This window comes from Galactobacter valiniphilus, assembly GCF_003575975.1.
Classification (GTDB): Bacteria; Actinomycetota; Actinomycetes; order Actinomycetales; family Micrococcaceae; genus Galactobacter; species Galactobacter valiniphilus.
In genome coordinates this window covers 1-57,671 of sequence record NZ_QQXK01000017.1, presented here as the reverse complement: position 1 = coordinate 57,671, position 57,671 = coordinate 1, and the positions used below count along the sequence as shown (strand labels likewise).

The 57,671-nt window shown below is 70.4% G+C and carries 51 protein-coding genes and 2 pseudogenes (1 of these 53 running past the window's edge); 45 read left to right on the top strand and 8 right to left on the bottom strand.

The features are described from left to right. Both DWB68_RS09600 and DWB68_RS09595 read right to left on the bottom strand, forming a co-directional pair. A protein-coding gene (locus DWB68_RS09600) for an SDR family oxidoreductase (RefSeq protein WP_407645690.1) crosses the window boundary here: on the bottom strand, positions 1 to 525 show its 5' portion. 402 nt of this gene lie to the left of the window's left edge; only the first 525 of its 927 coding nucleotides appear in the window; it begins with the start codon at positions 523 to 525; its stop codon lies beyond the left edge, outside the window. Between the two features lie 163 nt (positions 526 to 688). Then, positions 689 to 1,684: an alpha/beta hydrolase fold domain-containing protein gene (locus tag DWB68_RS09595; RefSeq protein WP_119424918.1), complete on the bottom strand. Its 996-nt coding sequence runs from the start codon at positions 1,682 to 1,684 to the stop codon at positions 689 to 691. A 350-nt stretch (positions 1,685 to 2,034) separates the two neighbouring features. On the opposite strand from DWB68_RS09595, the gene DWB68_RS16225 reads away from it, so the two are divergent. The 8 genes from DWB68_RS16225 to DWB68_RS09550 all read left to right on the top strand — a co-directional run bounded on the left by DWB68_RS16225 (position 2,035) and on the right by DWB68_RS09550 (position 10,026). Next, positions 2,035 to 2,337 (top strand): YciI family protein, encoded by a 303-nt coding sequence (locus DWB68_RS16225; RefSeq protein WP_158588274.1) that lies wholly within the window; start codon positions 2,035 to 2,037, stop codon positions 2,335 to 2,337. A gap of 75 nt (positions 2,338 to 2,412) precedes the next feature. Then, positions 2,413 to 3,585 (top strand): flavodoxin-dependent (E)-4-hydroxy-3-methylbut-2-enyl-diphosphate synthase, encoded by a 1,173-nt coding sequence (ispG, locus tag DWB68_RS09585; protein WP_119424916.1) that lies wholly within the window; start codon positions 2,413 to 2,415, stop codon positions 3,583 to 3,585. After that, a complete protein-coding gene (locus DWB68_RS09580; protein WP_233548716.1) occupies positions 3,542 to 4,447 on the top strand; it encodes a GNAT family N-acetyltransferase in 906 nt (301 codons plus the stop codon). The genes ispG and DWB68_RS09580 overlap by 44 nt, the downstream gene beginning before the upstream one ends. Before the next feature lie 95 nt (positions 4,448 to 4,542). Next, positions 4,543 to 5,370, top strand: coding sequence for a hypothetical protein (locus DWB68_RS09575; RefSeq protein ID WP_119424915.1), 828 nt, complete (start codon positions 4,543 to 4,545; stop codon positions 5,368 to 5,370). A 133-nt stretch (positions 5,371 to 5,503) separates the two neighbouring features. Next, positions 5,504 to 6,307: a hypothetical protein gene (locus tag DWB68_RS09570; protein ID WP_119424914.1), complete on the top strand. Its 804-nt coding sequence runs from the start codon at positions 5,504 to 5,506 to the stop codon at positions 6,305 to 6,307. A gap of 126 nt (positions 6,308 to 6,433) precedes the next feature. Next, on the top strand, positions 6,434 to 7,264 hold the full coding sequence (locus DWB68_RS15990) for a hypothetical protein (protein ID WP_147391635.1): 831 nt from the start codon (positions 6,434 to 6,436) through the stop codon (positions 7,262 to 7,264). Positions 7,265 to 7,372: 108 nt separating this feature from the next. Then, complete coding sequence (locus DWB68_RS09555; RefSeq protein ID WP_119424911.1) at positions 7,373 to 9,172, top strand: proline--tRNA ligase; 1,800 nt, start codon at positions 7,373 to 7,375, stop codon at positions 9,170 to 9,172. Between the two features lie 104 nt (positions 9,173 to 9,276). Beyond that, on the top strand, positions 9,277 to 10,026 hold the full coding sequence (locus DWB68_RS09550; protein ID WP_233548715.1) for a sulfite exporter TauE/SafE family protein: 750 nt from the start codon (positions 9,277 to 9,279) through the stop codon (positions 10,024 to 10,026). Between the two features lie 4 nt (positions 10,027 to 10,030). Here the strand turns inward: DWB68_RS09550 and DWB68_RS09545 are convergent, their stop codons facing one another. Then, positions 10,031 to 11,188: a hypothetical protein gene (locus tag DWB68_RS09545; RefSeq protein ID WP_147391634.1), complete on the bottom strand. Its 1,158-nt coding sequence runs from the start codon at positions 11,186 to 11,188 to the stop codon at positions 10,031 to 10,033. Between the two features lie 93 nt (positions 11,189 to 11,281). Between DWB68_RS09545 and DWB68_RS09540 the strand changes: the two genes are divergently transcribed. The 30 genes and pseudogenes from DWB68_RS09540 (at position 11,282) to DWB68_RS16695 (ending at position 45,587) form a co-directional block, all read left to right on the top strand. Beyond that, positions 11,282 to 11,863 (top strand): ribosome maturation factor RimP, encoded by a 582-nt coding sequence (locus tag DWB68_RS09540; RefSeq protein WP_119424908.1) that lies wholly within the window; start codon positions 11,282 to 11,284, stop codon positions 11,861 to 11,863. A 1-nt stretch (position 11,864) separates the two neighbouring features. Further along, positions 11,865 to 12,884, top strand: a complete 1,020-nt coding sequence (nusA, locus tag DWB68_RS09535; RefSeq protein ID WP_119424907.1) for a transcription termination factor NusA — start codon at positions 11,865 to 11,867, stop codon at positions 12,882 to 12,884. 136 nt (positions 12,885 to 13,020) lie between these two features. After that, positions 13,021 to 13,350: a YlxR family protein gene (locus tag DWB68_RS09530; RefSeq protein WP_119424943.1), complete on the top strand. Its 330-nt coding sequence runs from the start codon at positions 13,021 to 13,023 to the stop codon at positions 13,348 to 13,350. Between the two features lie 141 nt (positions 13,351 to 13,491). After that, positions 13,492 to 16,266 carry a translation initiation factor IF-2 gene (gene infB / locus DWB68_RS09525; protein WP_119424906.1) on the top strand — a complete coding sequence of 925 codons (2,775 nt, stop codon included), beginning with the start codon at positions 13,492 to 13,494 and terminating at the stop codon, positions 16,264 to 16,266. 124 nt (positions 16,267 to 16,390) lie between these two features. Beyond that, positions 16,391 to 16,840, top strand: a complete 450-nt coding sequence (rbfA, locus tag DWB68_RS09520) for a 30S ribosome-binding factor RbfA (RefSeq protein WP_119424905.1) — start codon at positions 16,391 to 16,393, stop codon at positions 16,838 to 16,840. Then, the gene (gene truB, locus DWB68_RS09515; protein WP_119424904.1) at positions 16,824 to 17,723 is read left to right on the top strand and encodes a tRNA pseudouridine(55) synthase TruB; all 900 of its coding nucleotides are present in this window, start codon (positions 16,824 to 16,826) and stop codon (positions 17,721 to 17,723) included. Before rbfA ends, truB begins: the two co-directional genes overlap by 17 nt. Before the next feature lie 62 nt (positions 17,724 to 17,785). Then, positions 17,786 to 18,160, top strand: coding sequence for a hypothetical protein (locus DWB68_RS09510; protein ID WP_119424903.1), 375 nt, complete (start codon positions 17,786 to 17,788; stop codon positions 18,158 to 18,160). Positions 18,161 to 18,282: 122 nt separating this feature from the next. Beyond that, on the top strand, positions 18,283 to 18,810 hold the full coding sequence (locus tag DWB68_RS09505) for a hypothetical protein (protein WP_233548714.1): 528 nt from the start codon (positions 18,283 to 18,285) through the stop codon (positions 18,808 to 18,810). An 84-nt stretch (positions 18,811 to 18,894) separates the two neighbouring features. Next, positions 18,895 to 19,971: a bifunctional riboflavin kinase/FAD synthetase gene (locus DWB68_RS09500; RefSeq protein WP_407645692.1), complete on the top strand. Its 1,077-nt coding sequence runs from the start codon at positions 18,895 to 18,897 to the stop codon at positions 19,969 to 19,971. After that, positions 19,968 to 20,762, top strand: coding sequence for a class I SAM-dependent methyltransferase (locus tag DWB68_RS09495; RefSeq protein WP_233548713.1), 795 nt, complete (start codon positions 19,968 to 19,970; stop codon positions 20,760 to 20,762). The genes DWB68_RS09500 and DWB68_RS09495 overlap by 4 nt, the downstream gene beginning before the upstream one ends. A gap of 463 nt (positions 20,763 to 21,225) precedes the next feature. Further along, a complete protein-coding gene (gene rpsO, locus DWB68_RS09490; RefSeq protein WP_119424901.1) occupies positions 21,226 to 21,495 on the top strand; it encodes a 30S ribosomal protein S15 in 270 nt (89 codons plus the stop codon). A gap of 306 nt (positions 21,496 to 21,801) precedes the next feature. Beyond that, positions 21,802 to 24,039, top strand: coding sequence for a polyribonucleotide nucleotidyltransferase (locus DWB68_RS09485; protein ID WP_119424900.1), 2,238 nt, complete (start codon positions 21,802 to 21,804; stop codon positions 24,037 to 24,039). A gap of 1 nt (position 24,040) precedes the next feature. Next, on the top strand, positions 24,041 to 25,423 hold the full coding sequence (locus DWB68_RS09480; protein ID WP_119424899.1) for a M16 family metallopeptidase: 1,383 nt from the start codon (positions 24,041 to 24,043) through the stop codon (positions 25,421 to 25,423). Positions 25,424 to 25,571: 148 nt separating this feature from the next. Next, positions 25,572 to 26,990 (top strand): hypothetical protein, encoded by a 1,419-nt coding sequence (locus tag DWB68_RS09475; RefSeq protein WP_119424898.1) that lies wholly within the window; start codon positions 25,572 to 25,574, stop codon positions 26,988 to 26,990. 153 nt (positions 26,991 to 27,143) lie between these two features. Then, the gene (locus tag DWB68_RS09470) at positions 27,144 to 28,622 is read left to right on the top strand and encodes an amino acid permease (protein WP_267896959.1); all 1,479 of its coding nucleotides are present in this window, start codon (positions 27,144 to 27,146) and stop codon (positions 28,620 to 28,622) included. Between the two features lie 148 nt (positions 28,623 to 28,770). Next, complete coding sequence (locus DWB68_RS09465; protein ID WP_119424896.1) at positions 28,771 to 29,904, top strand: hypothetical protein; 1,134 nt, start codon at positions 28,771 to 28,773, stop codon at positions 29,902 to 29,904. Beyond that, on the top strand, positions 29,897 to 30,538 hold the full coding sequence (locus DWB68_RS09460; RefSeq protein WP_119424895.1) for a nucleotidyltransferase family protein: 642 nt from the start codon (positions 29,897 to 29,899) through the stop codon (positions 30,536 to 30,538). The genes DWB68_RS09465 and DWB68_RS09460 overlap by 8 nt, the downstream gene beginning before the upstream one ends. A 175-nt stretch (positions 30,539 to 30,713) precedes the next feature. Beyond that, positions 30,714 to 31,205, top strand: coding sequence for an S-ribosylhomocysteine lyase (locus DWB68_RS09455; protein ID WP_199700425.1), 492 nt, complete (start codon positions 30,714 to 30,716; stop codon positions 31,203 to 31,205). Between the two features lie 257 nt (positions 31,206 to 31,462). Next, a complete protein-coding gene (locus DWB68_RS09450; RefSeq protein ID WP_147391633.1) occupies positions 31,463 to 33,181 on the top strand; it encodes an HNH endonuclease signature motif containing protein in 1,719 nt (572 codons plus the stop codon). Positions 33,182 to 33,386: 205 nt separating this feature from the next. Further along, complete coding sequence (gene dapB, locus DWB68_RS09445; RefSeq protein ID WP_119424893.1) at positions 33,387 to 34,145, top strand: 4-hydroxy-tetrahydrodipicolinate reductase; 759 nt, start codon at positions 33,387 to 33,389, stop codon at positions 34,143 to 34,145. A 5-nt stretch (positions 34,146 to 34,150) separates the two neighbouring features. Continuing rightward, positions 34,151 to 34,609: a hypothetical protein gene (locus DWB68_RS09440; protein WP_119424939.1), complete on the top strand. Its 459-nt coding sequence runs from the start codon at positions 34,151 to 34,153 to the stop codon at positions 34,607 to 34,609. A gap of 10 nt (positions 34,610 to 34,619) precedes the next feature. Then, complete coding sequence (gene dapA, locus DWB68_RS09435) at positions 34,620 to 35,522, top strand: 4-hydroxy-tetrahydrodipicolinate synthase (RefSeq protein WP_119424892.1); 903 nt, start codon at positions 34,620 to 34,622, stop codon at positions 35,520 to 35,522. A 19-nt stretch (positions 35,523 to 35,541) separates the two neighbouring features. Next, positions 35,542 to 37,251: a ribonuclease J gene (locus DWB68_RS09430; RefSeq protein ID WP_119424891.1), complete on the top strand. Its 1,710-nt coding sequence runs from the start codon at positions 35,542 to 35,544 to the stop codon at positions 37,249 to 37,251. 87 nt (positions 37,252 to 37,338) lie between these two features. Beyond that, entirely contained in the window at positions 37,339 to 40,356 is a 3,018-nt protein-coding gene (locus DWB68_RS09425) for an FtsK/SpoIIIE family DNA translocase (protein WP_119424890.1), read from the top strand. 32 nt (positions 40,357 to 40,388) lie between these two features. After that, positions 40,389 to 40,958 (top strand): annotated as a pseudogene (gene pgsA, locus DWB68_RS16705) (CDP-diacylglycerol--glycerol-3-phosphate 3-phosphatidyltransferase); the annotation flags it as partial. Next, complete coding sequence (locus tag DWB68_RS16700; RefSeq protein ID WP_233548719.1) at positions 40,938 to 41,756, top strand: CinA family protein; 819 nt, start codon at positions 40,938 to 40,940, stop codon at positions 41,754 to 41,756. The pseudogene pgsA and the gene DWB68_RS16700, both read left to right, overlap by 21 nt. 174 nt (positions 41,757 to 41,930) lie before the next feature. Further along, on the top strand, positions 41,931 to 42,368 hold the full coding sequence (locus tag DWB68_RS09415) for a helix-turn-helix domain-containing protein (protein ID WP_119424888.1): 438 nt from the start codon (positions 41,931 to 41,933) through the stop codon (positions 42,366 to 42,368). Between the two features lie 153 nt (positions 42,369 to 42,521). Then, positions 42,522 to 42,758: a DUF3046 domain-containing protein gene (locus DWB68_RS09410; protein WP_119424887.1), complete on the top strand. Its 237-nt coding sequence runs from the start codon at positions 42,522 to 42,524 to the stop codon at positions 42,756 to 42,758. A 269-nt stretch (positions 42,759 to 43,027) separates the two neighbouring features. Then, the gene (recA, locus tag DWB68_RS09405) at positions 43,028 to 44,071 is read left to right on the top strand and encodes a recombinase RecA (RefSeq protein ID WP_119424886.1); all 1,044 of its coding nucleotides are present in this window, start codon (positions 43,028 to 43,030) and stop codon (positions 44,069 to 44,071) included. A 265-nt stretch (positions 44,072 to 44,336) separates the two neighbouring features. Continuing rightward, a complete protein-coding gene (locus DWB68_RS16695; RefSeq protein ID WP_233548712.1) occupies positions 44,337 to 45,587 on the top strand; it encodes a regulatory protein RecX in 1,251 nt (416 codons plus the stop codon). A 6-nt stretch (positions 45,588 to 45,593) separates the two neighbouring features. Here the strand turns inward: DWB68_RS16695 and DWB68_RS09395 are convergent, their stop codons facing one another. The 3 genes from DWB68_RS09395 to DWB68_RS09385 form a co-directional block, all read right to left on the bottom strand. Further along, entirely contained in the window at positions 45,594 to 46,337 is a 744-nt protein-coding gene (locus DWB68_RS09395) for a class II glutamine amidotransferase (RefSeq protein WP_158588273.1), read from the bottom strand. Positions 46,338 to 46,478: 141 nt separating this feature from the next. Further along, on the bottom strand, positions 46,479 to 46,970 hold the full coding sequence (locus DWB68_RS09390; RefSeq protein WP_119424884.1) for an FBP domain-containing protein: 492 nt from the start codon (positions 46,968 to 46,970) through the stop codon (positions 46,479 to 46,481). A 239-nt stretch (positions 46,971 to 47,209) separates the two neighbouring features. Further along, positions 47,210 to 48,352: an LLM class flavin-dependent oxidoreductase gene (locus tag DWB68_RS09385; RefSeq protein ID WP_158588272.1), complete on the bottom strand. Its 1,143-nt coding sequence runs from the start codon at positions 48,350 to 48,352 to the stop codon at positions 47,210 to 47,212. Positions 48,353 to 48,753: 401 nt separating this feature from the next. On the opposite strand from DWB68_RS09385, the gene DWB68_RS09380 reads away from it, so the two are divergent. The 4 genes from DWB68_RS09380 (at position 48,754) to miaA (ending at position 53,209) form a co-directional block, all read left to right on the top strand. After that, a complete protein-coding gene (locus tag DWB68_RS09380; RefSeq protein ID WP_147391632.1) occupies positions 48,754 to 49,470 on the top strand; it encodes a hypothetical protein in 717 nt (238 codons plus the stop codon). A gap of 58 nt (positions 49,471 to 49,528) precedes the next feature. Beyond that, the gene (locus tag DWB68_RS16690; RefSeq protein ID WP_233548710.1) at positions 49,529 to 50,482 is read left to right on the top strand and encodes a DinB family protein; all 954 of its coding nucleotides are present in this window, start codon (positions 49,529 to 49,531) and stop codon (positions 50,480 to 50,482) included. A gap of 226 nt (positions 50,483 to 50,708) precedes the next feature. Further along, positions 50,709 to 52,238 (top strand): tRNA (N6-isopentenyl adenosine(37)-C2)-methylthiotransferase MiaB, encoded by a 1,530-nt coding sequence (miaB, locus tag DWB68_RS09370; RefSeq protein WP_119424881.1) that lies wholly within the window; start codon positions 50,709 to 50,711, stop codon positions 52,236 to 52,238. Further along, entirely contained in the window at positions 52,238 to 53,209 is a 972-nt protein-coding gene (gene miaA / locus DWB68_RS09365) for a tRNA (adenosine(37)-N6)-dimethylallyltransferase MiaA (protein ID WP_119424880.1), read from the top strand. The genes miaB and miaA overlap by 1 nt, the downstream gene beginning before the upstream one ends. 98 nt (positions 53,210 to 53,307) lie before the next feature. Here the strand turns inward: miaA and DWB68_RS09360 are convergent. Both DWB68_RS09360 and DWB68_RS09355 read right to left on the bottom strand, forming a co-directional pair. After that, positions 53,308 to 53,889 (bottom strand): annotated as a pseudogene (locus DWB68_RS09360) (DinB family protein). Further along, a complete protein-coding gene (locus DWB68_RS09355; protein ID WP_119424879.1) occupies positions 53,882 to 54,244 on the bottom strand; it encodes a carboxymuconolactone decarboxylase family protein in 363 nt (120 codons plus the stop codon). Before DWB68_RS09355 ends, DWB68_RS09360 begins: the two are co-directional and overlap by 8 nt. 157 nt (positions 54,245 to 54,401) lie before the next feature. On the opposite strand from DWB68_RS09355, the gene DWB68_RS09350 reads away from it, so the two are divergent. From DWB68_RS09350 to DWB68_RS09340, 3 genes are read left to right on the top strand one after another with little or no spacing between them, the layout of a single operon-like run. Further along, on the top strand, positions 54,402 to 56,078 hold the full coding sequence (locus tag DWB68_RS09350) for an ABC transporter substrate-binding protein (RefSeq protein WP_119424878.1): 1,677 nt from the start codon (positions 54,402 to 54,404) through the stop codon (positions 56,076 to 56,078). Then, positions 56,075 to 57,028, top strand: a complete 954-nt coding sequence (locus DWB68_RS09345) for an ABC transporter permease (RefSeq protein ID WP_233548709.1) — start codon at positions 56,075 to 56,077, stop codon at positions 57,026 to 57,028. The genes DWB68_RS09350 and DWB68_RS09345 overlap by 4 nt, the downstream gene beginning before the upstream one ends. Next, complete coding sequence (locus DWB68_RS09340) at positions 57,025 to 57,618, top strand: ABC transporter permease subunit (RefSeq protein WP_199700424.1); 594 nt, start codon at positions 57,025 to 57,027, stop codon at positions 57,616 to 57,618. Before DWB68_RS09345 ends, DWB68_RS09340 begins: the two co-directional genes overlap by 4 nt. Positions 57,619 to 57,671 lie beyond the last annotated feature (53 nt).

Sequence of the window (57,671 nt, the reverse complement as noted above, 5' to 3'; positions counted from 1 at the left end):
GACGTTCACACCGAAGGTGGCTTCGATCTGCTCGTCCGTCAGATCCTTGATCTCGGCGACTGAACGCTGCTTGCCCGCGTTGTTGACGAGGATGTCGAGGCCGCCCAAGAGTTCGCTTGCCGCGCCGACTAAACCATCGCGGTAACCGCGGTCAAGGAGGTCGCCGGGTAGGCGAAAAAAGCCCGGCGGGTCCTCGCCCGGAGAGCCCGCTAAGGCCGCGGCAAGCGCGTCGACATCGGGCTCTTCTACAGGGAGGTAGGACAGGGCCACTTGCGCCCCCTCGCGGTAAAAGGCGATGGCCACTGCGGCTCCGATCCCGGAGTCGGCTCCCGTGATGAGCACGCGCTTGCCGCGGAGGCGGCCGGTCCCGACGTAGCTTTGTTCACCGTGATCGGCCAGCGGGTGGAGGCGGCCATCGAGCCCCGGTTCCGGTTGGTGCTGGGGAAGTGGGCTGATCTGTGAGTAACGGGGTGCCCGGCCCGGATGGGCGTGTGCGGCATCCTGGTGCTTGGTCTTGGTGTTCACGGTGCTTTCCCCTCTTCTGGCGATGAGAGGACTCTGCGGATGATGGAAGACCGGCGTTGGGTCTTCCGAGCCCTCAGCAATCCCGACACTGTCATATCTCACAGGGGGCATCAAGTCGCGCGGCGGGGTTCCAGAGAACTGCCAGCAGGAAGTCGCCCCGGACTCAGGGGCCGAGAAGTCGCCCCAGCCACGCGCTCCGTGCGGCCACCGCCCGGCGCGACACCGCGGCCCCCGGCACCACTGCGTCGAAGCCGTGGAAACCTCCCGGCCAGACGTGCAGCTCGGTGTCCACCCCGGCCGCCAGCAGGCGCTGGGCAAACGCGATGTCCGCGTCCCTGAACACCTCGGCCGACCCCACGTCAACGTAGGAGGCGGGCAGTCCGGCCAGGTCGTCGGCAACCCACGCCGAGGCGTACGGATGCACCTCGCCGGGCTCGTCCCCGAGCAGCATCCGCCACGCGTAGGCGTTTGTCTCCTGAAGCCACGGATCCACCACGCCGCGCGCGACCGTGAATTGCGCGGCCGACGCGGTGGAACCTGTGTGATCGAGCATGGGACACACGAGCAGCTGACCCAGCAGGGCGGGCCCGCCGAGGTCCCGCGCCTGCAGCGCCACGGCCGCGGCGAGCCCAGCGCCGCCGGACACACCGGCCACGATGAGCCGGGCGAGATCCACGCCCAGCTCGACGGCGTTCGCCTCCACCCAGCGCAGAGCGGCGAAGCACGCCTCGCCACCGGCGGGCGCGCGGTGCTCCGGCGCCAGCGGGTACTCGGGGGAGATGAGGACCAGGCGGTGCTCGGCCGCCCAGCGCAGGTGCTCGGGCAGGAAGGAATCGAAGCGGTTCCCGAACACCATCCCGCCGCCGTGAAGATCCAGGACGGCGGGCAGCGCCTCGGTGAGCGGGGCGTCGACGGGACGGATCAGCGAAACCGTCATCGCGCCGTCGGGCATCGAGGGCAACCCGCGCAAGGGAACTGTGGCCTCCGTGTGGGCGAGTCCCAGCTCGGCCATGAGGGGCGCCAGCCCCGCCGCCGTGGGCTGGGCCCTCGCGCGATAGGCGGCGAAGGGCTCGGGAGAGTCGATCGCCCCGGGGAAGACGGGTGCGCCGGCGAGCAACTCGGGGTCGTACGGCGGGCGGGGCGCGGGGGAGGGGGTCATGGAATCTCCGGGGGAAGCGTGGGGCGCGGGTAGCGTGCGGCCCCAGCCTCCCACAGGAGGTGGGACGTCCTCGTGAGCCGTTCCGCGCGTGACGCGTGTCCGGCACGCTGGAGCGCGGCGGCGCAGCGGTGAAATCCTCCATGAATCCGGCCAGAAGCGCGTCCGAAAGCGCGGAGTTTGTCCGAACTCCGGGAAAACGGCCGGGGAGGAGCCGAAGAAGCGCGGCTGGGAACGCTGGAGCATCCGGAAGCACCCGTCCCCGCCCCTTCCGCCGGCTGGCCCGACCCGCCCAACGTCACCCCGCGCCGTCGTGCGCGTCCAACGTGGCCCGGGCCACTAGGCTGGGGGCCATGAGCGTCTTCCGCGTTGACTACCTGTATGCCGATGATTCCGCCCCCGCCCGCGACGAGGTGCGCCCCACGCACCGCGCCTGGCTCGCCGCCCTGGACGGCTCCGAGGCCTCCGGCGGCGTGAAGCTCATCGCCGCCGGCCCCATCGGCTCGGAGGAGGCCATGCTGCTCTTCGAGGCCGCCATCGCCGAGGACGTGAGCGAGCAGCTGCAGAAGGACCCCTTCAACGAGGCCGGCGTCATCGACCTCGTGACGGTGCGCGCGTGGAACCCGGTCACGGGTGAACTCGCTCACTACGCCTGATCCCTCACAGCTTTCACCCCGAACCGCGTGGGATCATAACCAGGTCCCATCACGGAGTTGATCCAGGAGGATCCCTTGGCTTCGGTCAATCTCGGCATGCCCAAACCCCCGCCGCCCGTGCTCGCACCGCGTCGCAAGACCCGTCAGATCCACGTGGGATCCGTGGGTGTGGGTTCGGACTACCCCGTGAGCGTGCAGTCCATGACCACCACGCCCACCACCAACATCAACGCGACGCTTCAGCAGATCGCCGAGCTCACCGCCGCCGGCTGCGACATCGTCCGAGTGGCGTGCCCCTCGGCCGATGACGCCGAGGCGCTGCCCATCATCGCCAAGAAGTCCCCGATCCCCGTGATCGCCGACATTCACTTCCAGCCCAAGTACGTCTTCGCGGCGATCGAGGGCGGCTGCGCGGCGGTCCGCGTGAACCCGGGCAACATCCGCAAGTTCGACGATCAGATCAAGGAGATCGCCCAGGCCGCCAAGGACCACGGCACCTCGATCCGCATCGGCGTCAACGCGGGCTCGCTGCACCCCAGCCTGCTCAAGAAGTACGGTCGCCCCACCCCCGAGGCGCTCGTCGAGTCAGCGGTCTGGGAGGCGTCGCTCTTCGAGGAGCACGACTTCCACGACTTCAAGATCTCGGTGAAGCACAACGACCCCGTGGTCATGGTGCGCGCCTACGAGATGCTCGCCGAACGCGGCGACTGGCCGCTGCACCTCGGCGTGACCGAGGCCGGCCCGGCGTTCCAGGGCACCATCAAGTCGGCCACGGCCTTCGGAGCGCTGCTCTCGCAGGGCATCGGCGACACGATCCGCGTCTCCCTCTCGGCCCCGCCGGTCGAGGAGGTCAAGGTGGGCCTGCAGATCCTGCAGTCGCTCAACCTGCGCGAGCGCAAGCTCGAGATCGTCTCCTGCCCCTCCTGCGGCCGCGCCCAGGTGGACGTTTACACGCTCGCGGAGAACGTGACCGAGGGCCTCAAAGACCTCACCGTCCCGCTGCGCGTGGCCGTCATGGGCTGCGTTGTCAACGGCCCGGGCGAGGCCCGCGAGGCCGACCTCGGCGTCGCCTCCGGCAACGGCAAGGGCCAGATCTTCGTCAAGGGCGAGGTCATCAAGACCGTGCCGGAGGACCAGATCGTTGAGACCCTCATCGAAGAGGCCAACCGCATCGCGGAGAGCATGAAGTCTGAAGACGAGGACGGTGAGGATCCCGTCGCCGGCGGCGCTGTGGTCTCGGTCCACTAGGTCCGCTCGCCACGACGACGCCGCGTCGGACGGTGTCCGCCTGCTCACGCAGGCGGACACCGCCGCCGTGCGCGCCCTGGTGGCCGAGGATCCCGTGGCGCATACCTTCGTGGATTCCCAGCTCGCCACCACCGGTACGGTCGCCGCCCGCTCGTCCGCCCTGTACCTGGGGCGCTTCGACGAGCACGAGCGGCTCGTCGCCGCCTGCTGGGTGGGCTCCAATGTTGTCCCCGTCTGCAGCGACGAGGACTCCGGCGCCGCCTTCGGCCGCGCCCTGCTCAAACAACGACGACGCTTCGCCTCAGTTTTCGGCCCGGCCGAGGCCGTGCGCGGCATCTGGTCCGAGCTGGCTCACGGACGCCAGCGCGCCTTCGACATCCGCGAGCACCAGCCGCTCATGACCATGACGGCGCCTCCCGCGCCCGAGCTACGCGCACACGCCGTGCGCACGGCCTGGCCCCACGACTACGACCGGCTCCTGCCGGCCTGCGCCGCCATGTTCGAGGAGGAGCTCGGCTACTCGCCGCTCACCCAGGGCGAGGCGCAGTACCGCGCCCGCGTCGACTGGCTCATCCGCGCCGGGCACGCCCTTGTGGAGACCGACCAGAGCGGCCGTATCGTCTTCAAGGCGGAGTTGGGCGTGGTGACCCCGCTCGCCACGCAGATCCAGGGTGTCTGGATGAATCCGGACTTCCGCGGGCTCGGCCTGGCGGCCTCGAGAATGGCCGACGTCGCTGCCCTCGCCTTGGAGCTCGCGCCGACGGTTTCGCTCTACGTCAACGACTACAACACCCGCGCGCTCGCCACGTACGAGCGCGTCGGCTTTGAACAGGCGGGCGAGTTCGCCACCGTCCTTTTCTGAGATTCCCCTGAGCTTCATCTGTGCAACAGTTGGTCTAACACCGTAAGGTTGCATTGGGCCCGGAAGTGGGCCATGCCTTGCCACTAGGGGGAACAATGAAGAAGCAGACCCTGGCCGCCCTCGCGGCCCCCATGACCATTCTGGCGCTGTCGCTGAGCGCCTGCGGCGGCTCGTCTGCTCCGGCCGCGAGCTCGTCCAGCGGCGCCGACGCGCCGTCGAGCTCCCAGAGCGCGGTTGCTCCGTCCAGTTCCGAGTCGGCTTCGGCCACCACGTCGACGGAGGCCACTGCCTCGGTCTCAGAGTCGTCAACCGCCGTCGCCGGAGACGACACGCTCGGCGATGCCGACGTTGACGCCGCGGCAAAGGTCTTCAAGGCGAAGTGGTCCGGGTCCCAGGTGATCGGCTCGAAGTCCGGCGCCTACAAGATGATGGCCGCTGCTCCGGCCCTTCTGGAACAGGCCGACATCAAGCCGGCGGAGTGCAAGACGCTCGCGGTGGAGGCGATCAAGGCGCTGCCGGAGGATAGCAAGCTCTCCGTTGTCGTTAACGCGCAGGCGGCCACCACGCCGGGTGCCGTGACGACGATTTCGTTCATGTCACTGGCCAACGACGCGTACTTCAAGGCAGCCGCAACCTCCGCGGCGAAGCAGGCCGAAAAGTGCAAGAACATGACCGTGGAAATGGCTGGTCAGAAGATCGAGTCGTCCACGACGACCTTCAAGCCCGAGGGGGTGAATGCTGAGCTCGTCACCGGATCCATCACCACGCAGACGATCGCTGGCACCGCCTCGTCCACGGTCAGCATCACTGCATCGCGGGGAACTGTCGGCGTCACCGCGCAGGCCACGAGCGACTCGGCCGAAACCCGCGCTAACCTCGTCAAGGCCGTCAACGAGGGCTTCGAGGCCCTCGGCGCCAAGTAAGCACCCGCTCTGTTTCGGCAGCCCGCACGTTTCAACGTGTGGGCTGCCGTCGGTTCGTCGCACCTGCGCCGCGGGAGATGTCCCACCGCCCGTGCACCGATCGAACCGAGCCCAGACCCCTTGGAGGAACACCATGAAGAAGAAGACCCTGGCCGCCCTCGCGGTTCCCACCCTCGCCCTGGCCCTCGGCCTCTCCGCCTGCGGCAGCGGCTCCACGCCGGGCCTCTCCGGCGGCTCCAGCGCCGCCCCGGCCTCGTCCTCGGCGGCTGGGGGCGGCGGCACCGCCGCGCCTGAGTCCAGCTCGGCCGCGGCGTCCAGCGCCGCTCCGGAAACCAGCTCCGCCGCGCCGGAGGCGCCCGCGGGGGCCGCCGACCTGGACGCGGCGATCGAGAAGTTCATCGCTTCCTCCTCCGGCACCGGTTTCACCAAGGTGCCGGCGGCGCAGATCAAGGCCGCCTTCGCGGGCGCCAAAGCCGCCCTGGCCCCGGTGACCGTGGACCCCGCCGCCTGCAAGGACCTCATGCTCAAGAGCGTTGACCTGGCCACGGGCGACATGGAGTTCGGCATGGCCCTGAAGCAGATGGGGCAGAAGTCCACCACCGTGACGTACTTCAGCCAAGGCGTCCAGTACGTCAAGGACATCATGGGCGTTTACGACGAGATGGCCTCGAAGTGCAAGGGCATGAAGCAGGAGGTGTCCGGCACCAAGCTGGAGGTCACCATCGGCGCCTGGGATGCCAGCGGCGTGAACGCCGAGAACGTGCACGGCACCACGGAGACCACGGTGATGGCGAGCGGCACCATGGTGCAGACCAAGGTGTTTGCCACGAAGGGCGACACGGCCGTGCAGGTGCAGGTCCTGGGCGATGGCGGTGCGGCCGATGAAGCCAACGCCGTTAAGCTCGTGAACGAGGCGCTGAACGCCCTCGCGGGCTAAGCGGCGCGGCGCCGGCCGAGGGGACCGGTGCCGTGCCTCACATCGGTAGCGCCGTGGGCGCCGGCCCATTCCCCGGGCAGGGAGTGGGCCGGCACCAGCGGCACCGACGCACCAAGGGGAGGCGTCATGAAGCAGTATCAGCAGCACCAGCAGGGCCGGGGTCTCAGGGGCTGGCGCACGGCCGCGGCGGTGGCGTGCGCCGTGGGCATCGCGCTCACGGCCGCTGCCTGCTCCGATCCGGGACCGAACACCACACCGAGCGGCAACGGGGAACCCGTGGGGCCGCTCTTCGGCCCCACGGGGCCATCCACCACGCCGAGCGCGTCCCCGAGCCAGGCGCCGCCGAGTACGGCACCCGCCCCGTCCAGCCCGGCCGGATTGAAGCTCGACGTGGATACGGCAGCGCGGGAGTTTGCCGCCAAATCGAGTGGGTATCGCGTCAGCCTGTCGGCCGTCGTGAAGGAGCGGCTGGCGAGCACGCGGGAGTCGCTCAGCGCCGCGCGCTTCTCGCCCTCGGCCTGCGCGCCGTACGTGGTGGCGACCAATGCCCGCCTGCCGATCAACGCAAAGGCGGCCATGGCGGCGTCGAGCGCCCACCAGGTGACCTTCTTCTGGGTGCCGAGCCAGGGCTACGCCCAACGCGAGCTCAAGGCCAAGGAGACCGTGGAGAAGCACTGCTCCAAGGTGACGGTGAGCGCGAGCGCCGGCTCCGCCACGGTGGAGACCGTGTACTTCGCGCCCGCCGGTATCACGGCGCCCGACTCCTTCGGTCTCATGCGCCGCATCAGCGACTCGAGCGGCAGCAGCTCGCAGGTGGACCATGGCACCACCGTGGTGGTGTTCAACGGCACGGTGGGCATCGCCGCTGCCGTGAAGGGCACCAACGGCGCTGCACGCAAGGAGGCCACGGAGCTCGCGAAGCGGGCCTACGCCAGCTTCATGGGCTCCGCGGTGTAAGGCGCGCACGGCGCCCTCGCCAGCATCGGTAGAATCACAGGCGGCCCGTCTTTCCGAGCGGGCCGCCTGTTCATGTTCGCGGCCAGCGGCCGCCGAAAGGGAAGACCCGTGGTCCTTCGTCTGTCCACCCTGTTCCTGCGCACTCTGCGCGACGACCCGGCCGAGGCCGAGGTCGAGAGCCACAAGCTGCTCGTGCGCGCCGGCTACATCCGCCGTGCCGCTCCGGGCATCTACACGTGGCTGCCGCTGGGCCTGCGCGTCCTGGGCAAGGTGGAGAACATCGTCCGCGAGGAGATGAACGCCATCGGCGCCCAGGAGGTGCACTTCCCCGCGCTGCTGCCCAAGGAGCCCTACGAGGCCACGGGTCGCTGGGAGGAATACGGCGACAACATCTTCCGCCTCAAGGACCGCAAGGAGGGCGACTACCTGCTTGCCCCCACGCACGAGGAGATGTTCACGCTCCTGGTCAAGGACCTGTACTCCTCGTACAAGGACCTGCCGGTGTACCTCTACCAGATCCAGAACAAGTACCGCGATGAGTCCCGCCCCCGCGCGGGCCTGCTGCGCGGCCGGGAGTTCATCATGAAGGACTCCTACTCCTTCAACATCGACGGCGCCGGCCTGGATCAGGCCTACGCCGATCACCGCGCCGCCTACCTGAAGATCTTTGAGCGCCTGAGCCTCGAGATCGTCCCCGTCTTCGCCATGGCCGGCGCCATGGGCGGTTCCAAGTCGGAGGAGTTCCTCCACCCGACCGCCATCGGTGAGGACACCTTTGTGCGTTCGGCCGGCGGCTACGCCGCCAACGTCGAGGCCGTCACCACCGTGGTGCCCGCCGACATCGACTTCACGAACGCCCCCGCAGCCGAGGTGAAGGACACCCCCGACACCCCGACCATCGACACGCTCGTGGCCGCCGCCAACGAGCTGGCCCCGCGCGCCGAGGGCGCCTGGACCGCCGCCGACACGCTCAAGAACGTCGTTGTGGCTGTCACCACGCCCGAGGGCGAGCGCGTCGTGGCCGTCATCGGCGTCCCCGGCGATCGCCAGGTTGACCTGAAGCGTTCCGAGGCCACCATCGGCGCCCTGCTGGGGATTCCCGGCGAGGTCGGCGTCGAGGCCGCCACGGAGGAAGACCTCAAGAAGTACCCGGGTCTCGTCAAGGGCTACATCGGCCCCGGCCTGTCCCTGGACGCCGCGGTGCTCGGCGCCGAGTCCGCCACGGGCCTGCCGTACCTCGTGGACCCCCGCGTGGTCTCTGGCACCACGTGGATCACGGGCGCCAACGAGCACGGCAAGCACGTCTTCGGCCTCGTGGCCGGCCGCGATTTCGCCTGGGACGGCGTCGTCGAGGCCGTCGAGGTGCGCGACGGCGATCCGGCCCCCGATGGATCCGGCCCCCTCTCCACCACGCGCGGCATCGAGATGGGCCACATCTTCCAGCTCGGCACCCGCTACGCCGAGGCCCTGGGCCTGAAGGTCCTGGACCAGAACGGCAAGGCCGTCACCGTCACGATGGGCTCCTACGGCATCGGCGTCACGCGCGCCGTGGCCGCCATCGCCGAGGCACACCACGACGAGAAGGGCCTGGCCTGGCCCCGCGCCGTGGCCCCGGCCGATGTGCAGATTCTCATCACGGGTAAGGGCGAGGAGCTCTTCGAGCTCGGCGAGAAGCTCTCCGCCGAGTTCGAGGCCAAGGGCGTCGAGGTCATCCTGGACGACCGCCCCAAGGTCTCCGCCGGCGTGAAGTTCAAGGACTCCGAGCTCATCGGCGTCCCCACGACCATCGTGGTCGGCCGCGGCGTGGCCGAGGGCGTCGTCGAGGTCAAGGACCGCGTGAGCGGCGAGGCCCGCGAGATCTCCCTCGACACGGTCGTGGACGAGGTCACCGCCCTCGTGAAGGGCTGAGCGTCCTGCTCCCCGGCTCCCTCGGCGTCACCGTCGCCGCAGCAACGCCCTCCGTCCTGAGCAACTCGGGACTGGAGGGCGTTGCCCTGTCCACGATCCTGTTGGTGATCGTGGCCGGCCTGCTGGCCGGGTGGGTGGACGCCGTGGTGGGCGGGGGAGGGCTCATCCAGCTCCCGGCGCTGCTCCTGGTGCCCGGCATCTCGCCCGTGCAGGCGCTCGCGACAAACAAGATGGGCTCCGTGTTCGGCACGGCCACGAGCGCCGTCACGTACTCCAGGCGCGTTCACCCCGATCTGCGCACGGCCATCCCCATGGCCGTGGCGGCGGGGCTGGCCGCCGTGGGCGGGGCGGGAGTGGCAACGCTGCTTCCCGCCTCGGTCTTCAAGCCCATCATCCTGGCGGCGCTCATCGTGGTGCTGAGCTTCACCCTGGCCAAGCGCCAGGCCGGCCTCGCGACGGCGCTGCGCTTCTCGGGGCGCCGGCACTACGGCACGGCCGTGCTGATCGGCGTGGGCATCGGCTTCTACGATGGCCTGATCGGCCCGGGCACCGGCTCGTTCCTCGTCATCGCGCTCGTGAGCGCGCTCGGCTACAGCTTCCTCGACGGCTCGGCCAAGGCCAAGATCGTCAACCTCGCCACCAACATCGGCGCGCTCGCGCTCTTCGCCCCCACGGGCCACGTGCTCTGGGGCCTGGGTCTGATCCTCGGCGCCTCCAACATGGCGGGCGGCTACCTCGGCTCCCGCATGGCGGTCTCGAAGGGCTCCGGCTTTGTGCGCGTGGTGTTTGTGGTGGTGGTCGTGGCCCTCATCCTGAAGCTGGGCTTCGACGTGGTCCAGGACTGGACCCGCTAGGCGTTCAGCCCGCGGCGGGGCGCGTGAGCCACCACTGCGTCAGCAACGCGGAGCGGGCGTCGCCGCTCACCGACACGGCCGCGGGCAGGAGCTTGTCCGCCAAGGCGGCGCGGGCAGCGAGCATGGTCTCGCTCGCCTCGGCACCCGTGAAGGCCGCGGAGGGCCCGGCCGAGGTCACGACCACGGGCAGGCAACCGGCCGGCTGGGCGCTCTGGAGCGCGCGCGTGAGCTCGCCGCGCTGGGCGGCCAGGGCGACGCTGCTCGCCGTCTTGGCGCGGGCCGCGACGACCTCGGACGCGTAGGCCAGGCGGCCGGACGCGGCCCCGGCCTCGTGCAGCAGATCGGCGCCGGCACCGATCAACGTTGCCGAGTCGGCGGAGAAGAGCGGGAAGCCGCTCACCGGCTCGTTCGCCGCCACGGCGGCGTCGCTCGCAGTGCCCGACGGCGTGGGGCTGGGGGAGGCGGAGGCGGCGGGTTCCGTGATGGTCGTGGCGTTCTCCCCGGTGCACAGGCCCTGCGCAAAGGCCGGGGTCAGTGTCGCCGACAGGGTGCCGAGCGCCTTCTCCTGCGCGGCCGCGCCGGCGGCGCCGGAGGCGACCTTGAGAGCGGAGGCGACCCCGCCCGAGGTGGGGATCTCCCGACCGGCGGCCGTCAGCGTCGCCCTCGCCGCGTCGTCGAGCAGGGCGGCGCCTGTCAGCAGCCGCCGGGCCTGCCCGGCCGGGGCGTCCAGCGCAGCCGAGGCCAGCGTGCCGGCCAGCGCGAAGGTCTCCTTCGCCGCTGCGGCGGCCCTGGCCACGTTGTTCTGCTCCGTCGTGGGGCCGGCCTCCTCGAGCGCCAGCGCATCCGCCTCGGCATCGCCTACGGGCGTCTCGGGGGCCAGGAATCCGCGGACCGCGGCGAGCTGAGCGTGCAGCGCCTGCCCCGCGGGGCCCGTGAGCCCCGCGCTCTGGTGCTCGAGCCGCGGCAGGGCGCGCGCCGGATCGTCGGCGGCGAGGGACGCGGGGGCCACGACGGGGGAGACGGAGTCGCCCGGGCGGGCCAACGCGCCGTCGGCCGCCGTGGTGCTCGTCACGCCTACCCACAGCGCCCCGACCAGAAGCACCCCGCAACCGCGCGCAAAGCGGGCTCCGAAGGACGTGGAGAGGCCGGGTGAACGGGTCATGAGCACCATGTTCCCATGCCAGTGCCGCCGGATTCGTCAGGATAAACTGGTGGCTTGTCGTCGGCCCGCTCGGGCCGAAGCTCAGGAGGAAGCATGCCCACCACCCCCACCACCCTTCCGGACGTCGAGGCGCTGATTGCCGCCGTGACCCCCGCGGTCGAGGACGCCGGATTGTTGTTGGAGGCCGTCGAGACGGTCGAGGCCCAGCCGCCGATCGTCCGCGTCATCGTCGACCACGAGGACGGCACCGTCGGTGTCTCGCTCGACAAGGTCGCCGAACTCTCCGAGGCCATCGGTGCGGCGCTCGACGCCGACGTGCTCTCGGGCGACACTCCCTACGACCTCGAGGTCTCGAGCCCGGGCGCCGGCCGCCCGCTCACGCTGCCGCGCCACTGGACGCGCAACGTGGGACGCATCGTGCGCCTCAAGGACACCGAGGGCGCCGAGCTGGAGGGCCTGCTCCTCGCGGCGGACGAGGAGGGCATCGACCTCGAGCCCATCCGCCCGCCCGCCAAGAAGGGCATGAAGGCCAAGGTGCTCCCCGCGGTGCGCCTGGCCTACGGTCAGATCCGCAAGGGCAAGGTTGACGTGGAGGCCACGGCCGCCCGCCTCCTCGCCGAGCGCGACGACGACGAATCACAACTGAACAAGGAAGAAACGGGCGAGGAGGCCTGACGTGGACATCGATATGAGTGCGCTGCGAGCGCTAGAGAAGGAGCGGGAGATCCCGCTCGAGAAGCTCATCACCACGATCGAGCAGGCGCTGGTGCTGGCGTACGACAAGCAGCCGGGCGCCATCCGTGGCGCGCGCGCCGAGCTGGACCGCAAGAGCGGCCACGTGACCATCTGGGCTCCCGAGCTCGATGAAGAGAACAAGCGCATCGGGGAGTTCGACGACACCCCCACCGACTTTGGGCGCATCGCCGCGTCCACGGCGCGCCAGATCATCATGCAGCGCCTGCGCGACGCGGACGACGCCGTGGTGCTCGGCGAGTTCAAGGGCAAGGAGGGGGAGATCCTCTCCGGCGTGATCCAGCAGGGTCGCGACCCCCGCATGATCCAGGTCAACCTGGGCACCATCGAGGCCGTCCTGCCCCCGCCGGAGCAGGTGCCGGGCGAGGCCTACAAGCACGGCCGCCGCCTGCGCGTGTACGTCACCGACGTGCACCGCGGCCCCAAGGGCCCCTCGATCACCGTGTCGCGCTCGCACCCCAACCTCGTGCGTCGCCTCTTCGAGCTCGAGGTCCCCGAGATCTCCGACGGTTCCGTGGAGATCGTGGGCCTGGCCCGCGAGGCCGGCCACCGCACCAAGATGGCCGTGCGTTCGAAGCGTGAGGGTGTCAACGCCAAGGGCGCCTGCATCGGCGAGGTGGGCACCCGCGTGCGCGCCGTCATGACGGAGCTGGGCGAGGAAAAGATCGACATTGTCGACTTCTCCACCGACCCGGCCGAGTTCGTGGCGCACGCCCTGTCCCCGGCCAAGGTGCTGCGCGTGAGCGTCACCGACGTGGCCAACCACCAGGTGCGCGCCGTGGTTCCCGAGTCCCAGCTCTCGCTGGCCATCGGCAAGGAGGGCCAGAACGCCCGCCTCGCGGCCAAGCTGACCGGCTGGCGCATCGACATCGTCTCCGACGTCGCCGACAAGGCCGCGCGCCTCGCCGACGCCGTCGAGGTCGTGGAGCTCGACGAGGCCTGAGCCTGCCGCACTCATGCGGGTGGTGTGAGGCACACCGTGGTGTGCCTCGCACCGCCCCGCCTTCCGCAAGCGGTAGACTGGTGAGCGGTGCGCCGCCTCGGCGTACTTGAAGCTGGACACGGAGGGAGAGACTTTCATGGCCTCCCCCCTCCGCACCTGCGTTGGCTGTCGCCAGGTGGTTGCCCAGGAGCAGCTCGTGCGCTGGGTCGTGGACCCGCAGAATCCCTCGCGGATCCTGCCGGACCCGAAGCGGCGCGCGCCCGGACGGGGTGCGTGGTTGCACCCCATCGAGCAGTGCGCACAGCAGGCAGTGCGTCGTCGTGGATTTGCCAGGGCATTTCGCTCCGGCGGAATCACCCACGACCTCGCGGCGTTGTTGCACGTGATGCCCACGGAATCCGTAGCGGATTCCGTTCGCCAGGAAACCCAAACTGAAAGCGGGTCAGGAAAAGTGGAAACCCGATGAGTGCCGCCCGATGAGCGCCCAGAGATGAACCACCTCTGCGTCGCCACCGACCCGTGCGCCGCGCCGTTTGTGCGCCGCACGCCCCAAACATCAAGGTCCGTTTGAGCCTGCTTTCAAAGGCGCGGACCAGACAGGAGAACTGTGGCTAAGGTCCGCGTACACGAGCTCGCTAAGGAGCTCGGGATCACTTCCAAGGAAGCGATCACCAAGCTCGAGGAGATGGGCGAGTTCGTTCGCTCCGCTTCCTCGACGATTGAGCCTCCGGTGGTGAAGAAGCTGCGCGGTGCGTTCCCGAACGCCGCAGCTCCCGCCGCCCCGGCTCCGGCGGCCGCCCCCAAGCCGGCCGCCAAGAAGCCCGCCGCCCCCGCGCCGTCGGCCCCCGCCGCCGAGGCAACGAAGGCGCCCGAGGCCCCGGCCGCTCCCGCGGCTCCCGCCGCCAAGCCGGCCGTGGCCCCCAAGCCCGCCGCCGCGCCCAAGCCGGCCTCGTCCGCGGCCAAGCCGGGCTCCGCTGCCCCCAAGCCGGGCACGCCGCGTCCGGGCAACAACCCGTTCTCGTCCCAGCAGGGCATGCGCCCCGCCGGTGGCCAGGGCGGCTCCGCCCCGCGTCCGGGTGGCCCCCGTCCGGGTGCCCCGCGTCCGGGCAACAACCCGTTCTCGTCGCAGCAGGGCATGCGCCCGTCCGGTGCCGGTGCCGGCGGCCCCCGCCCCGGTGCCCCGCGTCAGGGTGCCCCCGGCGCCGGTGGCCCCCGTCCGGGTGCCGCAGGTGCGGGCGGCCCGCGTCCCCCGCGTCCGGCCGGTGCCGGCGCCGGTGGTCCGCGCCCCAACCCGAACATGATGCCCAAGAAGCTGGAGCTGAACGTCGGCAAGCCCGGCGCCGGCGGAGGCCGTGGCCCGGGTCGCCCGGGCCAGGGTGGCGGCGCCGGCGGTGCCGGTGGCGCCGGCGGTGGCTTCCGCGGCGGCCGCGGCGGTGGCCGCGGTTCGGCCCAGGGTGCCTTCGGTAAGGGTGGCCCCCGTCGTGGCAAGGCGCGCAAGTCGAAGCGCGCGAAGCGTCAGGAGCTGGAGCAGCAGGGAGCACCCGTCGTTGGCGGCGTGATCGTCCCCCGCGGCAACGGTTCCACCGTGGTGCGCCTGCGCCGCGGCGCCACGATCTCCGACTTCGCGGAGAAGATCAACGCCAACCCGGCAGCGCTCGTGACCGTGCTCTTCCACCTGGGCGAGATGGCCACGGCCACGCAGTCCCTGGACGAGGCGACCTTCGAGGTGCTGGCCGAGGAGCTGGGCTACGTGGTCCAGATCGTCTCGCCCGAGGACGAGGAGCGCGAGCTCTTCGAGTCCTTCGACATCGATCTCGAGGGCGAGCTCGAGGCCGAGACCGACGACATGCTGGAGCCCCGCCCGCCGGTGGTCACCATCATGGGCCACGTCGATCACGGTAAGACCCGCACGCTGGATGCCATCCGCAAGTCGAACGTCATCGACGGCGAGGCCGGCGGCATCACCCAGCACATCGGTGCCTACCAGATCACCACCGAGCTCGAGGGCGAAGAGCGCAAGATCACCTTCATCGATACCCCGGGTCACGAGGCGTTCACCGCCATGCGTGCCCGCGGCGCCAAGGCCACGGATATCGCCGTGCTCGTGGTGGCCGCCGATGATGGCGTCATGCCCCAGACCGTTGAGGCGCTCAACCACGCGCAGGCCGCTGGCGTGCCTATCGTGGTGGCCGTCAACAAGATGGATAAGCCGGAGGCCAACCCCGACAAGGTCATGGGTCAGCTCACCGAGTACGGCCTGGTTCCCGAGCAGTACGGCGGCGACACCATGTTCGTGCCGATCTCGGCACGCGAGAACATGGGCATCGACGACCTGCTCTCCGCGATCCTGCTGACGGCCGACGCCGCCCTGGATCTGCGCGCCAACCCGGACAAGGACGCTCGCGGTATCGCGATCGAAGCCAACCTGGATAAGGGCCGCGGCGCCGTCGCGACCGTCCTGGTCGAGTCCGGCACGCTCATGGTCGGCGACACGATCGTGGCCGGCACGGCCCACGGCCGCGTCCGCGCCATGTTCGACGAGAACGGCAACGTGCTGGACGTGGCCCTCCCGGCCCGCCCGGTGCAGGTCCTCGGCCTGAGCACCGTCCCGCGCGCCGGCGATACCTTCATCGTCACGCCGGACGAGCGCACCGCCCGCCAGATCGCCGAGAAGCGCGAGGCTGCCGACCGCAACGCGATGCTCGCCAAGCGCCGCAAGCGCATCTCGCTGGAAGACTTCGACAAGGCTGTGGCCGAGGGCAAGATCGACACCCTCAACCTCATCCTCAAGGGCGACGTCTCCGGTGCGGTGGAGGCCCTGGAGGACTCGCTGCTCAAGATCGACGTGGGCGAGGACGTGCAGCTGCGCGTCATCCACCGCGGCGTGGGCGCGATCACCCAGAACGACGTCAACCTCGCCACGGTCGACAACGCCATCATCATCGGCTTCAACGTCCGCCCCGCGGAGCGCGTTGCCGAGCTGGCCGACCGCGAGGGCGTCGACATGCGCTTCTACTCGGTCATCTACCAGGCGATCGACGACATCGAGGCGGCCCTCAAGGGCATGCTCAAGCCGGAGTACGAGGAAGTTGCCCTCGGCTCCGCGGAGATCCGCATGGTGTTCCGTTCCTCCAAGTTCGGCAACATCGCCGGTTCGATCGTTCGCTCGGGCCTCATCCGCCGCAACGCCAAGGCGCGCCTCGTGCGCGACGGCAACGTGGTGGCGGACAACCTCTCCATCGACTCCCTCCGTCGCGAGAAGGACGATGTGACCGAGGTGCGCGAGGGTTACGAGTGCGGTATCGGCCTGGGGTCGTTCAACGACATCAAGGAAGGCGACACCATCGAGACGTGGGAGCTGCGCGAGAAGCCGCGCGCCTGATCCACATCTCTCTCGGGAGCGCTTCGACACGGGGGTGGGTGCACGTCACCCGCCCCCGTGGCGTCTCCCCTCATACTTTTCTTCAGGGGCCACCCCCGTGGCCCCTTAGCCTCAAGGAGGAAGCATGGCTGACGCAGCCCGCGCCGCCCGCATGGCGCAGCGCATCCGCGTGATCGTCGCGGAGTCCATCCGCAAGGTGATCCGCGAAGAGGGCATCGAGAACCTGACGGTGACCGATGCCCGCGTGACCCGTGACCTGCAGAACGCCACGGTGTACTACACCGTGTTCGGAACCGACGCCGACAAGGCCGAGGTCGCCGAGCTCCTGGCCAAGAACACCGGCCGCCTGCGCAAGGAGGTGGGCCGCAACATCACCGCGCGCCTGACCCCCACGCTGGCCTTCGTGGCGGACGAGGTCCCCGTGAACGCCAACCTCGTGGAGGACCTGCTGCGCGTGGCCAAGGAGAAGGACGCCGCCGTGGCGGCCCTCGCCGAGGGCAAGGAGTACGCCGGCGAGGCCGACCCGTACAAGCACGACGACGAGGACGATCAGGACGATGCCGAAGGCCGTTGATCCGAACGCGCCGTCCGGCCTCGTGGTGGTCGACAAGCCGCAGGGCATCACGAGCCACGATGTGGTCTCGCGCATGCGCCGGCTGGCAGGCACCCGCAAGGTCGGTCACGCCGGCACGCTCGACCCGATGGCCACGGGCGTCCTGCTCGTGGGCGTCAACAAGGCCACGCGCCTCCTGACCTACCTCGTGGGCCAGGACAAGGTCTACGAGGCGACCATCCGGCTGGGGGAGACCACCAGCACGGAGGACGCCGAGGGCGAGATCCTGCAGCGCCGCTACGTCGCCGCCGTCACGCGGCAGGCGCTCGACGCCGCCGTGGAGGCGCTGACGGGCGACATCCAGCAGGTGCCGAGCGCCGTCTCCGCCATCAAGGTGGACGGCAAACGCTCCTACCAGCGCGTGCGCGATGGCGAGGAGGTCGAGCTTCCGGCCCGGCCCGTCACCATCAAGCGCTTCGAGATCCTGGACGTCCGCCGCCCCGAGGGCGGCCGGACCATGGACGTGGATGTGGTGGTGGAGTGCACCTCCGGCACATACATCCGCGCCCTCGCCCGCGATCTCGGCGAGGCGCTCTCGGTGGGCGGCCACCTGACGGCCCTGCGCCGCACGAGCGTGGGCGGCTTCGGCCTGGACAAGGCGGCAACCCTCGAAGAACTCGCCGAGCGCTTCGAGATGCTGCCGCTGCCGGAGGCCGCGCGCGGGCTGTTCCCCGCGCGCGAGCTGACGGCCGAGGAGGTCAACGAGCTCGGCTTCGGCCGCCGCATCGAGGCCAACGCCACGGCCGAGCTGACGGCCGGTTTTGCGCCGGACGGCAGGCTTATCGCCCTCATGAACAACGTCAAGGACAAGGCCAAGCCGGAACTCGTCTTCGAGACCCGCTAGGCCCGTGCCGGCCCGCCCCCGTTGGGCGGGCCGGTTCCTTGCACCACCAGGAGTACCCCCCCATGATTTTTGACGGCTTCATGATCGCCGGCGCCATCGTGTGCGCGCTCAGCGTGCTCATCGGCGTGGGATCCGCCATCTGGAAGCGCTACCCCACGGACGCCTCGATTCTCTCGCTGGCCGCCGTGGAACTGTTCCTCGTGGTCTACGCGATCCAGGCCGGCGTGCGGCAGGCGGGCGGGGCCCCCATCCAGGGGGCCCCGTGGGAGTTCTGGGGCTACCTCGTCACGGCGCTCTTCGTGGGCGTCCTGGCCGGCTGGTGGGGGATCGGCGAGAAGTCGCGCTGGTCCAACATCGTCATGGCGGCTGCCGGGTTCACGATCTTCGTCATGCTGTATCGCATGCAGCAGGTCTGGGTCGGAACGGGCTGGATCTAAGCCACTAGATCGAACAACAGGCCCCGCCCCAGAGGGCGGTGCCCGGTCGGCGACACGGGGTCGCCGACCGGCCGGGAACGCGGCGCGCGGCGTCGGCGTCCCGCGGGTGAAGGAAGAGAAACATGCAAGAGAAGCAGCGCGGCGGCAAGATTGCCGCCAAGGTCCAGGCCGCCCAGGCGGCCTCCGGCACCCAGGGCGAGCAGGCGGCGTCGGGCATCGATGCCCACGCCCCCGAGGCGAAGAATCGCGGCCTCGGCCGCATCATCATCGCCGTGTACGGCGTCTTTGCCCTCTCCGCCTTCGCGCGCTCCCTGTGGCAGCTCGTCGGCAGCGAGCACGGCGAGCGGATCTTCCCGCTCGCGCCCGTGGCGATCGTGTTCTCGATGATCGCCGCCGTGGTCTACATCGTCGCCACCATCTCGCTCGCGCTGCCCAAGCGTCGCGCTTGGTACGTGGCGCTCGTCGCCGTGCTCGTGGAGATCGTGGGCGTCATCGCCGTCTCGATCCTCTCCTACGCCGAGCCGCAGCTCTTCCCCAAGGCCTCCGTGTGGAGCCACTTCGGCCAGGGCTACGGCTACGTGCCGCTCGTCCTGCCGTTCGTGGGACTGTGGTGGCTGCTCACGCACCGTCCGCGGTCCGCGAAGGCCTGAGCCCGGGTGGATAATGGATCCGGCCGCGTGCCGCCGATCCATCGGCGACCCGGCCCGTTGAACAAGCACTCCATCGAAGGAGAACTGGTGCTGCACTGGAATGGCCTGGATGACGTCCCGGCGTCCCTGACGGGATCCACCGTCACCATCGGCAACTTCGACGGCGTGCACCGCGGGCACCAATCGCTGCTGACCACGGTCGTCGAGGCCGCCCGCGAGCACGAGTGCGCCTCCGTGGTCGTTACCTTCGATCCTCACCCGGCCAAGGTGCACCGCCCGGCGTTTGCGCCCGTGCCGATCATGAGCGAGCGCCGCAAGGAGGCCCTCATCGCCGAGGCCGGCGTGGACGCCCTGCTGACCATCAACTACACGCTCGCGTTTGCGGATCAGTCCGCCGAGGAGTTTGTCCGCGACTATCTCGTCAACGGGCTGCGCGCCAAGGTCGTCGTGGTGGGTCACGATGTTCGCTTCGGCCGCGGCAACGAGGGCACGCTGGACACCATGCGTTCCCTGGGTGAGAAGTACGGTTTCGAGGTCGTGGCCGTGGACGATGTGGGGCCCGAGCGCCGCTGGTCCTCCACGTGGGTCCGCGAGGCGCTGCAGAAGGGGGACGTCGAGGCCGCCGCCGAGATCCTCGGCCGGCCCCACGTCATGCGCGGCACCGTGGTGCACGGCTTTGCCCGCGGCCGCGAGATGGGCTTCCCCACCGCCAACCTCTCCCGCGATGCCACGGGCCTCATGCCCGCGGACGGCGTGTACGCCGGCTGGCTCGTGGACGAGGCCGGCACGCGCTGGCCCGCCGCGATCTCCATCGGCACCAACCCCACCTTCGACGGCGTGGTGCGCACCGTGGAGTCCCACGTGATCGACCGTCCCGAGGAGGCCGTGGAGGACTTCAACCTCTACGAGCAGCTCGTCACGGTCGAGTTCATTAAGCGCCTGCGCGGCACGGTGGCGTACCGCGGCGTGGAGCCGCTCATCGAGCAGATGAACCTCGACGTGGCGCAGACGCGCGAGGTGCTCGGCGCCGACGCCGCGTCCGCCGAGGCGCGCCTGGCCTGCCAGGTGCGCGACGCCATCGATGCTCCCGTCATCGCCGCCGAGAAGGCGGAGCACTTCGGCGGGGCTGGGGCCGGCGTGTCCACTGCCGCGTCGGAGTGACGCGGCCTTCCGGCGCCTCCATTCCCAACCTGCCCGACGGCGCGCCCAAGCTTTCAGCCTCGGCTCGCCTCGAGCTGGGCGGTGCCTTCGAGGCGGCGGGGGAGGGGTACCACGAGGTGCGCCCCGGGTACCCGGCGTGGGTCGCGCCGTTCCTGGTTCCCGCTTCCGCCTCGTCCGTCGCGGACCTCGGCGCCGGCACCGGCCTGTTCACGCGGGACCTCGCGGCGCCCGGCCGCACGGTGCACGCCGTGGAACCGGCCGACTCGATGCGCGAGGTGCTCGCGCGAACCCAGCCGGGCGTCGTCGTGCATGGCGGGACGGGCGAGGCGACGGGCCTGGACCCGGCGTCCGTCGACGCCGTGACCGTGGCGCAGGCGTGGCACTGGATGGACCCGATCGCGGCCTCAGCGGAGGCCGCGCGCATCCTGACACCCGGCGGCACGCTGGGGCTGGTCTGGAATCAGCTCGACGTCACCGTGCCGTGGGTGCACCGGCTCAGCCGGATCATGCATGCCGGCGATGTGCACCGCAACGTGGACGCCGCCGCGCGCGTGGGGGCGGAGTTCGGCGCGCGCGAGGTGCGCGAGGAGGGCTGGGTGGACGCAGTCACGCCGGAGTCGCTCTTCGAGCTGTGCCACTCGCGCTCCTACTGGCTGCGCTCCTCGGAGGCCGTGCGCACCAAGGTGGACGCGAACCTGGCCTGGTACCTCTACGAGCACCTGGGGCACGCGGCGGGGGAGTCGATCGAGCTGCCGTACACGTGCCTCGCGGTGCGGTTCACGCTGCGCTGAGCGCCATCCCGCGACTTTTTCGCCTCTCCGCGACAAAGAGTCGCGATTCTGCGAAAAAGTCGCGAGGTGGCGGGGCTTTGGCCCTGTACGCGAGGGGCCGCGAGCCGCGAGAGAGCTGACCTCAGGACGGTCGACGGCCCCACCACGTCAATGCATGCACTTTGTGTCCACCCGGCGAGAAAGACTCGCGCCATACGCAGAAACCGCATGCATCGCCGCGGCCAGTTGAAACGCAGCGTCGCCCGCTCGCGCCGAGGCGGGTCCAACGCCCGACGGCGGCGCGCCCGGCGGGTGCCCCCGGCACCCAAGGTGCCCTTCGCCACGCGCGAAACCACGCGCCGTCGGGCGCTGATAGACTTCATGACGGTGCGCACTGCAGTCCGCGGTTGTGCCACCCCTCTTGTCTCCCCGCGAGGGCGAGGCGAGGGTCAAACACGCGGTACAACTCATGAGGAGTTACATCATGGCTCTTGATCAGGCGATCAAGCAGGAAATCATGAAGGAATACGCCACCCACGAGGGTGACACCGGTTCGCCGGAGGTGCAGATCGCTGTGCTTTCGCGCCGTATTTCCGACCTCACGGAGCACCTGAAGATGCACAAGCACGACCACCACACCCGCCGCGGCCTGATGGCCCTGGTTGGTCGTCGTCGTCGCATGCTTGGCTACCTCAAGGACACCGACATCGAGCGTTACCGCTCGCTGATCGAGCGTCTGGGCCTGCGCCGCTGATTGCGTCCGTGGGGCGGCACTCCTCTTGTGGGGTGTCGCCTCGCGTCGTATCCGGAGTCGTCATGAGACGATTCCACTGAGGCGAAAGCCTCGAGAGGGACCACCCGGTCCCACACCCAGAATCGGCCACGGAGGCCGGGCACACCACACGCTTGTGGTCCTCGGTAGTGGCCTTCGGTTCCGCCCACCCCACGCCTCGCGGCAACGCGACGCGGGGGAGAGGGCGAGCACCGCGGGCCTCGATCGAGCACCAGCGAGCGGACCGTGCCCAGGACCTCCGTGCCACGAACAGAAATGGAGGCACCCGTGTCGGGTACCGAACTTCAGTTTGCCGAGGCAGTGATCGACAACGGCCGTTTCGGCCAGCGTGTGATCCGCTTCGAGACGGGCCGCCTGGCCAAGCAGGCCGCCGGCTCCGCCATGGTTTTCCTGGACGATGACACGTCCATGCTGTCCGCCACCACGGCCGGCAAGCACCCCCGCGAGGGCTTCGACTTCTTCCCGCTGACGGTGGACGTTGAGGAGCGCATGTACGCCGCGGGCAAGATCCCGGGCTCCTTCTTCCGCCGCGAGGGCCGCCCCTCCACCGAGGCCATCCTGGCCTGCCGCCTCATGGACCGCCCGCTGCGCCCCGCCTTCGTGAAGGGCCTGCGCAACGAGGTCCAGGTCGTCGTGATGATCACCTCGATCAACCCGGACGACTACTACGACGTCGTGGCGATCAACGCCTCCTCGATGTCCACGCAGCTCTCCGGCCTGCCGTTCTCCGGCCCCATCGGCGGCGTCCGCGTTGCCCTGGTCGACGACGGACAGGGCGCCCAGTGGGTGGCCTTCCCGACGAAGACCCAGCTGGAGCAGGCCGTCTTCAACATGGTGGTGGCCGGCCGCATCGCCGGCGACGACGTCGCGATCATGATGGTGGAGGCCGGCGCGACCGACCACGCCTGGGACCTGATCAAGAACCAGGGTGCCGTGGCCCCGACCGAAGAGGTCGTCGCCGAGGGCCTCGAGGCCGCCAAGCCCTTCATCAAGGTGCTCGTTGAGGCCCAGGCCGATCTGGCTTCCCGCGCCGCCAAGCCGCTGCGCGAGTTCCCGATCTTCAAGGACTACCAGGACGACGCCTACGCGGCCGTCGCCGCCGAGGCCACCGACAAGCTGGCCGGCATCTACCAGATCGCCGACAAGCAGGAGCGCGACAACGCCGCCGACGAGCTCAAGGCCGAGGTGCTCGGCAAGCTCGCCGTCGCCGGGGCCGAGTTCGAGGGCCGCGAGGGCGAGATCTCCAAGGCCTTCGGCTCGCTGACCAAGCACATCGTGCGCCAGCGCATCCTGACCGACCAGATCCGCATCGACGGCCGCGGCCTGACGGACATCCGTCGCCTCATGGCCGAGGTCGAGGTCCTGCCGCGCGTGCACGGCTCCGCGATCTTCGAGCGCGGCGAGACCCAGATCATGGGTGTCACCACGCTGAACATGCTGAAGATGGAGCAGCAGATCGACTCCCTCTCCCCGGAGAAGTCGAAGCGCTACATCCACCACTACAACTTCCCGCCGTTCTCCACGGGCGAGACCGGCCGCGTGGGTTCGCCCAAGCGCCGCGAGATCGGCCACGGCGCCCTCGCCGAGCGGGCCCTCATCCCGGTGCTGCCCTCCCGCGAGGAGTTCCCCTACGCGATCCGTCAGGTCTCCGAGGCCCTCGGCTCCAACGGCTCCACCTCCATGGGCTCCGTGTGTGCCTCGACCCTGTCGATGTACAACGCCGGCGTGCCGCTGAAGGCCCCCGTGGCCGGCATCGCCATGGGCCTGGTCACCGACGAGGTTGACGGCCAGACCCGCTACGCGGCGCTGACCGACATCCTGGGTGCCGAGGACGCCATGGGCGACATGGACTTCAAGGTCGCCGGTACCTCCGAGTTTGTGACCGCCATCCAGCTGGACACCAAGCTCGACGGCATCCCGGCCTCCGTGCTGGCCGCCGCGCTGAAGCAGGCCCGCGAGGCCCGCCTGCACATCCTGGACGTCATCACCTCGGCGATCGACGGCCCGGACGAGATGTCCCCCTTCGCCCCGCGCATCATCTCCGTGAAGATCCCCGTAGACAAGATCGGCGAGGTCATCGGCCCCAAGGGCAAGATGATCAACCAGATCCAGGAGGACACCGGCGCGGACATCTCCATCGAGGACGATGGCACCGTGCTGATCGGCGCCACCTCCGGCGAGGCCGCCGAGGCCGCCCGCTCCGCCGTCAACGCCATCGCGAACCCGCAGGTTCCCGAGGTGGGCGAGCGCTACCTGGGCACCGTCGTGAAGCTGACCACCTTCGGTGCGTTCGTTTCGCTGACCCCGGGCAAGGACGGCCTGCTGCACATCTCCGAGCTGCGCAAGCTCAACGGTGGCAAGCGCGTCGACGACGTCGAGGATGTCCTCGGCGTGGGCCAGAAGGTCCAGGTGGAGATCACCAAGGTTGATGATCGCGGGAAGCTGTCGCTCGCCCCGGTCGTGGCCGAGGACGAGGCCGCCGAGTCCGAGGGTTCCGAGGACTGATATGGCGGTGATCCCTCTGCCTCTGACCGGCACCGGGACACCCCAGAACGCAGAGCGCGCCCCCGAAGGGGGGCGCGCTCTTGCGCACTCTGGCGTGACCCAGGAGGTGCTGGTGCACGAGGACGGCGCGCGCGTCATGCGCTCCGTCCTTCCGGGAGGCGTGCGCGTGCTCACGGAGTCCATGCCGGGCGCCCTCTCGGCGTCGGTGGGCTTCTGGGTGGGCGTCGGCTCGCGCGACGAGGAGCCCGGCATGCACGGCTCCACGCACTTCCTGGAGCACCTGCTCTTCAAGGGCACGGCCACGCGCTCCGCGCTGGAGATCGCCCTGGCCTTCGACGAGGTCGGCGGCGAGTCAAACGCCGCCACGGCCAAGGAATCCACCTGCTACTACGCGCGGGTCCTCGGCACGGATCTGCCCATGGCGATCGCCACGATCGGCGACATGGTCACCTCGGCGCGTCTCTCCGACTCCGATCTGGAGCAGGAGCGCGGCGTGATCCTCGAGGAGCTCGCGATGGACGCCGATGACCCCACGGACGTGGCGCACGAGCGCTTCGTGCAGCTGGTCATGGGCGAGCACGAGCTGGGCCGCCCCATCGGCGGCACCCCGGAGGACATCAACGCCACCGAGGCCGAGGCCGTGCGCGAGCACTACCGCAAGCACTACACGCCGGACACCCTCGTGGTGACGGCGGCGGGCGCCGTGGACCACACGGAGGTCTGCGAGGCGGTCATGCAGTCCCTGCACGACGGCGGGTGGTCGCTTGAGGTGGGCGCCGCGCCGAAGGCGCGGCGCGCCCCGGCGCCCGCGACCGTCACCTCGGTGACGGGCGAGCACGTGGTGCGTCGCGACGTCGAGCAGGCAAACATCCTGCTGGGCTGCCCCGGCCTCGTGGCCACGGACGAGCGCCGCTACGCGCTCTCCGTGCTCAACACGGTGCTCGGCGGCGGCATGTCCTCGCGCCTCTTCCAGCGCGTGCGCGAGCAGCGCGGCCTGGCGTACTCCACGTACTCCTTCTCGGGCTCGTACACGGACGCCGGCTACTTCGGGCTCTACGCCGGGTGCTCTCCGGCCAAGGCGCGCGAGGTGCTGGACCTCTTGGGCGAGCAGCTCGACGAGCTGGCGCGCGACGGCATCACGGAGCACGAGCACCGCGTGGCGCTCGGGGCCCTGTCCGGCGGGCGCGTGCTCTCCGGGGAGGACGCCGGGGCGCGCATGTCGCGCCTGGGCGGCGCCGAGCTCATCACGGGCGAGTATCACGACCTTGACGAGACGCTGCGCCGCATCCGCGCCGTGACGCGCGAGGAGGTGCACGCGGTGGCCCGCGAGCTGGCCTCGCGCCCGCGCACCGCGGTGATCGTGGGACCGTTCGACACGCTGTAGGGCGTGGGGCGGGCGGTTGTGGCCCGTGGGTAGTGCGTGGGGAGGGACGGATCGTCGATCCGCCCCTCCTGCGTGTTCCCGGGGTGCCGGGGGCGCTGGCGTTCCGGGGTTCCGGCGGCTGTCGCTGGGCCGTGCCAGGATGGGTTCCATGGAGGCAGATCTCTTGCAGCTCGAGGAGTACGACGACGCCGGCTTGCGTGAGTGGGCCAGGCACCACGGCGCCGAGTGCGCCGCGCTGCTCGGCGCCTCCGTGGCGGGCGGGGCGCTTTACGATCCGCGGGCGGCGCGCCGGATCATGGCCGGGTCCTCTGACCCGGCGGCCGCCGCCTTTGCCACCGCCCTGGCGGGCCTGCAACCGGGACGCAACCGGGCCGACGTCGGGCCGGTGGCAGCGCTGTGGGACGCCGTCCCCGCGGGGGAGCGGGCGGCGTGGGCCGTGCGCTACCCGGGTGTGGTTGGCTCCCTGAACGGGGCCGACTTTGACTCGCGCGTGCGGGCCAATGTGCTCGTGGCCGCGGGGCTGTTGTACGTGCTCGAGGCCGAGCTGGCGGCGGCGGAGGTCGTCGCCGGGCCGTTGCCTGTGCTCCCCGTGGGGCTCGGCGTGCGCGCCGTGGCGCGCGGGGCGTGGGACGGCTGGCGCTGGGCGCGGAAGGCCGGGGGGCGGGCCGTGCAGGTGACCCGACAGATCGCCGGCTTCCGCGAGGCGGTGCGGCGGGCCGACGCGCCGATCCGGCTGTTGTACTGCTCCACGGCGAGGGATGGGCGCTTCGTGGCGCTGTCCGGAGCGGTGGGGCCGGCGACGCGGTCCGTTGCCGTGGTGGTGCCGGGGACGCTGACCTACGGGAACCACCTGCCCATGAACATGGGGCGGCTGTCCGACGTGGACGGGCGGTCGCAGGAGCCGGTCAGCGCCGTGGGCGTGTACTGGCAGGGCTGCGAGTTCCCGCGCTTCATCACGGACAACGCCGACCGGCGCTTCAACCAGGCGGCGCGCCAGAAGCTCGCGGCGTTCGACGCCGCGCTGGACGTTGAGTGCGAGCGCGGGGTCGCGTTGGCGGTTGCCGCTGGGCTGCCCGCGGTGGAGCCGGTGCAGACGTACATCGGGCACAGTTACGGGGCCAGCGCGATCGGCTCGGCCGAAGCCCGGGCCGAGGGGCTCACGCTGGATCGCATGGTGTACGCCGGGGCGCCGGGGACGGGCTTCAAGGTCCAGGTGCCGGCCGACACCGTGAACGCGGGGGCCGAGCGGTACGCCTTGGTGGCGCCCGTGGACTGGAAGCCGTGGCTCGGTGGGACGCTCTACGGTGGGGCCATGGGCGGGGATCCGGTGCGGGAGATGGGCGCCGAGCTGCTCGAGACAGGATTCCTGGATCACGCGCGGCGGCAGGGGCGCCTGCTCAACCACAACGACTACCTGCGCGGCGGGTCCACGGCGGCCCTGAACATCCAGGCCGTGGTGCTCGGACGCCGGACGCTGCCGGCCGTGCTGCGGAGGCCGTGGCCGCTCGGGCGCATGTCCGATCGGAAGCTGCGGCGGCGGATCGACGGCTTGCGGTTGCCGCGGTGAGTCCCACTCGGGGCGCGCATTCTTGACCTCTCCCGGGGGTCGAAGCAAACCCTTTGTGTGAGGGGCGTCAGAGTTGCGTTATAAACGGACACTGTTCGTTTTGGGGAGTACGTTCCCGGGCACGGGGGCCACGGCGCCCAGCTCAGCGGAGGACTGAAGCCGCGCCACGTCACCATGCTCAGCATCGCCGGCGTGATCGGCGCCGGCATCTTTGTTGGCTCCGGCACCGCCATCTCGCAAGCCGGCCCGGCCGTGCTCCTCTCCTTCCTCGCCGCCGGCACCCTCGTGGTGCTGGTGATGCGCATGCTGGGGGAGATGGCCTCGGCCAACCCGGACTCCGGCTCCTTCTCCGTCTACGCCTCGCGCGCCATCGGGAGGTGGGCCGGCTTGAGCATCGGCTGGCTGTATTGGTGGTTCTGGGTGCTCGTGATCCCCGTGGAGGCCACGGCGGTAGCGATCATCCTCAACGCCTGGATGCCGGGCGTTCCGTTGTGGGTGTTCGCGCTGCTCGTCACCCTCGCGCTGACGATCACGAACCTCTTCAGCGTCAAGAACTACGGGGAGTTCGAGTTCTGGTTCGCGCTGCTCAAGGTGGTCGCGATCATCGCGTTCATCGGCGTGGGGGTGCTCGCGTTTGTCGGCTTCTTCGGGCCCGATCACGCGGGGGCAGGCAACCTCGTCAACCACGGAGGCTTCATGCCCAACGGCGTGGGGTCCGTGATCGCGGCGATCCTGACGACGATGTTCATGTTCATGGGCACCGAGATCGTGACGATCGCGGCCGCCGAGTCCGCCCACCCCGCCGAGCAGATCCGCAAGGCCACCAAGTCGGTGATCTGGCGCATCTCGATCTTCTACGTGGGCTCCATCTTCTTTGTGGTGTGCCTCGTGCCGTGGACCTCGCCCGCGTTGGTGAAGGACGGCTCCTTCCTGGCGGCGCTCAACGTCCTGGGGATTCCCGGGGCGCAGCTGCTCGTGAGCGTCGTGGTGCTCGTGTCCGTGTCCTCCTACCTCAACTCAGCGCTGTACACGGCCTCCCGCATGGCGTTCTCGCTTTCGGTGCGCGGGGACGGCCCCAAGCTGCTCGCCAAGGTGGCGCGGACCGGCACGCCGATCCCGGCGGTGCTGGCCTCGACCATCGTTGGCTTCCTGACCGTCATCGCGAACTACGTCATGCCGGAGAAGGCGTTCTCGATGCTGCTGGCGACCTCCGGCGCTGTGGCGCTACTCGTCTACTTCGTGGTCGCGGTGTCGCAGCTCATGACGCGCCGCCAGATCAACGCGAGCGGCGTGAAGCCGCCCGTCCTGATGTGGGGTTACCCGTACCTGACGTGGGCCGTCATCATCTTCATCCCCGTGGTCCTGATCTACATGGGCTTCTTCTCCACGCTCAAGGTGGAACTCGCGGCGACCGCGGTGCTGGCCGTGTGTGTCGTGGCCGCCGGCGTCTACATCCAGCGGCGCTTTGGTCAGCATGCCGAGGACTACGGGGGAGTGGGCACGCCGGCTCACCACCCCGGCCACGCCGAGGCGGACGCCGAAGCCAGGAGGCGCGTGAACGCGCCCGTGGGGCCGGACGGTGAGTACGAGGACATGGCGCTCGACGAAGAGGGGTTCCCTCCCAGCGCCTGAGCGAGCTGGGTGGTGGTGACTTGAGGGGCCGGGGCCGGCCGCGGGCATCCCGCGGCCGGCCCCGGCCGCGTTCGCTGGGCGGGCTAGCCGAGCGGCGGTCAAGCGGTCGCCAGGACGAGGATGACGGTGCGGCGTGGGAGACTGCGGCATGACCTCCGACCATGAACCCGCCGCAGCCCGTCGATCCAGCGGCCTCAGCGTGTCGGCGTGCGTGGCCGGATCCGAGCTGACGGTGGAGGCCGAAGGGCCCAGGGGCAAGGGAGTGTTGCGACGCCGGAAACCGTTCCTTGAACGGTGCTTGAGCCTCGACGGCGTGCGCCTGAGCACCCTCGCGGAGTCGGACGACGACGGGCTGGTGAGCTGGGTTGGGCGGGAGCGCCCAGCGCCTGCACCGGCAGGCCGCCCCCTCACGGAAGGCGCGCACTGGTGGGACACGGACTGGCAGGAACGCGCCTATCGGACACTGATTGGCGAGCTGCCGGAAGAAGCACGCTGGTTTCCCGGTGGGTGGGTCCCGGTGTTTACGTGCCCCTGCGGTGATCCCTGGTGCCTCTACACGGCCGTCAGGCAGAGCGCCGAGGACGGCGTAGTGACGTGGCACGAGCTGCGGATGGTGAGTTACCGGGACGCCGAGGTGCCCGGGCGCCGGGGGCGGACGAAGACGAGGACGTCGTGGGATCCGCCCGAGCTCGGTCCGAACCTCTTGCCGCGGCCATTCAGCATTGGCCTGGACATGCTCGCAGCAGCCTTGCTTGAGGCGGCCGACGGACGGCCCGAGTGGGAGGAAGGCGTGCGCGTGGGACCTCGGGAAGGGGCGGTGGCAGGGGTGCCGGCGGCCGCGCCGCGCGACGTCTCGTGGCTGCGAACGTGGGACCAGCCCGCCTGGCGGAGGGCTCGCGGGCCGTACACCCATTGGGGCGATGGCGTTGCGGAGCGCCTCGATCGAATCCTGGGGGAGCATGACCCGCTCCTGTTGCGCGCGTCCGCTCTGGTGGATGCCGAGAGTTACGCGGACGTCTCGGAGGATCTCGAGTCGCTGATCCCGCCATCGGCACTGGCGTGCGACGCCGAGGCGATGCTGTCCGACTACTTCGCTCAGGTGTGGGGACTCGTGGCGGACCCGTCCCGGTTGGAGCGGGTGGGCGAGGACCTTCGGGGCGCGTACGGTGAGCTCTCCGACTTCAAGGGATGGGTCTCAACTCGTCGGCCACAGTGGCGGTGGGCCATGCGCCGAGGTCGGTCAGCCACCGGCTCCGAGCCGCGGGGCGAGCGCGATGACTGAAGCCGAGGCCCGCGAGCTCGTGATCGGATCGGTGCTGGCCGATCCGGCCTGCGTCCGGGTGCTCGAGGCCCTGGGCGAGGTGGGACTACCTGATGCTTGGCTCTGCGCCGGTGCCGTGTTCCAAAACGTGTGGAATCGGCTGAGCGGCTTCCCCGCCGGCGCGGGGATCCGGGACTACGACGTCTTCTACTTCGACGCGGCGAACCTGAGCTGGGACGCCGAGGATGCGGCGATCGACCGGCTCACCGCCGCGGTGCGGGATCCCTCGATCCGGCTGGAGTTGCGCAATCAGGCCCGGGTGCACCTCTGGTATCCGGAGCGCTTCGGCAAGACCATCCCGCCGTACGTCGATAGCGCGGATGCCATCGCGAGCTTCGCGGCCTTCGCCTGCTCGGTGGGGGTCAGGTTCGCGGAGGCCGGGGCGTCGGCGGATGCTGTGGCGGCAGGCGCCGGCTCGGGTGTGCCGCCGACGGCCCCCGCGCGGGCGCTGGAGATCTGTGCGCCGTTCGGATGGGGGGACACCGTGGACATGGTGTTGCGGCCCAATCATCGTCTCGCCCCGCGCGAGGTGTACGAGGCGAAGGCTGCGGCCTACGCCGAGCGGTGGCCGCGGCTGCGTGTTGAACCCTGGTGACTTGAACCCTGGTGACCAGGCGCCCGACCGGCGGCGTCGGGTCAGAGGCGCCCATGCGTCGTCGTGCGACGGGCGGTTCCCGCCCGGTGGCTCCCGGCACTAGCCTGGAGGAAGACGCCCTGGCGCCCCCGCGCCGTCGGGCATGTTCACATTCTTTGAGAAGAGGCGAGACATCATGGCCGAGAAGGTCGATATGGCAGAGGTCGAGAGCTTCACGCTGGATCACACCGCGGTGAAGGCGCCGTACGTGCGCCTCATCGCCGTGGAGCACGGGCCGCAGGGTGGCGTGATTTCGAACTTCGACGTGCGCCTCGTGCAGCCGAACCACGACTCGATCGAGACGGGCGGGCTGCACACGATCGAGCACCTGCTCGCCGGGCTGCTGCGCACGCGACTGGACGGCGTGATCGATTGCTCGCCGTTCGGCTGCCGCACCGGATTCCACCTCATCACGTGGGGCGAGCCGTCCGTGGAGGACGTTGCAGCGGCCGTGAAGGCCTCGCTCGCCGAGATCGCCGAGGACGTGACGTGGGAGGACGTGCCGGGGACGACGGCGTTCTCCTGCGGCAACTACAAGGACCACTCGCTGCACTCGGCCAAGGAGTGGAGCGCGCAGATCCTGGGCGAGGGGATCTCCGTTGATGCGTTCGAGCGCAAGGTGATCTGAGGATCTTGATCGTGTAGACCGCGCGCGACGCGTTCGGCGCGGTGGGTGCGATCGGTTCGAGGCCCCGGGGTGATCCCCGGGGCCTCACCGTTTTTCGGCGCCTGCTCGGTTGGGCGTGCCGTTTCCCTCACAGCCCGCATTTATCCACAAATTGAAGTATCCTGCATCAAACCATCGAATCTATGTTCGATTCTCGCTAGAATGAACCATGACCCGGAACGGGGGTTTCGGGTGTCAGACCTGGGGCGGTGAGCGGGATGAGCGTGGCCATCGTGGAGGAAGCGCGCGCCATGACACTCGCGCTCGAGGCGCTCGGCGCGGCCGTGGATGAGGCGGCCGCTGGCGCGGCCGGTTGCTCGGATGGGGAGCTGGTGCAACAAGCGCTCGACGTCGCCGCGCTGTCGCGTCGGGTGGACGCCTTGCGTTGGGCGGTGGTTCGGGAGGTGGAGGCACGGGGGAGGGGTGTGCCAGCGCCCGAGTCCATCGCCAGGCGGGCGGGCTTCCGCAATCCCACGCTCCTGCTCGCGACCATCTTCGGCGTGGCCACGGGTGCGGCCTCCTCCTGGCTTCGGCTCTGCGAGCACGCCGCGCCGCGCTACTCCTTCACCGCCGGACAGCTGCCTCCCCTGCGGCCCGCGCTCGCCGGGGCCCTGGACGCCGGCGGGATCACACTGGATCAGGCGTCGATGATCGATCGGACGCTGCCCTCGCCGAGCGGACCCGAGTTCGCGGCCGGCCTGCACGAGGCGGCCGAACTGGCGCTCGTGGCGGCCGCGCAGGGGATGACCCCGGAGCAGGCCTTCGGCGCCGGCGCGGGGCCAGGCGGCGTGAACGGTGTCGACGGCGTGGACGACGGGGTCCCAGCGGGCGGGATGGGGCCAGCGGCTGACGGGAGTAGCGACCCCGGAGTGGCTGGCCATTGGAGCCTGCGCCAGGCGCCGCATCTCTTGAAGGCACAGGGGGAAGCCTGGGCCGGGGCGATCGACCCCGACGGGCTGGAGCCCAGCGCCGCGGAGCAGCATCGACGCCGGTGCTTCTCGATGTATCAGCTGCCGGGCGGCGGTTGGAAGTTCTCGGGCTACGCCACTGCCAAGGATGGTGCCGCACTGCAGACCGTGTTCGACGCCTATCAGGCTCCACGCTCGCAGTCCGCTCGGAGCGGCTCCAGTACCAGGGCCGGTGATGACAGTGCGACGGGCGGTGCGGCCGCGCCGGATGGCGGGGTCGGGCCGGGTGGTGCTCTCGGTGCGGGCGGCGACGTGGGCGTGGGGGAGCGCAGGACCCGCGATCAGATCGCGTACGACGTCCTGATCTCCCTGTTTGAAGCCCATGCGCGCGGCCCGGAGGCACCCAGGCCCGGAGGGGCCGCTCCCACACTCCTCATCACCGCAACGCTTGAGGCCCTGCAGGCTCATTTGCGCGGCGAAGCGGAGGCGGGGTTGGTGCCGTCGCGCATGCTGGCCGGAGCCGCCGGAGCCGCCGGAGCCGCCGGAGCCGCCGGAGCCGCCGGAGCCGCCGGAGCCGCCGGAGCCGCCGGAGCCGCGACCCTGCAGGCCGAACTCGAGCGCCGCTTCCTTCTTCCCTCCCGTGGGGACGTGCCTCTGCCTGTCTCGACCGTGTCGCGCATGCTCTGCAACGACAGCCTGCAGCTCCTGATCGAGGACGAACGAGGCAACCCGTTGAAGCTTGGCAGGGAACACCGGCTGTTCAGCCCCCATCAAAGAAGAGTGTTGCTGGCAAGGGATCGAACCTGTCGGGCACCCGGGTGTGGGCTTCCGGGTGGGTGGTGCGAGGCGCACCATGTGACCCCGTGGTCGCGCGGCGGTCCCAGCGATGTGGATCAGGGCATCCTGTTGTGCTCGTTCCATCACCACGAGGTGCATGAGGGGCGGTTGAGTATCGAGGCCAGTCCGCCCGGATCGGACGGTCACGCGCCGTGGCGCGTCGTGAGCCCCATCCCGGGGTGGATTCGATGAAGCGTGGCCCCGTCCCGAGCTGGGACTTCCGCGGGGAGCGCACTCGATTGGTGGCTTCCGCGACTGCCGCTGCCGTCGCGGGCGCCGTGTCCGCCTGGGGCGCCGCGGCTGCCGCTGCCTCGGCGGGGGGGCAAGTCGGGGTCACCACGTCTCCCCACGACCCGCTGGCGGGCCCGACCGCCCAGCGCCACTAGACTTGAGCACCATGAGCACCCCCATCAACGTCGCGATCCTGGGCGCCCGCGGGCGCATGGGCGCCGCCGCCGTCAAGGCCGTGTCAGATGCCCCCGACCTCAACCTCGTCGCCCAGCTGGGCCGAGGCGACGATCTCCAGGCGATCCTCGATGCGGGTGCCACCCACGTCGTCGACCTCACGGTCCCCGACCAGTCCGAGGAGAACGTCCTCTTCGCGGTGCGCAACGGCCTGCATGCCGTCGTCGGCACCACCGGCTGGGACGAGGCGAAGCTGGAGCGCTTGCGCGCCGAGCTGGCCCAGCACCCCGAGGTGGGCGTGCTCATCGCCCCGAACTTCGCGCTCGGCTCCGTGCTCGCCACCGCCTTCGCGGCCCGCGCCGCCAAGTACTTCGAGTCCGTCGAAATCGTCGAGCTGCACCACCCGAACAAGGTGGATGCCCCCTCCGGCACCGCCGTGCGCACCGCCGAGCTGATCGGCGCCGCCCGCCGCGAGGCCGGCGTTCCCGCCTCCCCGGACGCCACGACGTCGGACCCCGATGGCGCCCGCGGTGCCGTGGTCGACGGCGTGCACGTGCACGCCGTCCGCCTGCGCGGCCTCGTGGCCCACCAGGAGGTGCTGCTGGGCGGCGAAGGCGAGCAGCTCACCATCCGCCACGACTCGTACGATCGCGTCTCCTTCATGCCGGGCGTCCTGCTCGGCCTGCGCGAGGCCGCCAACCACCCCGGCCTGACGCACGGCCTCGACGGATACCTGGAGCTCGGGCAGTGAAGTTCATGAAGCCGAAGTACTGGACCATCATCGTTCTGGCGATCTACGCGATCTACCTCTTCGCGAGCTTCCAGTCCGCGTGGCGCCTCATCGTGTCCGGCACGCCGCTCGCCGTGGTGATGGGCGTCGTCGTCCTGGGCCTGCCCCTCATCGGTGTGTGGATCCTCCTGCGGGAAATCAGCTTCGGCGCGACGACCGAGGCCATGGCCAAGGAACTCGAGGAGCAGAACCTGCTTCCCGTCGATGATCTGCCGCGTCTTCCCTCCGGCCGCATCGTCCGCGAGGCCGCAGACGCAGACTTCGTGCAGTACAAGGAAGAGGCCGAGGCGCAGCCGGATCGCTGGCAGTCCTGGCATCGGCTGGCCCTGGCCTACGACGCCTCCGGGGACCGCAAGCGGGCCCGCGAGAGCATGAAGCACGCCATGAAGCTGCGCAAAGAGGAAAGCGCCTCGGGAACCAGGTAACCTGTAAGTCATGGTCGCTCACTCCACCAAGCCCCGTTTCGGCACGCTGTTGACCGCTATGGTCACCCCGTTCACCGACGAAGGGGCGGTGGATCTGGACGCCGCGCAGAAGTTGGCCGCTCACCTGGTCGACGGCGGCAACGACGGCCTCGTGGTCACCGGCACCACCGGCGAGACCCCCACCCTGACGGACGACGAGAACGTCGCCATGTTCAAGGCCGTCATGGAGGCCGTGGGGGACCGCGCCGCCATCATCGCCGGCACCGGAACCAACGACACGGCCCACTCGATCAACCTCTCGCGCCGCGCGCAGGAGGTGGGCGTCGACGGCATCCTGCTCGTCACCCCGTACTACAACAAGCCCTCCCAGGCTGGCGTGCGTGCCCACATCGAGGCCATCGCCGACGCCACCGACGTTCCCGTGATGCTCTACGACATCCCGGGCCGCACCGGCATCCCCATGGAGACGGACACGATCGTCGCGCTGTCTCAGCACGAGCGGATCATCGCGCTCAAGGACGCCAAGGGCAACCTGCTGGAGACCACCAAGGTCATCGCCCGCACCGACCTCGACGTCTACTCGGGCGACGACGGCATGACGCTGCCGCTCATGGCGATCGGCGGCAAGGGTGTCGTCTCCGTGACCGCCCACGTGGCCGCCCCGCAGTACCGCGCGCTGGTCGACGCCGCCCTCGCGGGCGACTTCGAGACCGCTCGCCGCCTCCACTTTGAGCTGGACCCCGTCCAGCGCGCGCTGATGACCCACATTCAGGGTGCCATCGCCGCCAAGCAAGTACTTCATTGGCAGTCAGTTCTGCCGAACTCCGTGGTGCGCCTGCCGCTCGTGCAGCCGACCGCCGAGGAACTCAACCCCGTCAAGGCCGACCTCGCGGAGGCCGGATGGGAGATCTAGAAGAGGTGAATCCCACAGCATGACTTCCTCCGATACCGTGACCTTCGATTCGAATCGAAGCGTCGCGAACCCGCCGAAGCTCCGCCCGGGCACGCTGCGCATCGTGGCCCTGGGTGGCCTCGGCGAGGTCGGCCGCAACATGACCGTCTACGAACTGGACGGCAAGCTGCTGATCGTCGATTGCGGTGTGCTCTTCCCCGAGGAAGAGCAGCCGGGCGTCGACCTGATCCTGCCCGACATGGGGCACATCAAGGACCGTCTCGATGACGTCATCGGCGTCGTGCTCACGCACGGCCACGAGGACCACATCGGCGCCGTTCCGTACCTGCTTCGCCTGAAGCAGGACATCCCCCTGATCGGTTCCCAGCTGACGCTTGCCCTCATCGAGGCCAAGCTCCAGGAGCACCGCATCCGCCCCCTGACCCTCACGGTCAAGGAGGGTCAGACCGAGCAGCTCGGCCCGTTCTCGTGCGAGTTCACGGCCGTGAACCACTCGATCCCGGACGCCCTGGCCGTCATGATCCGCACCGTGGCAGGCAACGTCCTGCACACGGGCGACTTCAAGATGGACCAGCTGCCGCTGGACGGTCGCATCACCGATCTGCGCGCCTTCGCGCGCTTCGGTGAGGAGGGCGTGGACCTGTTCCTGCCCGACTCCACGAACGCCGACGTTCCCGGCTTCACCGCCACGGAGCGCGAGATCGGCCCCGTCCTGGAGCAGAAGTTCGCCGCCGCCAAGCAGCGCATCATCGTGGCCTCCTTCTCCTCGCACGTGCACCGCGTGCAGCAGGTGATCGACGCCGCAGCGAAGCACCGCCGCAAGGTGGCCCTCGTGGGTCGCTCCATGGTCCGCAACATGTCCATCGCCGAGAAGCTGGGCTACCTGCACGTTCCCGAGGGCATCCTCGTGGACCTCAAGGACGTCGAGAAGCTGGCCGATGACCGCGTGGTCCTCATGTGCACCGGCTCCCAGGGCGAGCCCATGGCCGCCCTGTCCCGCATGGCCAACGGCGATCACCGCATCAAGCTGAACCAGGGCGACACCGTCATCCTGGCCAGCTCGCTGATCCCGGGCAACGAGAACTCGGTGTTCCGCATCATCAACTCGCTGATGTACCTGGGCGTCGACGTGATTCACAAGGGCACCGCCCGCGTGCATGTCTCCGGCCACGCGTCCGCCGGCGAGCTGCTGTACTGCTACAACATCATCAAGCCCAAGAACGTCATGCCGGTGCACGGCGAGACCCGCCACCAGCTGGCCGCGGCCAAGCTGGCGCACCAGACCGGCGTCCCGGTGAAGAACCTGATGATGTGCGACGACGGCACCGTCGTCGATCTGAAGGGCGGCGTCGCCAAGATTGTCGGCCAGATCGACATCGGCTACGTCTACGTCGACGGCTCCAAGGTGGGCCTCGTCACCGACGAAGACCTCAAGGACCGCCGCGTGCTGGCCGAAGAGGGCTTCATCTCCGTGGTCTGCGCCGTGAACCGTCAGACCGGCAAGATCGTCACGGGCCCGGACATCCTGGCCCGCGGCGTCGCCGAGACGGATCGTGCCTTCGAGGAGGTCAAGCCCAAGATCGCCCAGGCCCTCGAGGAGGCCGTGCGCGACAACAAGGGTCACACCACCCACCAGCTGCAGCAGGTCATCCGCCGCGTCGTCGGCTCCTGGGCCGGCCGCAAGCTGCGCCGCCGTCCCATGATCGTGCCGGTCGTCGTCGAGGTCTGATCCTCGCGAGCGAGCCCCGAGCACGCAGACGCCCGAAGGGGCCCCAAATCCGAGAGGTTGGGGCCCCTTCGGCGTACCCTGGGGGCTATGGCGACCCGCACTTCCTCCGGATCGCAGCGTTCCGGTGCCACCACCAAGGGCACCCGGAAACGCTCCGACGCACCCAAGACCAAGGCGCTCGACGCCCAGGGCGAGCTCGAGCTCCCCTGGATCGCGCGCGCCATCCAACGTGTCTGGACGGGCATCGGTGCCGTCATCGGCGCCGGCGTGCGTCAGTTCGGCACCGACCGGCACCCGGCCCCCGAGGAGCGCAGGGACGGCAAGGGCCTGACCTATCTGCTCCTGGCCGTGTTTATCGCCGTCGTCGAGTGGTGGGGTCTGCGCGACGTCGGGTGGTTCGGCAAGGCCGTCCACGCCGTCGTCGGCGGCACCTTCGGCCTCATGGCCGTCGCCCTGCCCGCCGTCCTGATCTTTGTGGCCTTCCGCCTCTTCAGGCATCCGGCCGAGCACCGCACGAACAACCGGATCACGATCGGCCTCTGGGTCGCCCTCCTGGCCGGATCCGGCATGTGCCAACTGGCCGCGGGCCAGCCAGCCCTGGATGGGCCCTTTGCCGAGCTGTTCGCCGGCGGCGGCTTCCTCGGCTGGTTTGTCGCCACGCCGCTCTCCAAGGTCATCTCGGTCCCCGGCATGTGGATCGTCCTGGTCGTCCTCGCCCTGCTCTCGCTCCTGATCATGACCGGCACGCCGGTCACCAAGGTGCCGGCCCGCCTGCGCGGCGTGTGGCAGCGCCTCGTGGTCGGGGAGCACCCGCATTCCGAGGTGCCCGACGGCGATCGCAACGGTCACGACCAGTCTTACCTTTACGACGAGGACCGCAGGGCGCAGGGCGCTGGCGCGCCCAAGAAGCGCACCAAGCGCAAGATCTTCGGCAAGGACGAGGAGCTTCCCTCGGAGGAATTGCTCAACGATCGCAGCGGCGCCGAGGCCTACGAGGGTGCCGTCGTCGAGGATCTCGACGGCATCATGGGCGCCGAGGCGCACGCCGAGCCGACCCCGCCGCCCGGGGTTCGCCGCCCCACGCGCGAGGAAAAGAAGCGCGCCAAGCTGCTCAAGCAGCTGGGCATGGACGAGCCCGGCGTCTACGACGTGGACCAGCACGGCGGCGCCGGCACCGACCACACCGGCCACGGCGCGCCCGAGGCGGGCGTCGATGACGACGTCGTCTTCGACCCGTACACGGGCGAGATCGCCGAGCCCCCCACGGAGGCCATCGACTTCTCGGCGCCCGACGCCGCGCCCACCCAGGTGCTCTCCGCCGCCTCCCTCGCGGCCGGTGCCGCTCCCGGCGTCGGGGACCACACGCCGTCGGGCCTTGAAACCCAGGCGCCCCCGGCGCCCATCCCGCCCAGCTCCGAGCAGCTGATCCTCTCCGGCGACGTGGTCTACACGCGCCCGCCGGACGAGTACCTGCCCGCCGGCCCGCCGGCCAAGGAACGCTCCGAGGCGAACGACGCCGTCGTGGAGGCCCTGCAGGCCACCCTGACGGAGTTCAACGTGGACGCCCAGGTGACGGGCTTCAGCCGCGGCCCGACGGTCACGCGCTACGAGATCGAGCTCGCGCCCGGCACCAAGGTGGAGAAGGTCACGAACCTCTCCAAGAACATCTCCTACGCCGTGGCGTCCTCGGATGTGCGCATCCTGAGCCCCATCCCGGGCAAGAGCGCCATCGGCATCGAGATCCCGAACGCCGACAAGGAGGTCGTCGCACTCGGCGACGTGCTGCGCTCGCGCCCCGCCAAGTCGAATGAGCACCCCATGATCATGGGCGTCGGCAAGGACGTCGAGGGTGGCTTTGTTGTCGCGAACCTCGCGAAGATGCCGCACATGCTCGTGGCCGGTGCCACGGGTGCCGGTAAGTCCTCGTTCGTGAACTCGATGATCGTCTCGATCCTCATGCGGGCCACGCCGGACCAGGTCCGCATGGTCATGGTGGATCCCAAGCGCGTGGAACTCACGGCGTACGAGGGCGTCCCGCACCTCATCACGCCCATCATCACGAACCCCAAGAAGGCGGCCGAGGCGCTGCAGTGGGTCGTGAAGGAGATGGACACCCGCTACGACGACCTCGCGTACTTCGGCTTCAAGCACATCGACGACTTCAACAAGGCGGTGCGCGCCGGCAAGGTGGTGCCGCCGGCCGGTTCGCAGCGCGTCATCAAGCCGTACCCGTACCTGCTGGTCATCGTGGACGAGCTTGCCGACCTCATGATGGTCGCTCCGCGCGACGTCGAGGACTCGATCGTCCGCATCACCCAGCTCGCTCGTGCGGCCGGCATCCACCTCGTGCTTGCCACTCAGCGCCCGTCGGTGGACGTCGTCACGGGCCTCATCAAGGCCAACGTGCCCTCGCGCATGGCGTTTGCGACGAGCTCCGTCACCGACTCCCGCGTGGTCCTGGACCAGCCCGGCGCCGAGAAGCTGCTGGGCCAGGGCGACGCCCTGTTCCTGCCTATGGGCAAGTCCAAGCCCATGCGCGTGCAGGGTGCCTGGGTCACCGAGTCGGAGATCCACCGCGTCGTGGAGCACGTCAAGGGGCAGCTGCAGGCCAACTACCGCGAGGACGTGGCCGCCGAGGCGCCCAAGAAGCAGATCGACGACGACATCGGGGACGATCTGGAGCTGCTGCTCCAGGCGACCGAGCTGGTCGTCACGAGCCAGTTCGGCTCCACGTCGATGCTGCAGCGCAAGTTGCGCGTCGGCTTCGCCAAGGCCGGCCGTCTCATGGACCTCCTGGAGTCCCGCGGCGTCGTGGGCCCGTCCGAGGGTTCCAAGGCCCGCGACGTGCTCGTGAAGCCCGAGGACCTCCCCGGCGTCCTGGCCGCCATGAAGGGCGACCCCGCGCCGTCGGCCGCCTCCGCGATCGATGCGACCGTGGCCGCCCTCGCGGCCGAGGCCGCGCTGACGCATGCGGAGCCCGTCGAGGAGGACGACGGCGTGGACCTCGTGGCGCGCGACCTCGATGCGCTGCCGCAGGCCACCGAGTGGCACGACGGCGACGACGACGGCGAGTCCGAGGACGCCTGGTCGCTGACCGGGCGCTGAGGACACGCGGCAATGCAGTACCGAATCCAAGACTGGAGAAGCAAGTGACCGAGCAGGCCCCGGCCCCGGCGTGGAACATCGCCAATGTGTTGACCGGGGTGCGGATCGTCCTGATCCCCGTGTTTGTGGCGTTCATGCTGATGGACGCCCAGAGCTACGGTCTCTGGCGCTGGCTGGCCGTACTGGTCTTTGCCGTGGCGGTCTACACCGACAAGCTGGACGGCGACATCGCGCGCGCCCGCGGGCTCGTGACGAGCTTCGGCAAGATCGCCGACCCCATCGCTGACAAGCTGCTCATGGGCACGGCCCTCGTGCTGCTCTCGGCGCTGGGCGAGCTCACGTGGTGGATCACCGGCATCATCCTGGTGCGCGAGATCGGCATCACCGTGATGCGCTTCTGGGTCATTCGTTGGGGCGTCATCGCGGCCAGCGCCGGCGGCAAGATCAAGACCGTGACCCAGGCGCTGGGCACCTTCATCCTGTTGCTGCCGTGGACGCCGCAGCACCTGTGGCTCACCTGGATCGGCTGGGTCATCGTCGGCATCGCCGCCGCGATCACGCTCTACTCCGCGATCGATTACGTGCGCCAGGCGGCTGCCCTCTACCGCGGGCACCAGGCCAAGCTGGCCGGGGCCGGGCAGGCCAGCGGGGCCGACCAAGCCGACGCTGCCGGCACCGCCGAGGGCGGGGGGCGCAGGGCACGACGGCGGTCGGGCGTGAGTCTGGCTCCCGGCTCGCCGGCAGCGGTGCTCCAGTCGGAGTGCGCGCCGCTGGCGCGCGAGCTCGTGACCCGGGCCGGCGCCGCCGGCCTCACTGTCGCCACGGCGGAGTCGCTCACGGCCGGGCTTGTGGCGGCCACCATTGCGGACGTTCCCGGCGCCTCCGCGGTGCTTCGCGGGGGAGTGGTCTCCTACGCCGTGGAGGTCAAGGCGAGCGTTTTGGGGGTCGACGCCGCGTGGCTCGCCGAGCACGGGCCCGTTGATCCGCGCGTGGCCGAGGAGATGGCCGCCGGGGCCGCCCGCGTGTGCGACGCCGATCTGGGCGTCTCCACGACCGGCGTGGCCGGGCCCGAGCCGCACGGCGGGCGCGCCGTCGGGACGGTGTACCTGGGCGTCGCGGTGCGGGGCTCCCGTGAGGAGAGCCCGGTGGTGCCCGCACCGGTGGCGGCAGCCCTCGATCCGACCTCCGCGCCGGACGCCGGACGTGGCGCTGTGCCGGGAACGGTGGCGTCCGCGGATGGCGCCGCCAACGGCGGCCACGCCGTGACCGGCCCCGACGCGCGGTGGTGCCGGGGCACCGCCGGGCATGCGCTGGAGGTCTTTCCCGGCGACCGCGACGCCGTGCGCTGGGCCGCCGTCAAGGCGGCCCTGGAACTTTTACTCTCGAAGATTCCGGCCTGATCACGATCCGAAACACGGGCCTTCCTGCCTGGTGCCTGGGAGTTTTCTGTGATGGGCTGGGCGCAGGGAACAAGGCCACGGCGCCCGTAGTTCTATTGGGTGTCCGGCGGTTTTCCGCCGGGCCCGGTTCCTATCGCAGGAACCGAACCTGTCACGAGGAGAATCAAGATTCCCATGATGAAGCAGCCCACGCAGATCAACGGCATTGTCCGCTGGACGGGCGTGGACCAGGATTCGGTCCGTCACCCCGAGACGAAGGAGCGCAAGATGGTCGTCCTCCGCCAAGAAATCGGTGAGGTCCTTCGCGAGATTCGCCAGCGCCAGGGTCGCACCCTGCGCGAGGTCTCGCACCTGGCACGCGTTTCGCTCGGTTACCTCTCCGAGGTCGAGCGTGGGCAGAAGGAAGCCTCCAGCGAGTTGCTGGCCTCGATCGCCACGGCCCTGGACGTGCCGCTGTCGATCGTGCTCCGCCTCGTGTCCGACCGCATCGCCGTCGCCGAGGGCGTGCTGGTCCCGGACACGATTCCGAGCGAGCTGACCGCCGCCTACTCCACGCACATCCCCGATGAGGTCCCGGACGGCCTCGCCCCGGATCTGGCCCCGCAGGCCTGATCCGCCACTCAACGCCAAACAACGCGGCGCCCTCCCGGTGTGGGAGGGCGCCGTTGCGTTGTGGGAGAGCCGCGCATGTGCCGGGCCCGTCTGAGTACGGTGGCAGGCCGCGTACGTGCGCCGTGGCTGGCTCGCGCATGGGAGGATGGGGACATGCGATTGAGCGAGTTTTGGCGCCTGATGGACGGCGAGTTTGGGGCGGCCTCCGGGCGACACCTGGCGGCCACGATGGCACTGACGGAGCTCGGCTCCCGCACCGCGGACGAGGCGCTCGACGCCGGGGAGAGCCCGCGCGAGGTGTGGCTGGCGATCTGCCGCGCCAAGGAGGTGCCCGAGTCCCGGTGGCTGGGGGAGGACGTCCCGCTACGGCAGGACCGCTGGGACGGCTGATCCGCGCGCCGCGGTGACCGATGCACGATCTTCGAATCGTGTTCGAATCGGCGTGTCGTTCGAAGATGCGTTCGAAATTGGTTACTGTGGTGCCCGTTGGTTACCCTCACAGTGCGCTTCCCGTCCACAGCTGCAGAGGTCCCATCGCTTTACTGTCGGAGGCTCGCCGTAGCCTGATGGCAAGAGGTTCACCGCTCAGTTCGGAGCGGCGAACGCACCAAAGACTCCGCGGCCCGCACGGGCCGCCAAGAACAACGCAGGGGTGGAACATGGCAGCAGCGCCGGATCGCGAGAAGGCCCTCGAGGCGGCCCTCGCCCAGATCGATAAGCAGTTCGGTAAGGGCTCGATCATGCGTCTCGGCGACGAGACCCGCCAGCCCATCGACACCATTTCCACGAGCTCGATCTCGCTGGACGTGGCCCTCGGCATTGGCGGCCTGCCCCGCGGCCGCGTCGTGGAGATCTACGGCCCGGAATCCTCGGGTAAGACCACCGTGGCCCTGCACGCCGTGGCCAGCGCCCAGCGCGCCGGCGGCATCGCCGCGTTCATCGACGCCGAGCACGCCCTTGACCCGGTGTACGCCGCCAAGCTGGGCGTGGACATCGACGCCCTCCTCGTCTCGCAGCCCGACACCGGCGAGCAGGCCCTGGAGATCATGGACATGCTCGTGGGCTCCGGCTCCATCGACATCGTCGTGATCGACTCCGTGGCCGCCCTGGTGCCCCGCGCCGAAATCGAGGGCGAGATGGGTGACAGCCACGTGGGTCTGCAGGCCCGCCTCATGTCGCAGGCCCTGCGTAAGATCACGGGCCGCCTGGCCCAGACCAAGACCACTGCCATCTTCATCAACCAGCTGCGCGAGAAGATCGGCGTGTTCTTCGGGTCCCCGGAGACCACCACGGGCGGTAAGGCCCTGAAGTTCTACGCCTCCGTGCGCATCGACATCCGTCGCATCGAGACGCTCAAGGACGGCGGCAACGCCGTGGGTAACCGCACTCGCGCCAAGATCGTCAAGAACAAGATGGCCCCGCCCTTCAAGCAGGCCGAGTTCGACATCCTCTACGGCGAGGGCATCTCCCGTGAGGGCGGCCTCATCGACATGGGCGTGGAACACGGCCTCGTGCGCAAGTCCGGCGCCTGGTTCACCTACGACGGAGACCAGCTGGGCCAGGGCAAGGAAAACGCCCGCCAGTTCCTCAAGGACAACCCGGACCTCGCCAACGAGCTCGAGCGCCAGATTCGCGTCAAGCTCGGCATCGACGCGGATCCCGAGGCCGAGGCCGCAGCGCTGAAGGCCGTCTCCGAGGACTGAGCCCCTGCGGCACCGCCGCGGAGACGCTCCTGCGGCACGAGTTGCTGGCCGGAGCGCAAGAAGTAGATGGACGGCCGGCGGGGATCCCCGTCGGCCGTCCGTGCATCCGGAAGGCGGAGCGGGCGCCCCTGCTGGGTGTCGCTCGCGGGTGCTGGGTGTTCGGTGTTGGGTGCTGGGGCCTGCTCCCCTCGGCGTGGTGGGACCGGCGCCTGTGAAGCTGCTGGCGCCCGAAGGATGTGCGCGCACGACGATGAAGGAGAGCCAAGTGGCACTCGATCCGCGGCTCATGGCCCAACTGGGGATCAAGCGCGGCTCCGAGCTGGAGACCCCGGCCGCCGCCTCGCCCGTCGACGGCGACGATCGGTCCGAGGATAACGACGGACCGAGCGTCCTGCCCTGGAACGCAGCGCAGGCCGAGGGCACGTCGGGGCAAGGCAAACGCGAGCCGGGGGAGCGCTCCAACCGCAGCATCGAAAGACAGCACCGCGAGAACCGCATCGCCGCCGGAACGCTGAGGGTGCCGCAGGTGCGGCGCTCGCCAGCGCGCGGCGAGGACGACTTTGAGGCGCGGGCCTTCGGCGAGGAGCTGGGCGCCGGCGGGGTCGAGCCGGAGGACGCAGCGGCCGACGCCGAACGCCTTCCAGCGGGCGGTCGACGGACGAAGGGGGCCGGGCGCGGCAAGCGCGCGGGCTCCGGGAAGGGGAGCGGCTCCCGCAGCGGCACGGGCGCGCGCGGCCGCGGCTCCGCCACGGCAACCGCCGGGGCCACCTCCTCCCAAGCCGCGCCCCCGGATGCCGCACCGGTTCCGCCCGCTCCCGCGCCCTCGTGGGCCGATGTCGGGGCCCCGCCCGCGTGGGTCACCGACGGCGAGCTGCCGGAACGGGTGAGCGCGCTCCTGGAGGACTGGGACCGGCGGGAGGCCGAGGCCGCCGAACTCATCGCGGCCGGCGTCGAGGTGCTCCCCGCTGAGGAACAGGCGCAACGGGAGATCGTCGAACTGAGCGACGAGGAGGCCGAACAGCTGGCGCGCGCCATCTGCCTGCGGCTCCTCACCGCCATGCCGCGCACGCGCCACGAGCTGGAGAAGAAGCTGCTCGAGCGCGAGGTGCCGGCGGCCGCCGCCTGCGCCGTCCTGGATCGCTACGAGGAACTCGGCATCATCGACGATGCCGCCTTCGCGCAGGCGTGGGTCGAGTCGCGCTCGCGCAGCAAGGGCTTCGCGCGCGGCCGGCTCAAGCAGGAACTGCGGCGCAAGGGCGTGGACGGCGAGGCGCTGGACAACGCCCTCGAACAGATCGACGGCGATCAGGAACGTGAACGCGCCGAGGAACTCGCCCTGCGCAAGCTCGGCTCGCGAACGCTGCCGCCGTTCGGCTACGGCACGCCCGAGGCAGCCGAGCGGGAGAAGATCCTGCGCCGCGTGGTGGGTTTCCTGGCCCGCAAGGGCTACACGGGCGGGATGGCGCTCTCGGCGGCTCGCTCGGCCATGGAGCGGCACGACAAGGGGGAGCGGTAGCCGTTCCTAGGCGGCCCGCGCGAAGCTGAGCACCTCGCGGTCGGGCAGGTTCTCCCAGCCCTCGCCGCTCGGCTCCCACTCGTTCGAGGCGACCGTCACTCCGGACTCCGAGGTGCGGGAGCGCATGACGAAGAGCGCCGGGTCCAGGGGGTTCCTGAAGCCATCCGAGCGCGGCGCCGGGTCGAGCCACTGCAAGGCGTGCAACTCGCTCGGGGTGAGCAAGAGGGCGTTGAGGGCCACCACGTCCGTGACCTCCTGGATGAGCCCGGCGGCCGTGGACAGCGCCTCGGCGGGCGAAAGGTCCCGCATGAGGGCGAAGACGAGCTGGGCGTAGCTCTCAGAATCCGTGGTGCCGCGCAACGGCGCATCGCTGTAGCCGGCCACGAGCCGGCGCAGCGCCGGGACGTCGAACATGTGGCCGTTGTGCGCAAAGGCCACCGGCCCCAGCCCGGGAAGCACCGTCTCGAAGGGGTGCAGATCGGCGTCGATCACCGGGGTTCCCGGGGAGGCCAGCCGGAAGTGCATGAGCAATCCCGTGGAGGTAAAGCCCGTCGAGGCGCTCGCATAACGGGGGCTCTCCCGGGCGGCCAGGGTGTCGCCCGTGCGCTGGGCGCCGCTGCCGTCCAGGCCCACGAGCCCCCACCCGTCCTTGTGACGGCCGGAGAGCGCCGTGAAGGCGCTCGTGTCCTCGCCGAGGGCACCCGACACGGTCGTGGGTGAGCTAGAAATGTGGCCGAAGAGCCGACACATGCCCGCGCTGCCTTTCCTCGACAGAGCACACACGTCCCCAAGCGGCGTGTCGCGCGTCGATGACATCCAAGTAAACGCGTTGCCGAACCCCGCGGCAAGGGGCTCGCCGGACGGTGAACCCCTTGCCGCGATTCTGCGGTTCTAGTGCGCTTCGCCGAGGACGCGCAGGGCGAAACGCTCGGCGTTCTCGCGCAGGCGCTCCACCCGGGCGGCGATGAACGCCTCGGGGTTGTCCTGCCCCTCCAAGCGGGAGGGGAAGCGGCGCGCGTACTTGGAGCACTTGAAGTCGGCGTGGATGAGCGTGCCGAGAGTGTCGCCCTTGCGCCCGGCCGCACCGGCGGCCTTCGCGATGAACATCTTGACGTCGCTGACCTCGGTGATGTCCTCGCACAGGGCGCACATCGCCTTGCGCGGGGGAGACGGCACGGCCGTGAGCATGATGCCCACGTGACGATCCTCAACGGGGATGATGACGAAGGCACGCTGGGGGTTGTGGGCGTCCCGCCAGCCCAGCAGGCTCAGCTGCTCCCAGTCCACGGAAGCGAGGTCCTGCTCGGGCGTGGCCTGCGAGGCCTCGCGGCGGGAGGTGTTGACGAACGAGGCGCGCAACTGCGCCAGGGAAAGTTCCTGCATGGTGTGATCCTTGATCCGGGGAAGCGGCCGGGACCGCGAGGGCGTCGCCGGCGACCACGGCACTCGAGTGCTGGGTGTCGGTGGCCAGGCGTCATCGCGGCCGCCCGCTTCGGTGAAGCGTTGAAGTTCGGGCGGTTCGGGGCTGGATCAAGCGGTGAAGGCCACTGCGGGCCACCGGTCCTTTCCTGGGCCGTGCCAGCCCGGATCGTGGGGCGCCGTGGTAACGGCGCCCCACCATGCTACGCCTGCTGGCCCGACGGCGCCACGTCGCCCGTCGCTTCCGGGGCCGGGCTGTCGGAAACGCCCGACGGCGCGGCGTCGCCGCCCGCCGTCGCCCGCGCCTCGGCGACGAGCTCGCGCACGCGCGGGAAGACGACCTCGCCCCAGAGGCGGATCTGCTCCAGCTTCTCCTCCCGCGTGGCGGTCATGTTGCCGTAGTTCACGTCGTAGCGGTCCACATCGAGTGCGAGAACGTGCTCGGCGATGCGTTGCGCAGCCCACTCGGGGGTGCCGACCAGTGAGAAGCCGGTCTCTGCATCCGCCTCGAAATGTTCCCGGGTGCGCTCGCCCCACCCGCGTTCGCGCGCCACCGACTCCATGAGGCGGCGGTTCGTCTCCCACGCGCGATCGCGGGCCTCTTCCATGGTGTCGGCGAGGAAGCCGTTGGAGGTCATGCCGAGCATGGCCGGGCGCTGGCCGAACTCCTTCTCCGCGGCGCGGAAGAGCTGGAAGTAGCGCTGGATGCGGTCGGGCGTCTGCCCGAGGCCGGCCATCATGAGATTGGCGTTGTACTTGGCGGCGCGCACTACGGACTCGGGGCTTCCGCCCACGCCGACCCACGTGACGATCCCGCCCGGTGTGGCCGAGGCGGGGAACGCTCTTTCGCCGTTCAGGGCCGCCCGGTGCACGCCGTTGAAGCGCAACGCCCCCTCGCGCTTGGCCTGGGTCCAGAGGGCGAGCTTTTCCTCGAAGAGCTCGTTGTAGTGCGCCAGGTCGAAGCCGAAAAGGAGGAAGGGCTCGGTGAAGGACGCGCGGCCCAGGACGGGCTGCACGCGGCCGCCGGAGATGCCGTCCACCGTGGCGTAGCGCTCGTAGGCGCGGACGGGATCGTCGGTGGAGAGCACCGTGACGGCGGTGGTGAGGAGGATGCGCTCCGTGCGGGCAGCGACGCCGGCGAGGATGACATCGGGCGCCGAGGTCGGCAGCTCGGCGCGATGGTGCTCGCCCACGCCGAAGGCGTCGGCTCCGGCGGCCTCGGCCGCGGCGCCCTCGGTCACGAGGTGGGCCTGCGTGAGGGCGTCGCCCAGCTCCTCGCCGTCGACCGTGAGCAGGCCGCCGCCGAAGGTCTGCAGTCCGAAGAGGGTGGTGCCGGTGAGGGACAAGGCCGTCTCGCTTTCGTGCCGGCGAAGGGTAGCCGGGACGCGAAGCTCGCGCGGACCACCGCAAGTGTTTGCCGTGTCAACAATCTTGGGACGGCGGGCATTCCACGTGGTCACCGGTTCCGGGGCGGTCCCAAGTGGGGGGGGGCGCCCGGTCCGGCTCTCCAGGCCGGGCCCGGCGTCTGGCCCTCCCGCCCCGCCCAGCCGACGTGGCGGGCGGCCAGTTCAGCGGGAGGTGGGCAGGGATTTCGCTGCTCGGTACGAGTACGAACGAGCGACGGGAGGAGACGCGGCGGGCTCTTCCCGCCCGTCGGTGGGGCCGTTAGCCTGGCCGGACGTGCACGAGGAGTCGGACACCCCGGCAGTGGGGGGGAATCATGGTGGAGGACGGCAAGGCTGGCCGGGTGACCAAGACGTTCACGGCGGTGGGCGTGGTGCTGGCCATCATCGGTGCGATCGTGCTGTGGCAGTCGCTGGCCGCGCTCGAACCGGAAGAGGCGCGCTGGGGGTGGAGGGTCGGCACCTACGAAGACCGCGAGAACGGGTCCGGCTACGTCTCCTTCCACCTCTTTGTGGCGGCGCTGGCACTCGCCGCGATCCTGCTGGGCGCCGTCATTGCCTTCGCCGCGCGGCTGACCTTCGTGTGGCTCTTGGCCGACGCGACTCGGAGCGAGCTGAAGCACGTGCGGCTCGGGCATCGTCTACTGGAGGAACGCGTGGACCGGCTGGAGCAGGCGGGCAGGACCGCCGCACGAGATGCCACCACGACGGTAGCGGCTGCGGCGGCTGCGCAAGCAAGGCCGACGGAGGAAGCACGCGGCGCGGTCGCGCGCGGGGAAACGCGGCCCGGTTCCGTCGCTTCGCCTGACGGTACCCCGGACGGCTCCCCGGGCGGTGCCTCGGACGGCTCTCTGGGTGCGGATCGCCCGCCCCACGACGGTGCCCCCGACGCGGGCGGCGTGGACCGCGTGGGCGACCCTTCGCATCACGGCCCGCCCGGCGCGGGCGCCACGGGCACCGCGGGCGGCCCGCCCCATGACGGCCCGCCCAGCGGTGGTCCCTCCAGGGGTGGCCCGCCCAACGAGGGGCCGCGCACGGATCGGGGCACGCCATGGGACTGAGGCCGCGATGGGTGGCTTCGGGCGCTTTCTGACGGCGCTGGGTGGGGTCCTTATGGGCGTGGGGCTCATCATGGTGGTGGTGTCGCTGGGGCGCTTGCGCCCGCGGCTCCCCCAGAGCGGAATGTGGCGGCTTGGTGATTCGAAGGCCCAGGAGAAGGGCGGCCAGGGCGTCGAGACCCTCGTATTTTGGTTTGTGGTCTGGGTGGCACTCTTCGTGCTGGGGCTCACCTTGGTGGTCACGGCCCGCCTCGTCTTCCTTAACGCACTCGCCGTTCAGCAGCAAGACGAGCTGGCCGAGATCAAGCGAGAATTGCGGGAGCTGCGCTGGCGCCTCGAGAAGTCGGTCCCACCCGCAGAACTTGCCGGCCCCGCAACACCCGCCCCCCGAGGAAGGACGCCCATGAACGACGACGAACTGAAGGATCTCCTCGTCCGCCGCTACCGGCTGGACCGCGAGACCCTCTGGCAGAAGGCAAGCGGCCTGCCGGAGCATCTCGCCCGCACGCCGCAGACACCCACCGGCACGAATCTCTTGGGGCTCGTGAAGCATGTGGCGCTCGTGGAGGCCGGGTATTTCGGTGACTGCTTCGGCGGTCCCTTCCCCGACCCACCCGCGTACTACGACTACACAAACCCCGCCTGCGAACCGGACGACGACCTCTGGGCGTTCCCAGGCGAATCCCCGGCGGACGTCTTCGCGTTGGCCCGGCGCGCGGCGGCCCACGCCGACGCCTCGATCGACCGCCACGCGCTGGGCGACACAGCGCGCGTGGCGTGGTGGGGCGAGGGAGGCCGCGATGCGAGCCTCGCCGAGCTCCTCGTGCACATGCTGGACGAGCTCGCGCGGCATCTGGGACAGGCCGACATTGTCCATGAACAGCTCGATGGCTCCGCCGGATATCGCGCTGGCAACTCGAATCTCCCCGAGCACCGCACGGCGGGGGAGTGGGAGGCGCGGCGCGCGAGGCTGCAGGCGGCGGCCGATGCCACGCGGCCCCGGCAGCACGAATGAGAAATCGGGGCTGGGTCGACGGGCGGTCGCACCCTCCGGTGCGAGAGCCGTGCGTCCGGCCCCCGGGGAAACCCGTCGGGACCGGGCGCGCGGCGTGCCCAGGGAGCTGGGGAAACCCTCGGGGAACGGACGCGAGACGCACCCAGGTGGCCCCGGGCGCCGAGGTGCCCACGCGCCGTCGTGCACTGGCGGCACCCCGACGCGCCCAAGCGCCTAAACTGGATCGGTGACCACCACGCTTGATCCCGCCGCCCAGCCCACCGGCCAGCCGCAGCGCACCTACCAGGTGAACACCTTCGGCTGCCAGATGAACGTGCACGACTCCGAGCGCATCTCGGGCCTGCTCGAGGAGGCCGGCCTGGCCGCCGTGGCCCCCGAGGCGGGCGAGGGCGAGGCCGACGTGGTCGTCTTCAACACCTGCGCCGTGCGCGAGAACGCCGACAACAAGCTCTACGGCCACCTGGGCCTGCTCAAGCAGGAGAAGCGCCGCCGCCCCGGCCTGCAGATCGCGGTGGGTGGTTGCCTGGCGCAGAAGGATCGCGACACGATCCTGCAGCGCGCCCCGTGGGTCGACGTCGTGTTCGGCACCCACAACGTCGGCGCCCTTCCGGTGCTCCTGGAGCGTGCCCGCCACAACGCCGAGGCGCAGATCGAGATCCTCGACGCCCTCGACGTCTTCCCGTCCTCACTGCCGACCAAGCGCGAGTCGCACGCCTCCGCGTGGGTCTCCATCTCGGTCGGCTGCAACAACACGTGCACCTTCTGCATCGTCCCGAGTCTGCGCGGCAAGGAGAAGGACCGCCGCCCCGGCGACATCCTCGCCGAGATCCAGGCGCTCGTGGACGACGGCGCCATCGAGGTCACGCTGCTGGGCCAGAACGTGAACTCCTACGGCGTGGAGTTCGGCGATCGCCAGGCATTCTCCAAGCTCCTGCGCGCCTGCGGCGAGATCGAGGGCCTGGAGCGCGTGCGTTTCACGTCCCCGCACCCCGCGATGTTCACGGACGACGTCATCGAGGCCATGGCCGAGACGCCCAACGTCATGCCGCAGCTGCACATGCCGCTGCAGTCGGGCTCCGACAAGGTGTTGAAGGAGATGCGCCGCTCCTACCGCTCCACCAAGTTCCTCGGCATCCTGGACAAGGTCCGCGAGCGCATGCCGCACGCCGCGATCTCCACCGACCTCATCGTGGGCTTCCCCGGGGAGACCGAGGAGGACTTCCAGGAGACCCTGCGCGTCGTGGAGGCCTCGCGCTTCTCCACAGCCTTCACCTTCCAGTACTCGCCGCGCCCCGGCACCCCGGCCGCGACGTACGAGGAACAGGTGCCCAAGGCCGTGGTGCAGGAGCGCTTCGAGCGGCTCGTGGAGCTGCAGGACCGCATGGCCCGCGAGGAGAACGCCAAGCAGCTCGGCGCCACCGTTGAGGTGCTCGTCGCCGATTCCTCCGGCCGCAAGGCCGAGGAGACGGGGCGCCTCAAGGGGCGCGCCCGCGATCAGCGGCTCGTGCACTTCTCCGTGCCCGCGGGGTCGCCCGTGCCGCGCCCCGGCGACGTCGTGACCGTGCCGGTCACCGAGGTCGGCTCCTTTCACCTGGTCTCCGACCCCACGCCGGAGCAGTACACGCTACGCGCCACGCGCGCCGGCGACGCGTGGGACCGCGCGCAGGCCGAGTCCTGCGGCGTCCCCACCCCGGGCGCCGCGTCGGGCGGCAAGGGCGTGAGCCTCGGCCTGCCCACGCTGCGCGTGGGGCTTTAATGCACGACGACGCGCGACCGGGTCCCGCGGTCGGCGCGCCGCAGGCGGCCGGCGGCACCCCGTCGGTCGCCGAGCGGGCCCCCGTGATCGCGATCGTCGGCCCGACCGGCACCGGCAAGTCGGACCTCGCGCTTGACCTCGCCGAGGAGCTCGGCGGCGAGATCGTCAACACCGACGCCCTGCAGTTCTACCGGGGCATGGACATCGGCACGGCCAAGCTTCCCGTCGCCGAGCGCCGCGGCCTTCCGCACCACCTGCTCGACATCTTGGACGTCACGGAGGAGGCCTCAGTGGCGCGCTTCCAGGCCGAGGTGCGCGCCGTCATCGAGGACATCGAGGCGCGGGGCCTGCGGCCCGTGCTCGTGGGCGGCTCGGGGCTCTACGTCCGTGCTGCCCTCGACGTCCTGGAGTTTCCGCCGACCGATCCGGCGGTCCGCGCCGAGCTCGAGGCGCTCGCCGCGGCGATCGGCCTGGACGCCCTGCGCGCCCGCGTGCGCGAGGTGGATCCCGTGAGCGCCGAGCGCATGGGGGACGAGCGCCGGCTCGTGCGCGCCCTCGAGGTGTTCCGGCTGACCGGGCGGCCCTTCGCCTCCTTCATGCCGCAGCGCGAGTACCTGCGCCCCACCGTGCAGATCGGCCTGAACGTGGAGCGCCAGCTGCTGCACCAGCGCCTGCGTTCCCGGGTGGAGGCGATGGTGGAGGCCGGGTTGCTGGCCGAGGTGGAGCGTCTCGACGCCGCCGGTCTTCGCGCGGGCAAGACCGCCTCGCGCGCGATCGGCTACGCCCAGTTCCTGAAGGTGCTGGACGGCGAGGCGGACACCGCATGGGCCATCGAGGACACCACCGTGGCCACGCGGCGCTTCGCCCGCCGCCAGGTGACCTGGTTCAACGCCGACCCGCGGGTCGAGTGGTTCGACCCGAGCGAGCCCGGGCTGACCGGGCGCGTCATGGAGGCCTTGGGGCGCTCGTAGGTCCCGGGGCCGCACGGGCCGCGTGGGTCGCGCGCGGAGCGCGTCGTGACGCGTCCGCGTGGGGCGGGAGTGCCTTGGCTGCCGCGTGGCAGCCGCGGCTATTCGCCCACGGACCCATCCACCGCTTCGCGCAGCAGATCGGCGTGCCCGTTGTGCCGCGCGTACTCCTCGATGAGGGGGATCAGGAGCCAGCGCAGGCTCGGACGCCCACCGTCGGGGAAGGTGCGCGCGAGCGGGGCGTCGAGCCCGGCCGCGGCGTGGGCCTCGGCGTAGATCGACCGCGCGCGTCCCACCGAGGCCTCCCACAGCGCCAGCAGCTCCGCGGGGCTGTCCTCCGCCGCCGAATCTCAGTCCCAGTCCGGGGTGGCGCCCCAGTCGATCCCGGCCCACGGCCCGGCGCGCTCGAGGCCCAGGAAGCGGCGCACCGCCCACTCGTCCTCGACGTAGGCCAGGTGCTTCACGAGGCCGCCCAGCGTCACCGAACTGGTGCCGACCCGCGTGCCCAGCCCCGCGGCGTCGAGCCCTTGAACCTTCCAGGCGAGCGTGGCCCGGTGGTAGTCAAGGTAGCCGGTCAGCGTTTCCCACTCGTCGCCGGCGAGCGGCGGCTCGGGGCGGGACGCGCCGAGCGCCGCGTGGGCGGCCACCGCCGCCTCGGCCTCGCTCGGTGCGGCCTCAGGCATGCCCGTGCGGCGTCTGGTCCTTGAGGCCGTCGTAGGCGTCCAGCACGCGGCTGGAGTAGACCATGGCCGCCCCGGCGTTGAGCTGGACCGCCACGGAGAGGGCCTCGGCGACCTCCTCGCGCGTGGCGCCGGCCTTGATGGCGGCGGTCGTGTGGGAGGCGATGCAGCCGTCGCAACGCGTCGTCACGGCCACGGCAAGCGAGATGAGCTCGCGGGTCTTGGCGTCGAGGACGTCACCCTCCTCGGGCGCCCCGAGCTGTTGGTAGCCGGCGAGGGTGTTGCCGCGCAGCTTGCCGAACTCGGCGAAGCGGCGGGTGAGGTTGCGGCGGTAGTCGCCCCAATCAAGGAAGGCCATGGTGTCCTCTCGTGCCCCTGCACCGTGCGGGGGCTGCGCCTCCCACTCTGTCACGGGTGTCGCATTTCGCGCTCGTGAAGTTTTCCTACGTACCTATTCACTGTGAGTGATCTTCCGACTACTGTCCGTAAACACATCCCCCTGGACGGAGGTCGTCATGAACGCACCCCCAACGGGCCACCCCGGCCCCAGCGACGCCCCCGGCGTCGGCCGTCGCGCCGTGCTGCGCGGCATCGGCCTCGGCGCGCTCGGCGCCGCCGCCGCCACCTTCCTCGCCGCCTGCGGCGCCCGCGAGCCGCAGGCGGGCGCGCTGGCGGCGGCCGGCCGCGAGGGCTTCGGCGCCGACACCGGCGGCGAACTCGGCGCGCTGCGCCTGTCCATGCCCGGCTCCCTGGCCAATCTGTATCCGGGCCAGGAATCCGGCATCCTCAACTACGTCATGGCGGCGCCCGTGGCCGAGGGCCTCATGACCGTCGGCTCGGACGGCTCCCTCGTGCCCGGCCTGGCCACCGGCGTCGAGCGCCCCGATCCGCTCACGTGGGTCTACACGCTTGACCCCGCGGCCCGCTTCAGCGACGGCACCCCGGTCCTCGCGGCCGATGTGGTGGCCTCGATCAACGCTGGCAAGGACGAGAAGCTCTCGCCCTCCACCGCCGCCTATTGGGCCGCCCTGGCGAGCGCCGAGGCGAGCGGCGAGCGCGAGGTCACGCTCACCACGAGCTACGAGGACGTGGCCTTCGGCTGGGTCCCCACCACCGTGGACGCCCTTTGGGTCATGCCGGCCGCCGCGTGGAAGCGGGATGCGCTCGGCGGCCCCACGGCGCCGCTCATCGGCAGCGGACCCTACAAGGTGGCCGCCTTCGTTCCGTCCTCGCACCTGGTGCTTGAACGCAATCAGTTCTGGCGCGGCACCCCCGGCCGCGCGGCCACGGTGCGCGTCGACTTCATCTCGGACGACACCACGCGCCTGCTCGCGTGGCAGAGCGGCGCCATGGACATCTCCCTCAACGTGCCGCTGGCCCAGGCCGCCCAGTGGGCGGCGAGCCCGCGGACGATCCTGAACTTCCAACCTGACCGCTCCTACGCGGGCCTGACCTTCAACACCGCCAAGGCGCCCTTCGACGATGTGCACGCCCGTCGTGCCGTGGCGTACGCCATCAACAAGCAGGCCCTCGTCGACGATGTGCTGTTGGGCCAGGCGCAGGTGGCCACGGCCCTCGCGACCCCGGAGCAGTTCGGCGGCGTCCTCACGCCCGAGGAGGCCACGCGCCGCCTCGCCGAGGGGGAGCAATACGCCTTCGACCTGGAGGCTGCCAAGCGCGAGCTGGCGCAGTCCAAGACGCCGAAGGGCTTCGAGCTGACGCTGAGCTACCCCAACACCGGCCCGCAGCTGGGCACGGCGGCGCTCGCGTTTGCCAAGACCCTCGAGCCGCTGGGCATCAAGATCACGGTGAAGCAGCTCGCGATCGAACAGTGGCTGGCCGAGCTCGGCGAAGCCCCCGAGCTGTCGTACATGTGGTACTTCAACACCACGGGCGATCCGGCCGAGCTCTCGGCCTGGTTCCTGGCCGATGGCAACCCGGCGGCCTTCAAGGACCCGGAGTTGGCGGCCCTCATCGGCTCCGCCGCCGGGATCAAGGATCCGCGGCAGCGCGCCGAGGTGGTCCTGAAGGCCCAGCGGCTCATGACCGAACAGGTCCCCTACCTGCCGCTCTGGTGGGGCCGCAGCGCCACCGCGTTCTCCAGCACCCTCGGCGTGAAGGACTACACCTCCTTCACCTTCAACTCCCTGTGGCCCCTTCAGGTCCACCCGACAGCGGGAGCCGCCTCGTGAACATCGTCTGGTTTGTTGTGCGGCGCCTGCTGGCCACGGCCCTGCTGCTCGCCGTGCTCTCCTTCCTCATCTTCAGCCTCCTGTACCTGGCTCCGGGCGACATCGCCAAGAACCTGCTGGGCACCAAGGCCGTCACACCCGAGGCGCTCGCCGCCGTGCGGGCCCAGTACCACCTGGACGATCCGTTCCTGGCGCAGTACTGGCACTGGCTCTCCGGCGTCCTGACGGGGGACTGGGGAACCTCCATCCGCAGCGGCCTCCCCGTGGCGGACGAGATCGCCTCCCGCGCCGGCATCACGGTGCGCCTCATCGTTATGGGCTTCCTCATCGCAGCCCTCGTCAGCATCCCGGCCGGCGTGTGGGCGGCCCGCCGCCGCGGCACCTGGGTGGATCGCACCCTCGTCTCCGGGGCCGTCGTGGGCGTGAGCGCCCCCGGCTTCGCCGTGGGCCTGCTGCTCCTCTTTGTCTTTGCCGTCACCCTGCGCTGGTTCCCCGTGTACGGCACGGGGGAGGGCTTCTGGGGCCAGCTCTGGCACCTCACCCTGCCGGCGATCGCCCTCGCGGTCGGCCTCGGGGCGCTCGTGGTTCAGCTGACCCGCGCCGCAGTGGTGAGGGAGCTCGACGCCGATTACGTCACCTTCCAGCGCAGCCGCGGCCTCTCCGAGGCCCGCGTCATGGGCACCGTGCTGCGCAACGCGGCCATCCCCATCGTGACGAGCCTGGGGCTCATGGTGACCTACCTCGTGGGCGGCACCATCCTCGTGGAGGTCGTCTTCGGCCTGCCGGGGCTCGGCACCCAGCTGCAGCAGGCCGTCCTCTTCAAGGACGTGCCGGTGGTGCAGGCGCTCACGCTCATCACCGGCCTGCTCGTGTGCCTCATTTCCCTCGCGGTGGACCTTCTCTACCTCGCGATCGACCCCCGGATCCTCAGGAAGGCGGTGACCGCGTGAGCCAGGCGATCCTTCCCAGCCCCCTCAACGACGGGGCCAACAACGCGGCCGGGGCGCCCGGCGTCGGGCTGCCCGTCGTGGCGCGGCGCCGTCCCTCGGCACCGCTCACGGTGGCGGTCTCGGCCCTCATCGTGCTGGTGGTCTTCGTCTGCGCGCTCCTGCACGGGGTGCTCAATCCCTTGGCCATGGAGCAGGACACCCGGCTCGGCTCGGTGGGCATCGGTGTGTGGGGGCATGCGCTCGGCACCGATCAGCTCGGCCGCGATGTGCTCGCCCTGCTGGGTGCCGGCGCCCTGAGCGCCGTGGCCGGGCCGCTCGTCGTGGCCGTCGGTTCCATGCTGATCGGGCTCCTGCTCGGCGGCCTGGCCGGCTACCGCGGCGGCTTCGCCGACGGCGTGGTCTCGCGCTACGCGGACCTGGTCCTCGCGCTGCCGGCCATCCTGCTCGCGATCGTCGTGGCGGGCGTGCTGGGCGGCGGCTACTGGGTCACCGTCCTGGTCCTCGTGGTGCTCTTCTCTCCCTCGGATGTCCGCCTCGTCCGCGGTGCGGTCATGGAGCAGATGAGCGGCTCTTCACAGATGAGGGTGTAGCTGTGGTGCGACCTGGGGCGGCGCGTCGGTGTCGGGGTGAGGGTCGAGGTCTT

Coding starts and splice junctions, on each gene's coding strand:
- DWB68_RS09460 (WP_119424895.1), top strand. CDS start 29,897: ATGACTGAAGCCGAGGCCCGCGAGCTCGTGATCGGATCGGTGCTGGCC.
- DWB68_RS09510 (WP_119424903.1), top strand. CDS start 17,786: ATGATTTTTGACGGCTTCATGATCGCCGGCGCCATCGTGTGCGCGCTC.
- DWB68_RS09395 (WP_158588273.1), bottom strand. CDS start 46,337: ATGTGTCGGCTCTTCGGCCACATTTCTAGCTCACCCACGACCGTGTCG.
- DWB68_RS09350 (WP_119424878.1), top strand. CDS start 54,402: ATGAACGCACCCCCAACGGGCCACCCCGGCCCCAGCGACGCCCCCGGC.
- DWB68_RS09595 (WP_119424918.1), bottom strand. CDS start 1,684: ATGACCCCCTCCCCCGCGCCCCGCCCGCCGTACGACCCCGAGTTGCTC.
- DWB68_RS09390 (WP_119424884.1), bottom strand. CDS start 46,970: ATGCAGGAACTTTCCCTGGCGCAGTTGCGCGCCTCGTTCGTCAACACC.
- DWB68_RS09450 (WP_147391633.1), top strand. CDS start 31,463: ATGAGCGTGGCCATCGTGGAGGAAGCGCGCGCCATGACACTCGCGCTC.
- DWB68_RS09455 (WP_199700425.1), top strand. CDS start 30,714: ATGGCCGAGAAGGTCGATATGGCAGAGGTCGAGAGCTTCACGCTGGAT.
- DWB68_RS09415 (WP_119424888.1), top strand. CDS start 41,931: ATGATGAAGCAGCCCACGCAGATCAACGGCATTGTCCGCTGGACGGGC.
- DWB68_RS09465 (WP_119424896.1), top strand. CDS start 28,771: ATGACCTCCGACCATGAACCCGCCGCAGCCCGTCGATCCAGCGGCCTC.
- DWB68_RS16225 (WP_158588274.1), top strand. CDS start 2,035: ATGAGCGTCTTCCGCGTTGACTACCTGTATGCCGATGATTCCGCCCCC.
- dapB (WP_119424893.1), top strand. CDS start 33,387: ATGAGCACCCCCATCAACGTCGCGATCCTGGGCGCCCGCGGGCGCATG.
- DWB68_RS15990 (WP_147391635.1), top strand. CDS start 6,434: ATGAAGCAGTATCAGCAGCACCAGCAGGGCCGGGGTCTCAGGGGCTGG.
- DWB68_RS09410 (WP_119424887.1), top strand. CDS start 42,522: ATGCGATTGAGCGAGTTTTGGCGCCTGATGGACGGCGAGTTTGGGGCG.
- DWB68_RS09480 (WP_119424899.1), top strand. CDS start 24,041: ATGGCGGTGATCCCTCTGCCTCTGACCGGCACCGGGACACCCCAGAAC.
- miaA (WP_119424880.1), top strand. CDS start 52,238: ATGCACGACGACGCGCGACCGGGTCCCGCGGTCGGCGCGCCGCAGGCG.
- rpsO (WP_119424901.1), top strand. CDS start 21,226: ATGGCTCTTGATCAGGCGATCAAGCAGGAAATCATGAAGGAATACGCC.
- dapA (WP_119424892.1), top strand. CDS start 34,620: ATGGTCGCTCACTCCACCAAGCCCCGTTTCGGCACGCTGTTGACCGCT.
- recA (WP_119424886.1), top strand. CDS start 43,028: ATGGCAGCAGCGCCGGATCGCGAGAAGGCCCTCGAGGCGGCCCTCGCC.
- DWB68_RS09570 (WP_119424914.1), top strand. CDS start 5,504: ATGAAGAAGAAGACCCTGGCCGCCCTCGCGGTTCCCACCCTCGCCCTG.
- DWB68_RS09430 (WP_119424891.1), top strand. CDS start 35,542: ATGACTTCCTCCGATACCGTGACCTTCGATTCGAATCGAAGCGTCGCG.
- DWB68_RS09505 (WP_233548714.1), top strand. CDS start 18,283: ATGCAAGAGAAGCAGCGCGGCGGCAAGATTGCCGCCAAGGTCCAGGCC.
- DWB68_RS09425 (WP_119424890.1), top strand. CDS start 37,339: ATGGCGACCCGCACTTCCTCCGGATCGCAGCGTTCCGGTGCCACCACC.
- DWB68_RS09540 (WP_119424908.1), top strand. CDS start 11,282: ATGCCCACCACCCCCACCACCCTTCCGGACGTCGAGGCGCTGATTGCC.
- DWB68_RS09530 (WP_119424943.1), top strand. CDS start 13,021: ATGGCCTCCCCCCTCCGCACCTGCGTTGGCTGTCGCCAGGTGGTTGCC.
- DWB68_RS09575 (WP_119424915.1), top strand. CDS start 4,543: ATGAAGAAGCAGACCCTGGCCGCCCTCGCGGCCCCCATGACCATTCTG.
- DWB68_RS09440 (WP_119424939.1), top strand. CDS start 34,151: ATGAAGCCGAAGTACTGGACCATCATCGTTCTGGCGATCTACGCGATC.
- truB (WP_119424904.1), top strand. CDS start 16,824: ATGCCGAAGGCCGTTGATCCGAACGCGCCGTCCGGCCTCGTGGTGGTC.
- DWB68_RS09545 (WP_147391634.1), bottom strand. CDS start 11,188: ATGACCCGTTCACCCGGCCTCTCCACGTCCTTCGGAGCCCGCTTTGCG.
- rbfA (WP_119424905.1), top strand. CDS start 16,391: ATGGCTGACGCAGCCCGCGCCGCCCGCATGGCGCAGCGCATCCGCGTG.
- DWB68_RS09475 (WP_119424898.1), top strand. CDS start 25,572: ATGGAGGCAGATCTCTTGCAGCTCGAGGAGTACGACGACGCCGGCTTG.
- DWB68_RS09355 (WP_119424879.1), bottom strand. CDS start 54,244: ATGGCCTTCCTTGATTGGGGCGACTACCGCCGCAACCTCACCCGCCGC.